At 48.2% G+C, this 57671-nt stretch carries 39 protein-coding genes; 25 read left to right on the top strand and 14 right to left on the bottom strand.

Annotated features, from left to right (window positions below):
* Positions 1–66 precede the first annotated feature (66 nt).
* Positions 67–1053 (bottom strand): glycosyltransferase family 2 protein, encoded by a 987-nt coding sequence (locus MAQ5080_RS01930; protein WP_067204768.1) that lies wholly within the window; start codon positions 1051–1053, stop codon positions 67–69.
* A 358-nt stretch (positions 1054–1411) separates the two neighbouring features.
* Between MAQ5080_RS01930 and MAQ5080_RS01925 the strand changes: the two genes are divergently transcribed.
* The 9 genes from MAQ5080_RS01925 to MAQ5080_RS01885 all read left to right on the top strand — a co-directional run bounded on the left by MAQ5080_RS01925 (position 1412) and on the right by MAQ5080_RS01885 (position 14049).
* On the top strand, positions 1412–1849 hold the full coding sequence (locus MAQ5080_RS01925; protein WP_067204765.1) for an REP-associated tyrosine transposase: 438 nt from the start codon (positions 1412–1414) through the stop codon (positions 1847–1849).
* Positions 1850–1980: 131 nt separating this feature from the next.
* A complete protein-coding gene (locus tag MAQ5080_RS01920) occupies positions 1981–2796 on the top strand; it encodes an ABC transporter permease (protein ID WP_067204762.1) in 816 nt (271 codons plus the stop codon).
* Positions 2786–5023: a GNAT family N-acetyltransferase gene (locus tag MAQ5080_RS01915; RefSeq protein WP_067204758.1), complete on the top strand. Its 2238-nt coding sequence runs from the start codon at positions 2786–2788 to the stop codon at positions 5021–5023. Before MAQ5080_RS01920 ends, MAQ5080_RS01915 begins: the two co-directional genes overlap by 11 nt.
* Before the next feature lie 180 nt (positions 5024–5203).
* The gene (locus MAQ5080_RS01910) at positions 5204–6079 is read left to right on the top strand and encodes a PIG-L deacetylase family protein (RefSeq protein ID WP_067204754.1); all 876 of its coding nucleotides are present in this window, start codon (positions 5204–5206) and stop codon (positions 6077–6079) included.
* 478 nt (positions 6080–6557) lie between these two features.
* Positions 6558–6965 carry a hypothetical protein gene (locus MAQ5080_RS01905; RefSeq protein ID WP_067204751.1) on the top strand — a complete coding sequence of 136 codons (408 nt, stop codon included), beginning with the start codon at positions 6558–6560 and terminating at the stop codon, positions 6963–6965.
* Positions 6923–8857: a beta strand repeat-containing protein gene (locus tag MAQ5080_RS01900; protein WP_156496500.1), complete on the top strand. Its 1935-nt coding sequence runs from the start codon at positions 6923–6925 to the stop codon at positions 8855–8857. The genes MAQ5080_RS01905 and MAQ5080_RS01900 overlap by 43 nt, the downstream gene beginning before the upstream one ends.
* Before the next feature lie 171 nt (positions 8858–9028).
* Positions 9029–11179 (top strand): O-linked N-acetylglucosamine transferase family protein, encoded by a 2151-nt coding sequence (locus MAQ5080_RS01895; protein ID WP_067204745.1) that lies wholly within the window; start codon positions 9029–9031, stop codon positions 11177–11179.
* Positions 11180–11283: 104 nt separating this feature from the next.
* Complete coding sequence (locus MAQ5080_RS01890) at positions 11284–12081, top strand: SapC family protein (protein WP_067204742.1); 798 nt, start codon at positions 11284–11286, stop codon at positions 12079–12081.
* A gap of 1008 nt (positions 12082–13089) precedes the next feature.
* A complete protein-coding gene (locus MAQ5080_RS01885; RefSeq protein ID WP_067204739.1) occupies positions 13090–14049 on the top strand; it encodes a transposase in 960 nt (319 codons plus the stop codon).
* 358 nt (positions 14050–14407) lie between these two features.
* Here MAQ5080_RS01885 and MAQ5080_RS01880 read toward each other — a convergent pair whose 3' ends face one another.
* The gene (locus tag MAQ5080_RS01880; protein WP_067204736.1) at positions 14408–15550 is read right to left on the bottom strand and encodes an acyltransferase family protein; all 1143 of its coding nucleotides are present in this window, start codon (positions 15548–15550) and stop codon (positions 14408–14410) included.
* Positions 15551–15851: 301 nt separating this feature from the next.
* Here MAQ5080_RS01880 and MAQ5080_RS01875 point away from each other — a divergent pair, with 301 nt between their 5' ends.
* The 3 genes from MAQ5080_RS01875 to MAQ5080_RS01865 all read left to right on the top strand — a co-directional run bounded on the left by MAQ5080_RS01875 (position 15852) and on the right by MAQ5080_RS01865 (position 21042).
* Complete coding sequence (locus tag MAQ5080_RS01875) at positions 15852–16880, top strand: phospholipase effector Tle1 domain-containing protein (RefSeq protein ID WP_067204732.1); 1029 nt, start codon at positions 15852–15854, stop codon at positions 16878–16880.
* Positions 16881–16930: 50 nt separating this feature from the next.
* A complete protein-coding gene (locus tag MAQ5080_RS01870) occupies positions 16931–18142 on the top strand; it encodes a Calx-beta domain-containing protein (protein ID WP_197464540.1) in 1212 nt (403 codons plus the stop codon).
* 170 nt (positions 18143–18312) lie between these two features.
* Positions 18313–21042 (top strand): hypothetical protein, encoded by a 2730-nt coding sequence (locus MAQ5080_RS01865; RefSeq protein ID WP_067204729.1) that lies wholly within the window; start codon positions 18313–18315, stop codon positions 21040–21042.
* Positions 21043–21333: 291 nt separating this feature from the next.
* On the opposite strand, the gene MAQ5080_RS01860 is transcribed toward MAQ5080_RS01865, so the two are convergent.
* Positions 21334–28059 carry a DUF4347 domain-containing protein gene (locus tag MAQ5080_RS01860; protein WP_067204726.1) on the bottom strand — a complete coding sequence of 2242 codons (6726 nt, stop codon included), beginning with the start codon at positions 28057–28059 and terminating at the stop codon, positions 21334–21336.
* 175 nt (positions 28060–28234) lie between these two features.
* Here MAQ5080_RS01860 and MAQ5080_RS01855 point away from each other — a divergent pair, with 175 nt between their 5' ends.
* A complete protein-coding gene (locus MAQ5080_RS01855; RefSeq protein WP_156496499.1) occupies positions 28235–29113 on the top strand; it encodes a hypothetical protein in 879 nt (292 codons plus the stop codon).
* On the opposite strand, the gene MAQ5080_RS01850 is transcribed toward MAQ5080_RS01855, so the two are convergent.
* The gene (locus MAQ5080_RS01850) at positions 29096–30199 is read right to left on the bottom strand and encodes an acyltransferase family protein (protein ID WP_067204718.1); all 1104 of its coding nucleotides are present in this window, start codon (positions 30197–30199) and stop codon (positions 29096–29098) included. The genes MAQ5080_RS01855 and MAQ5080_RS01850 overlap by 18 nt on opposite strands.
* Before the next feature lie 149 nt (positions 30200–30348).
* Between MAQ5080_RS01850 and MAQ5080_RS01845 the strand changes: the two genes are divergently transcribed.
* Entirely contained in the window at positions 30349–31152 is an 804-nt protein-coding gene (locus MAQ5080_RS01845) for a SapC family protein (RefSeq protein WP_067204713.1), read from the top strand.
* A gap of 58 nt (positions 31153–31210) precedes the next feature.
* Here MAQ5080_RS01845 and MAQ5080_RS01840 read toward each other — a convergent pair whose 3' ends face one another.
* From MAQ5080_RS01840 to MAQ5080_RS01820, 5 genes are all read right to left on the bottom strand, one after another.
* On the bottom strand, positions 31211–32140 hold the full coding sequence (locus MAQ5080_RS01840) for a hypothetical protein (protein ID WP_067204709.1): 930 nt from the start codon (positions 32138–32140) through the stop codon (positions 31211–31213).
* 175 nt (positions 32141–32315) lie between these two features.
* Positions 32316–33149, bottom strand: a complete 834-nt coding sequence (locus MAQ5080_RS01835) for a hypothetical protein (RefSeq protein ID WP_067204706.1) — start codon at positions 33147–33149, stop codon at positions 32316–32318.
* Between the two features lie 145 nt (positions 33150–33294).
* Positions 33295–34701: a TolC family protein gene (locus tag MAQ5080_RS01830; RefSeq protein ID WP_067204703.1), complete on the bottom strand. Its 1407-nt coding sequence runs from the start codon at positions 34699–34701 to the stop codon at positions 33295–33297.
* Positions 34702–36153 carry an HlyD family type I secretion periplasmic adaptor subunit gene (locus tag MAQ5080_RS01825; protein ID WP_082860969.1) on the bottom strand — a complete coding sequence of 484 codons (1452 nt, stop codon included), beginning with the start codon at positions 36151–36153 and terminating at the stop codon, positions 34702–34704.
* A 48-nt stretch (positions 36154–36201) separates the two neighbouring features.
* Positions 36202–37911 carry a type I secretion system permease/ATPase gene (locus tag MAQ5080_RS01820; protein WP_067204699.1) on the bottom strand — a complete coding sequence of 570 codons (1710 nt, stop codon included), beginning with the start codon at positions 37909–37911 and terminating at the stop codon, positions 36202–36204.
* A 298-nt stretch (positions 37912–38209) separates the two neighbouring features.
* Here MAQ5080_RS01820 and MAQ5080_RS17460 point away from each other — a divergent pair, with 298 nt between their 5' ends.
* The 8 genes from MAQ5080_RS17460 to MAQ5080_RS01780 all read left to right on the top strand — a co-directional run bounded on the left by MAQ5080_RS17460 (position 38210) and on the right by MAQ5080_RS01780 (position 45238).
* Positions 38210–38512: a DUF6447 family protein gene (locus tag MAQ5080_RS17460; protein WP_067204696.1), complete on the top strand. Its 303-nt coding sequence runs from the start codon at positions 38210–38212 to the stop codon at positions 38510–38512.
* A 38-nt stretch (positions 38513–38550) separates the two neighbouring features.
* On the top strand, positions 38551–39129 hold the full coding sequence (locus tag MAQ5080_RS01810) for a hypothetical protein (RefSeq protein WP_067204692.1): 579 nt from the start codon (positions 38551–38553) through the stop codon (positions 39127–39129).
* Positions 39130–39177: 48 nt separating this feature from the next.
* Positions 39178–40254, top strand: coding sequence for a dTDP-glucose 4,6-dehydratase (gene rfbB / locus MAQ5080_RS01805; protein WP_067204688.1), 1077 nt, complete (start codon positions 39178–39180; stop codon positions 40252–40254).
* A gap of 392 nt (positions 40255–40646) precedes the next feature.
* Complete coding sequence (rfbA, locus tag MAQ5080_RS01800) at positions 40647–41528, top strand: glucose-1-phosphate thymidylyltransferase RfbA (RefSeq protein ID WP_067204685.1); 882 nt, start codon at positions 40647–40649, stop codon at positions 41526–41528.
* Positions 41529–41549: 21 nt separating this feature from the next.
* A complete protein-coding gene (gene rfbC, locus MAQ5080_RS01795) occupies positions 41550–42095 on the top strand; it encodes a dTDP-4-dehydrorhamnose 3,5-epimerase (RefSeq protein ID WP_067204681.1) in 546 nt (181 codons plus the stop codon).
* Positions 42095–42982: a dTDP-4-dehydrorhamnose reductase gene (gene rfbD / locus MAQ5080_RS01790; RefSeq protein WP_067204677.1), complete on the top strand. Its 888-nt coding sequence runs from the start codon at positions 42095–42097 to the stop codon at positions 42980–42982. Before rfbC ends, rfbD begins: the two co-directional genes overlap by 1 nt.
* Positions 42972–43865 carry a glycosyltransferase gene (locus tag MAQ5080_RS01785; RefSeq protein ID WP_067204674.1) on the top strand — a complete coding sequence of 298 codons (894 nt, stop codon included), beginning with the start codon at positions 42972–42974 and terminating at the stop codon, positions 43863–43865. The genes rfbD and MAQ5080_RS01785 overlap by 11 nt, the downstream gene beginning before the upstream one ends.
* A gap of 86 nt (positions 43866–43951) precedes the next feature.
* Positions 43952–45238, top strand: a complete 1287-nt coding sequence (locus tag MAQ5080_RS01780; protein WP_231870750.1) for an exopolysaccharide biosynthesis polyprenyl glycosylphosphotransferase — start codon at positions 43952–43954, stop codon at positions 45236–45238.
* Positions 45239–45254: 16 nt separating this feature from the next.
* Here MAQ5080_RS01780 and MAQ5080_RS01775 read toward each other — a convergent pair whose 3' ends face one another.
* The 4 genes from MAQ5080_RS01775 to bamJ form a co-directional block, all read right to left on the bottom strand.
* Entirely contained in the window at positions 45255–46514 is a 1260-nt protein-coding gene (locus MAQ5080_RS01775) for an O-antigen ligase family protein (RefSeq protein ID WP_067204671.1), read from the bottom strand.
* Positions 46515–46881: 367 nt separating this feature from the next.
* Positions 46882–48312, bottom strand: coding sequence for a phosphomannomutase (locus tag MAQ5080_RS01770; protein WP_067204669.1), 1431 nt, complete (start codon positions 48310–48312; stop codon positions 46882–46884).
* Positions 48305–49243 carry a mannose-1-phosphate guanylyltransferase gene (locus tag MAQ5080_RS01765; protein ID WP_067204665.1) on the bottom strand — a complete coding sequence of 313 codons (939 nt, stop codon included), beginning with the start codon at positions 49241–49243 and terminating at the stop codon, positions 48305–48307. The genes MAQ5080_RS01770 and MAQ5080_RS01765 overlap by 8 nt, the downstream gene beginning before the upstream one ends.
* Before the next feature lie 97 nt (positions 49244–49340).
* Entirely contained in the window at positions 49341–50030 is a 690-nt protein-coding gene (bamJ, locus tag MAQ5080_RS01760; RefSeq protein WP_067204661.1) for a BamJ family beta-barrel-assembly machinery protein, read from the bottom strand.
* A gap of 532 nt (positions 50031–50562) precedes the next feature.
* On the opposite strand from bamJ, the gene MAQ5080_RS01755 reads away from it, so the two are divergent.
* Positions 50563–52572, top strand: a complete 2010-nt coding sequence (locus MAQ5080_RS01755) for a bifunctional diguanylate cyclase/phosphodiesterase (protein WP_067204658.1) — start codon at positions 50563–50565, stop codon at positions 52570–52572.
* A gap of 77 nt (positions 52573–52649) precedes the next feature.
* Here MAQ5080_RS01755 and hslO read toward each other — a convergent pair whose 3' ends face one another.
* The gene (gene hslO, locus MAQ5080_RS01750) at positions 52650–53519 is read right to left on the bottom strand and encodes an Hsp33 family molecular chaperone HslO (protein ID WP_067204655.1); all 870 of its coding nucleotides are present in this window, start codon (positions 53517–53519) and stop codon (positions 52650–52652) included.
* Positions 53520–54306: 787 nt separating this feature from the next.
* Between hslO and MAQ5080_RS01745 the strand changes: the two genes are divergently transcribed.
* Together MAQ5080_RS01745 and hemB are read left to right on the top strand one after the other, a co-directional pair.
* Positions 54307–56229, top strand: a complete 1923-nt coding sequence (locus MAQ5080_RS01745) for an ABC-F family ATP-binding cassette domain-containing protein (protein ID WP_067204652.1) — start codon at positions 54307–54309, stop codon at positions 56227–56229.
* A gap of 293 nt (positions 56230–56522) precedes the next feature.
* Positions 56523–57512: a porphobilinogen synthase gene (hemB, locus tag MAQ5080_RS01740; protein ID WP_067204650.1), complete on the top strand. Its 990-nt coding sequence runs from the start codon at positions 56523–56525 to the stop codon at positions 57510–57512.
* Positions 57513–57671 lie beyond the last annotated feature (159 nt).

Genomic DNA, 57671 nt, shown 5'->3' with positions numbered 1-57671 from the left:
GATTCCTCATTTTTTACGAGCAAATAATTTGCGACAAATATAGCCAATGCTGTGGCGGGTAAATGTTCAAGGCTTTGATCTCAATAGCTTATTAATCATAAAGATGAAAGCATTACGAATACGCTCTGCATATTTATAGCGACGTTGCAGGCTGCTAAGCAGTTGGCTTAAATGTTCAATATCTTTATCTTTGCTGGCGATGACCTGCAAAGCATAAGTATGCAGCGAACCGATGCGATCAAATTCAGCTTGATTCAATGCTTGTAACGAAGCGATAGCGGACTCACGCCATTGATGCGTATCAGCTAACAAAGAGAGCTGTTCGGAGTCTGAGAGCTTCGGTAGCCATTTCTCATAAACCTGCTGAAATGCCAAATGTTGGCGTGAGTTATCACGCACCCCAGAGCCAGCATCATGAATACGATAGGCACAGCTAGCTTTCTCAAGAAAGTGCAACTCACAATGTTCTGACACTTGCAGCCAAAAATCCCAGTCTTCAAACAAATCAAACTTGCTATCAAACGCCACCCCTAATTCTCGCACAGCGGTGGGTAATAAAACCGTCAGGATCGGCAAGCTATTTTGATAAAATAACTGGTTTTTTGCTAAGGCATGACCAGTAACAGACAGCAAATGCTCTTCACCATTTTTATCGATATGAACCGCTCTCGCTTGGCAATGCACCGCAACCAGTGCACCTTTAGCTGCGACATGATGATGAACCGCGACCAGTGACGAAATATGCTCTGGATCGAAATAATCATCATCATCTAGAAACACGCAAAATGGACTGTTAGCAGCGTTTAGCCCAACATTGGCTGCGTTAGTTCTACCGACGCTCTGCTCATGTTGAATTAGGTTTAGTGATATGTCCGCTGCATTGTAAAGCCAGTCTTGTAACTGGGGCGCAATGTCCGCACCGCCATCATTAACTACCACTAACTCAAGAGGACGATAAGACTGCGCGAGAACAGAAAGAACAGCCTGCTGTAACAGTTCAGGACGATTCTTGGTTCTAATCACCACACTCACAGCAGCGTTAACTTCACTCATATTTTTTGATCCTGCTAAACAGCATCCCATGCCTCGATAAATCCTAAAAATAAGCGCGAAATGGTAGCTTTTTCCAGCAAAACATACCAGACCAATAAACCATAAACAGAGTAGGGCTAAGATCTTTGTGGGAGCTCTGAAAGATTTTTGAGGGAGATCTTGTGGGAGGGCTGCGATCTTCTGTGGGAGGGCTGTCCCAGCCCGATGCGATCTTGAATCGGGGTAAGATACCCCTCCCACAAAAAACTCCCGCACTTGTAGAAGGGCTGCGATCTTCTGTGGAAGGGCTGTCCCAGCCCGATATAGGCAACTCCAGAAAATGTTCTAAACTAGAAACGACAAACAGCAAGGAGTGCGTATGTTAACCAAAGGAAAAGGATACTCAGCATTAAGGCGAGGGCGCAGCAGCAGTCCAGAGAGTGTTTACCACGTAGTCTTCAACACCCTAAACAGAGCCCAAATGCTACAAGACTTTCAAACCGCCCGCGCAGTGATCAAAGCCATGCAATTCTGTCAGCAGCAACAATACTGCCACACGGTCGCATTTTGCATCATGCCAGATCATGTTCACTGGCTGATACAGCCTTTAAATAAACAACTATCACAAGTGGTCCATAGTGTGAAACGCTACACCAGCAGTGAACAACTGAAATGGTCGGATGGCTTCTATGACTCAGCAGTAAGATCCGAGACAGAGTTGATAGACGTGGCGAGGTATATCATTGCAAACCCTAAAAGAGCAGGGCTAGTCTCAAGTGTAAAAGACTATCCTCATTGGGATACAGAATATTTATAGCAAAATTGCTCTTGTAGGAGGGCTGTCCCAGCCCGATGTGGTCTTGAATCGGGGTAAGATACCCCTCCTACAAAATAGCTGCTTATGCTATCTTACTCGCCGTTTTCAGAGCTTTAGGAACGAGCTTACCCATGCTACCAGTCAAGTGGTTTTGGCAGTACGCCTTGCCGATACAACATCTCAATCTCATCATTCAGCTAACCAAGCGCTCGATCCAGCAGCGTTTCAAGGGCTCCATCCTAGGTGTGGCGTGGGTCTTTATCACGCCGATTCTAATGCTGAGCGTCTACACCTTTGTCTTTAAGTCTGTGCTAAAAGCCAAGTGGCCAGGGAACGAAGACGCCAACAATATTGAATTTGCGCTACAGATTTTCTCTGGTTTGCTGATCTTTAACCTATTTGCCGAAGTGCTTAGCCGAGCGGCGAGTTTGATCACTGAACAGCCCAATATGGTGAAAAAGGTGATTTTCCCACTGCCGATCTTTGCGTGGGTCAATGTGCTGTCGGCCTTGTTCTTTGCCCTCGTTAGCCTTGCGGTATTAATAGTGGGCGCTTTCTTTATGCGCTCCGAGCTGACGGTGCATTTATTGGCGTTGCCCTTTCTGTTGGTGTTGGTCACACCACTGTTACTAGGCCTAAGCTGGGGACTGTCTGCACTGGGCGTCTACCTGCGTGATTTAACTCAAGTGGTGACGCTGGTGCTAACACCACTGATGTTTCTATCGCCGATCTTTTACCCAACCAGCGCGTTACCAGAGTTAATCCAGCAACTGATCGTAGTGAATCCTCTGGTACTGCCGATCGAACTATTACGTGATCTGGTGATGACAGGCCAGTGGCCAAATTGGCTGCCTTTATTAGCTTACTTTCTGGTGTCCAGCGTGGTGATGCTGGTGGGCGCTGCAGGTTTTCATAAATTGAAAAAGGGGTTTGCCGATGTCCTCTGAGTTGGCGTTACACATCGACCATGTGTCCAAAATCTATAATCTGTATGACTCACCCAAAGACCGCCTAAAGCAAATGCTGATGCGCGGTAAGCGTCAATACTTTCGCGAATATCAGGCCTTGCGCCAAGTGTCGTTTGAGCTGCCAAAGGGCGAAGTTCTAGGTGTCGTCGGGCGCAATGGCGCAGGCAAATCGACGCTGCTGCAACTGATCTGTGGCACGCTGACACCAAGCTCAGGCAATGTGCAGGTCAATGGTCGTATCGCTGCCTTATTAGAGTTGGGCGCAGGCTTTAACCCACAGTTTACTGGCCGCGAGAACATCTTCTTATCTGCTTCCATCATGGGCATTAGCAAACAAGAAGTCGAAGCCAAAATCGAAGACATCATCGATTTTGCTGGGGTGCGTAGCTTTATTGATCAACCGGTGTCGACCTACTCCAGCGGCATGTATGTGCGCTTAGCCTTCTCCGTGGCCACCAGTGTTGAGCCAGACATTTTGATTATCGACGAAGCGCTTTCTGTGGGTGACGGTGACTTTGCTCGCCGCTCCTTTGAACGCATTATGGCCATGAAAGAGCGCGGCGCGACCATCCTGTTTTGCTCCCACTCCCTGTATCAGATTGAAGTGCTCTGCTCCAAAGCCATCTGGTTGGAAAAAGGGCAACTGGTCAAAACCGGTGAACCAGGCAAAATCGTTTCGGAATACCAAGCGTTTTTGGATTACCTAAGCCAGCATCCTGAAGCTACCCCTGCGGATATGATGGCGCGTCAGAATAACACCGCACAGCAAGCAGCGTTACCAACCGGCGAATACGCTCGCATTCAACAGGTGAACGCCTCGACGGTGACAGAGAAAGGCGACCGTCTCACCCTTATCAGCGGTGAAACCGACTTAACCCTCGATATTCGCTTTGTCTCCACTTTAAAAGAGCAAACGCCACAGGTGGCCATTGCCATTCATAATGCCGCCGGTCAACTGATCAGCAGCTGTGCCGCTTGGACGGCGGGTGTCAAACCGACCGTGAACAGTGAAGGACAGGGGCAAATGACCTTGACCCTACCTAAGCTACCGCTATTAAAAGGCACTTATTATGTCGGTGTGCTCCTATTTGATGAGCGTGGCATCTTCCTCCATGACGAAGCCGACCCCGTGGTAACCCTCGATATTGAACAGCCCAACCAAGAGCGTGGCATTGTCTTGCTGCCACACACGTGGCAAGTCACTACCCAAGAACCACGCTTAAAAGCCGACGCCAGCGTTACTACTCGCCAGCCTAGCGATCGCTGGTTCGTTCGTGCTGCTGAGGACAAAGACCTAGAGCAAATCAAAGCCCTGTTCCAAGATGCCTTTGGCCAAACACTGCACGAAGACATCTGGCACTGGAAATATCGCTACGCCAAATCCCCTGGCTACGTGGTGTTTGAAGGGGACGACATGGTTGCCTTCTGTGGCGGTGCGCCGCGTAAAGGACTGGTGCAAGGCAACCCCACCACCTTCTGTCAGATCGGCGATGTCATGGTGGCTAGCAAACAACGTGGCATCCTTACCAAAACCGGGCCATTCTTCCGCTGCGTTTACCCCTTTATGGGCGAACAAATTGGCGAAGGCCGCGACGAAACCTTTGCCTTTGGTTTCCCCAATAAACGCCACCTGCGCGTTGGCGAGCGCCAAAAGCTCTACGCTTCCTTTGATAAAATTTTAGAAGCCACATGGCCTGCACAAGCCAATGCGCTTACCTTAACCCGTTGGCAGGGCGAACCAGAGCTAGGCGGTGCGATCGATCGCCTATGGGGCGACATGCAACCGCATTTAACCCAGCACTTGGTAGGCTTACATGATCAAGCGTGGTTACGTTTCCGCTACCTTGAAAAGCCCCATGACCACTACCAAATCTATCTGGTAGGGGAGAAGAGTCAGGCCCCTCTGGGCGTGATTGTGATCAAAGATCACCCAGAGAAAGACCATATCGAACTGCTCGACTTTATCGGCACCCCTGAACACAGCGAGCAATTGATCGCCGCCGCCCAGCAATGTGCCGCCAGCCTCGGTCGCCAACAGGTCTACGCATGGCTAACGCCCAATGTGTACAAATGGTTAGAGCAAACTGGTGGACACACCCAACTGACCGACATCGTCGTCCCTGGTAACGGACTCGATAATCCAGAACACACCGCCATCGCCATCGACAACTGGTGGCTACTCGGCGGCGACAGTGATTTTAGGTGATGCCAAAGCTCCTGTAGGAGCTCGGTTCCCGAGCGAAAAAATCCCGCGCAAGAGTAGAAAAGGGGTCAGATCCCTTATATGTAAAATCTCTTTGATAAATACCAAGATATCGGTGTAAAAGGGATCTGACCCCTTGGTAGAGGTAAGGGCTGTCTCAGCCCGATTAAAAAGGATCTAAATGTGTTTGAACAATTCTTTACCCCCTATAAAACTGCCTGCGCGGTAAAAGGCGAGCGCATCGCTATCCTTGCCCCGCACCCAGACGATGAGATCTTTGGCTGTGGCGGCAGTGCAATCAAATGGCAACAACAGGGGAAAAGCGTGCAAGCCTTTATCCTGACCTCTGGCGTCGTGGCAGGGGAGTTCAACGACCAAGCCAACCCCGAGCAGCTACGTTCCGATAAAGCCAAGCTGCGCGCCGACGAATCCATAGCCGCTGCCGCTCTACTTGGCCTGCCTGAGCCTATTTTTCTTAACCGCCAAGACGGGGCGTTACTAGCAGACACCGACATCGAAGCATTGCTCCTCCAGCAATTAGAAACCTGGCAACCGACCACGCTGGTGATCCCTTCCTGCTGGGAAATGCACCGTGATCATCGCGCCACGGCACAGTTAGGTTTAGCACTGGCACAAAAGCTGCCCACAGTCGAACAAGTGGCCATGTATGAAATCGGTGTGCCGTTATCGCCCAATGTGTTAGAGGACATCACTGCAGAGCAGCCGCGAAAATGGCAAGCCATGCAGTGCTTTCCGTCCCAGCTTGCGGTACAGCGCTACGCAGAGCATATTAATGGCCTTAATCAATACCGCACCTACACCTTGGGCCTAGCCATCACCCATGCCGAGGCCTTTTGTTGTATCGCAAAAGACGAACTGTCTACGTTTATCGAGCACTTCCAGCCTGATACAACCACCCAAGCCTTACTGCGCTCCGAGCAATCTCATCACCCAGATCAACAGCGCATCACCCAGTTGGAACAACAAATACAGCACCTAGAGAACAGTTTATCTTGGCGCATCACGCGTCCATTACGCTGGCTCCGAGCTCGCTTTTGACTATTTTATAAGCACGTAAACAGGGCTAATGCCTTGTTTCATCATAATAAAGGCCCAAATAGGTAAAAAAATATTGATCGCGATAAGGCTTTTATGACAACCTTTGCGACTGATTAGAATTGTTTGTTTTTGCAATGGGCTCTGTGTCCAACACAAGAGATTTGTAAAAACATAAGCCAGAGAAGTGAATAAAAGTTAAAACGTGTGATGCCCATCACATCCTTTTGACCCAAGCTCCCTTACTCTGCACCCTATGCTAAGTGATCTCAGATGCTCTAACGAAAAACATCTCAGTCACATAAGTGTCACAACCCTTCGGCATGATATCAGTGAACACACTGGCCGAGGTTCGGCACTAGCAACCGAAACTCGTGCATAAGCGCAAGTTAAGCTAATACTGATTCAGACAAGGTGACTTAGGATATACGTCACCGAATTTGAAGATTAGTAAATAACCTTTGATCAAGGAGTTTTTTAAATGGCTATTAGTCAACAACAACGTACAGAACTACTTACTCTTCTAGTAGGCATGTTCGACGCAGCACCAGGTTCTGACATTCTGGACGAACTAGCAAACGGCATCGATAACGGCAACACTATTGCTCAATACGCTGCTAACCTAGTTGAATCTTCTGAATTCACTGGCATCTACTCTCGCGCGCTAACTGCAGAAGAGTTCGCTTCTTCTTTCATCGCTAACCTACTAGGTGACACTGTTGACGCTGACACAACGGCTGAAGCAGAAGCATTTGTTGCTGGCCGTCTAAACGCTGGCGCTTCTCGCGACACAGTAATCATCGAAGCGCTAACTGCACTTTCTGCAGTATCTGAAGACGATGCAACTTGGGGCGCTGCTGTACTCAACTTAACAATAAAGTTGAAGTAGCTGAATACTTCGGTACTCAAGGTGAATTCACTGGTCTGACTCTTGCTCAAATGCAAGCGGCTCTTTCTGGTGTAACAAATGACGATGCAACTGTTACTGCTAAGAAAGCAGCGATCGATGCTGGTAACCTTGAAGGCGTTGGTTCAAACGGCCAATCTTTCACTCTAACTTTCGGTACTGATGTTCTTACTGGTACTACTGGTAGCGATACTTTCACTGCTGGTGTGGTAAACGACGGTGCGGGTACTCTTGTAAATAGTATGGAAGATGCAGATATCATCGATGGTGGTGAAGGCTCTGATACTTTGAACATTACTACTCTTGGCGGAACTATTCAGTCTTCAATCAGTAATGTTGAAGTGATTAATGTTCGTAACATTACTGCTGACTCGACTGTTGACTTTGCAGACGTGTCTGGTGCAGAACAAGTTTGGAACAGTGCTTCATCAGCTGGTCGTACTCTTACTTACACCAATGCTGACATCGATGCGACTTTTGGTGTAAAGAACACTTTGTCTGAAACGGATATCGATACGTTTGAAGACGTGACTGGCACTGCTGATGAGCTAAAACTTGCTCTATCTAGCGCTGGTAGCAGCACAACTGATGCAGTAGTTTCTTCTTCAACTGATAGCGGTGACATTGAAGCGATGAGCATTGCTCTGACAGGTGAGAACTTCGCTGATGTATCTGCATTTGATGCTATTGAGACTCTAACTATCACTGGTACAGGTTCTTTGGAAGCTGTAGTGGATGCAACGGCTCTTGAAACTCTAGCGGCTGGCTCTCTAACTTCAAACCTAGATGTTGACCTTTCTGCTGCGTCTGCTGCAGAGCTAAACGTTGCAACGGGTGCTGGCGATGACCGTGTTGTTCTTGATGGTGATCTATTCGTAGCTGGTCACGATGAAATCGTTGTAGATCTAGGTGCAGGTAGCAACACACTAGCCCTAACTAACATGGATACTCATACTGCAATCAATGGTTTGGTATTTGATGTAGCTGATTTTACTGGCGTAGAAGCTGTTGAATTGACTGACGCTATTGTTCTTGGTGGTGCTGCGACTCTTGACTTCGACGGTATTGAAGTATCAAGCCTAACAGTTGGTGGTGCGGTAACTGGTGCAGCTAATACTTTAACTGTAGATAACACTGCAACAACATTGGCTGTTGATGTTACTGCTGCTGTTGGTGGTGCAATGGATACAGTTACAATCGACTTCGCAACTGCAGCCGATTTGTCTATCGATGCTGGTGCAGATATCGAAGGCACAACTATTGACGGTGATGACCTAACATCTGTTGCAATTGATGTGACTGAAGACGGTGTTTCTGTGGGTGGTGCTGCTACAGTTGATATTCTAGGTCAAGATGATGCTGATGCGGATCTACTAACTTCTGTATCTTTGACTGATAGCTCAGATGCTGGTGATGCTGCATATGACGTTTCCCTAACTGATGCAGTTCTAGTTGACACTATCAGCTTCGCTGGTGGTGAAGCGACTGACTTCACTGTTGATGTTTCTGGTACTGCATTCGACGGCGCTGTAACGGTTAACATTGGTGACTTCGGTGTTGATGCTGAAGGTAACACGGCTGGTGGCTTGTCTTACACTTCTGATGACACTAACGGTGTACGTGAAACATTCGTATTCACTGGCACAAACATCGGTGATGTTACAATTGCAGCAAGTTCGTTCACAGCAGGTGTTGGCGCAACAGCTGACCGTCTAGATTTCAGCTCTTTCGCTGGCGTTACAGATCTAGATGACCTATCTATCGAATTGGTTGGTGGCAATACAGTAATCACTGCTGCTGATAGTCAGTTTGACGGTACAATCACAGTAACAGGCGTTGACCTAACTACTGATACACTAAACTTCATCGTGTAAGGCTTATCCTTTTTGGGATAAATTTGATGAGATTTAAAAAGGGGCTTTGATAGCCCCTTTTTTTTTAGGCAAAATCGTTATTATTAGTACGTAAAGAGCGCCAAAATTGAGTCGGCATGAACACTCTGAGTGTTTATTCATAGATAAAACGGGTTTTAAAGGTATTTGAGTATGAATCGTAGTCCAGATGAATTGAAAGATAGAGTTGTAAAAGCAGTTAATCAATTGCAGTCTGGAAAGCTCCGAGAATCAATTAGCGCTTTGAATGAGCTGATTGAACCGACTAAAGCATCACCTCTTGAAAAAACAGTATTAGGTAATCTCGCCTTCGGCCATTTTTGCTTGAGTAATCATTCCGAAGCACAGCAAATTGCTCATCGTGTTTTATCTATGGCGCCAAATGATGTTTACGTTAGGCTGGTGCTGATGGCTAGTTATGCGAATAGCCAGCAGCATGATAAGTCTTATGAAATCGCTTTATCACTAAAAGGGGAAGAGATTCCTCTAGCTTGGTTACAGAGTTTCTGTCAAGCGGTTCTTAAACAAGGGGACTACGCTAAGTTCGCTGAGCTTGGTGATATTTTTCAGAAGCTAGATACGATTAACCCTGAGGAGTTGCCTAATCATATTGGCATAAATGGTACACGAAACCGTGTATTTGGCGCTGAAAGCCTACAACGCTATCTGGCGCTACAGCAGAAATGGGGCGAATTTATGATGGCACAAGCTAAGGCTGAGCCGCTTAGCCATGAACTGCGTCAAAAGGCCTACGAGAACAGAAACAAAGACGGGCGTATACGTTTAGGTTTCTTTGGTCTATCTGATATTTTCGATACTCAAAAAGTATTAAAACCCATTTTGGAGCAGCTCGACCGTAGTGTATTTGATGTTCGTATGGCGTTTATAGAAAACGGCGCTGGTTTAAAAACCCATGACAGTTTCACCTCTATGTTTGAAGAGGTGACGGTAATTCCTCGAGGTACCAACCGCAGCGTTGCTGAAGAATTGCTGGCATTGAGTTGTGATATTCTGATCGACCTCAATGGCTTACAGCAACCTGCAACGCGTGTAGGTGCAATGGCTTGGCGTGTAGCACCTTTGCAATTAAGTTGGACTGGGCGCCCTATCACTTGTGGCTTGCCTGAGCTAGATTACACGATCGTTGATCAAGTATTGCAGGGGGATGGTGAAGGAACGTTAAATAACTGTTTGGCGATGCCCGAAGCTTTTGCTTGTTTTGGGGAAATGCCGGATTTCCCTATCACACAAGAGTTACCTTCCTCGCAAAAGGGGTTCATTACTTTCGGTGTCAATTCTGAACCAGCTAAGTATAACCCAGAAACAATTAAGCTATGGTCTGATGTGTTGCTAGCTTTACCTAACTCTAAATTGGTCTTCATTCGTCCTGAGTATCGTAGCCACTATTTACGCGAGAATATCTCTCGTGAGTTTGCTAATTACGGGATTGACTCAGAGCGCATCGATTATCGATATGCACCGAGTTCAAATCGTGAGCATATGTTGGAGTATAATGATATTGATGTGCTTCTAGATAGCTATCCTATGCCTGGTGGCATTGGCATGCTAGAAGTACTTTACATGGGGATTCCTGCCGTAACTTTAGAGGGCGGAGCAATACAGCTTAGAGTCGGAGCCAGCCATTTGCATGCTGCGGGTTTAGATGATTTGCGTACTGAATCAGCTGAGGAATATGTCAGTAAAGCGGTTGGAGTGGCCCAGGATGTTACTAGACGTCAAGAGCTGAGGCTGGCGCTTCGTAACAAGCTGAAGCAAACGGCATTTGTTGATATCAACCGCTTTGGAAAGGGCTTTGATCAGACGATGAAAGATCTGCTAAAGCACCCCAATTTAGCTAATCGCCTTCAGGGGGCTCATTTGGAATCAGTAGAAAATGCAACAATACCCAGTATGGACTCGGTTACAATTGACGGCAGCCATTATAAAGTTGCTACAATGAGCCATGAAGCTAAAGCTCAATTAGCGAGTATTGAGTCAACAGAAAAACATCTTGAGTCGCTTAAGGTAGAGCTAAAAATAACTCAAGCAGCTCGGAGTGCTTATTTGCAATCTTTAGTTACAAAACTGCCTGTTCCAATTCATTCAGATAAGGACAATGGAGTGGTAGCGATTGAAGGAAACAAATATTCAATAGAAGACTTCTCAGATGTTGCTAAGCAACAGTTGATAAATGTGCAAGCATGCGACACTGAAATACGTAATGTTAATACACGTATTGCGATTGCGAATACAGCTCGAGAAGTCTATAGCAATGCATTAAAGCTAGCCGTCAAAAGCAACTAGCAATCACTAAATATCGTTTTATGCCCAATGTGGTGAGTTTGAATAAATCGATTTTCAATCATAGCCGATAGCTTAGTTGTCGGCTTTCTCGCGAGATCTAATTTATGTCTAAATATACATTACTATCAAAAGAGGAGCATGCGCAGAAAAGCTGGAAGCGTGCGAGCAATTACTATCATGCCCAGAGCGAAGTGTTGGTTCAGTTACTGATCAAAGAGCTGCCTAAGGCGCAGCAAACTTTACCTATTGCTTTTGTAAAACAAAATAACAATATAGTACCTGCAGCAGTATTGGGTGTGGCGAACAAAAAAAACCTTTTCGTGGCCCCTAATAATGGCCGTTGGGTTGATTCTTATATCCCTGCCGTAATTAGAGCATACCCATTCAAGTTGGCGCATGCTGAAGGTAGGGGGGCTATGTTGGCTATTGATGGGGCCTCGGAACAAATTGTAGATGAAGGAGGCTCTTCTTTCTTTGATGAAAATGGTCTGCCAAGTAAAGATCTTGAACAGGTTATGAGCTTTCTTCAGTCAATTGAAGCAGGTAAAAAAGACACAGAGTTAGCCTGTGCTGAGCTTCAAAAGCATGGCTTATTGATGAAATGGGATATTCAGATTGAGCTAGATGATAATACGATGTCATTGAATGGCCTTTATCGTATTGATGAAGAAGCATTGAGTAAACTCTCCGCTGAGGCTTTACATAGCTTGCAGAAGTCAGGTGCACTGACTCTTATCTATTGTCATGTATTCTCAGTACAAAATGTTGCTAAGCTGAAAACTTTACTAAAATTGCATACACAAGCGGGCTTGAAACTCGAAGAAGCAGAAAAAGCATTGCAGAATGAAAAAGGCGAGTTGGATTTAGAGTTCTTAAACGGAAATGGAACGTTTAGCTTCTAGTATTAAATTGGATTGAGATATATGAATTCAGGCTAAACCATTTTAGACACCCACACTTATTTGATCCCCGTCATTCTTCTGCTGTTCAATATTTGATCAATCTATTTGGTGTTCTATATTGAAAGCTCAACTTCCAAGGAGGGAATGATGTGCCTAATCATAAAAAACAAAGGTAAAACCATCTTAGACACCCACACTTATTTGATCCCCGTCACTCTTCTTTTGTTCAATATTTGATCAATTTATTTGGTGTTCTATATTGAAAGCTCAACTTCCAAGGAGGGAATGATGTGCCTAATCATAAAAACCAAAGAAAATATCTTAGACACCCACCGTAACTTGACCCTCATTACTCTTTGGTTGTTCAAAATTTGATCAGTCTAAAACCATCTTAGACACCCACACTTATTTGATCCCCGTCACTCTTCTTTTGTTCAATATTTGATCAATTTATTTGGTGTTCTATATTGAAAGCTCAACTTCCAAGGAGGGAATGATGTGCCTAATCATAAAAAACCAAAAACGCGCTTCTTCACGTCAGAACCATTGTGCTAATCACCATCCATGCCGCTTTGTTAAACCAGCATCATCTTAGACACCCACACTTATTTGATCCCCGTCATTCTTCGTCTGTTCAATATTTGATCAATCTATTTGGTGTTCTATATTGAAAGCTCAACTTCCAAGGAGGGAATGATGTGCCTAACCATAAAAACCAAAAACGCGCTTCTTCACGTCGGAACCATTGTGGTTCTTGCAGTCCATGCCGCTTTGTTAAACGATGTCAGTTATCCCATAAGACTGGCAGAGTCCCTTGGCTTCGTTTAAGCAAATGGATGATCTTTCTCACCTCACTGCTGCTTCAATATGACCCTGAAATGACGGTGTCATTTTCGTTGTTATCTTAATCGGTACCGCATTAGCTTTAGCCTGCTGGGCGAGATTTACTCGGCAGGCCAGGCTGTTGTTGGTCATCAGGGTGCATTTTTAGTCAATGGAGGACGTTAAATGCCGAAACCGCGTAAACAACAAATTAGTCTGTCAGATACCCCGTATTACCATTGTGTGTCCCGTTGTGTACGTCGTGCATTTTTGTGTGGAGACGACAAGGTAACGGGAAAAAGCTACGAACATCGTCGATATTGGGTAGAAGAGTATTTAGTTTTCCTTACCCAAGTGTTTGCGGTTGAGCTGTGTGCCTATGCGGTGATGAGCAATCACACCCATGTGGTGTTGCATGTTAATGCCGAGAAAGCACAAAGTTGGAGTGATCGCGAGGTGATCGAGCGTTGGCATCAACTGCATAAAGGGACCATGGTCACGCAGCAGTTTATTAAACAGGGCTTTGTGGCCGAGTATCTGCAGCCTTTGCTGGATGCCACGGTTGCAGAGTACCGAGCTCGCTTACAGGATATCAGTTGGTTTATGCGGGAGCTGAACGAAAGTATTGCCCGCCGTGCTAATCGAGAGGATGGTTGTACAGGGCGTTTTTGGGAAGGGCGCTTTAAATCACAGGCTTTGTTAGATGAAGCGGCTTTGGCGGCTTGTATGGCCTATGTGGATTTAAATCCCGTGCGAGCAGGGATGGCAGAAACGCCAGAAGTATCGGATTACACCAGTATCAAACAGCGTGTAAAAGCGGCGAAAAATGGACAGCAGCCGAGCTATTTGATGCCTTTTGTCGGGAACCCTAAAGAGCATCAGCCAGAGGGGTTAACCTTTGCGCTGCAGGACTATTTGCAACTGGTTGATTTGACTGGCCGTGTGCTAAGGGCAGGCAAGCGTGGTGCGATCGATTTGAGCTGTTTGCCGGTGTTACAACGCTTAAATATTACCTCGGAATGTTGGTTAAAGATCGCCAACGAGTTTGAGCAGCATACGTATACTGCCGTCGCGACAGAGCAGGTGATGGCGGACTATTGTGCTAAGCATGCGCGTAGGAAATTAAAGGGGATTGTTGCAGCCTAGATATATCGGGCTAGGACAGCCCTACAGCATTGTAGGACCGCGCTGTGCGCGGGAGGTTTCGCTCGGGAACCGAGCTCCTACAGAGGCTGTCTTGTTATAAAAGTAGGAGGGGTATCTTACCCCGATCGGGATCGCATCATCGGGCTGGGACAGTCCTCCCACAAGAAAAGTTTCTCTTACAGAGGTAGTTTTTTGTAGGCGGGGTATCTTACCCCGATCAGGGATTTAATCGGGCTGAGACAGCCCTACAGCCCTACAGCACTGTAGGACCGCGCTGTGCGCGGGAACTTTTCGCTCGGGAACCGAGCTCCTACAGGGCTGCTTTTTGTAGGAGGGGTATCTTACCCCGATCAGGGATTTAATCGGGTTGGGACAGACCTCCCGCAGGAGCGATGTTGCGGCGTTTTTTAAGTAAGTTGGTGAGCTTTTTCTTTTGGCCTAGTATTGGGCTTTCCAGTAGGTGCCAAGAAATCACGGACAGTGCCAGTGTGATGACAGTCGCCCAGAGCACCATGCCAAAGAAGCCAATATCGGTCCAGTGGGACAGGCACTGTTGCACGGGGAAAGCATAGATATACATGCCGTAGGAGTAGTCGCCGAGCTTGTTAAAGGCGAGGATTTTTCCTTTGGGTAAGTAGGCGAGTACTAAGACCGTATAGACGATGGTAAAGGTGCCGTAGATTGGGTAAATACTGGTCGTGCGTAAGAATTCCACGCCAAGAATCAGTACCAGTGCCCAGCTAGCTTTTAGTGGAATGCTATCGCGATAAGCGTAAATCACACCGCCTATAAAAAAGGCGAGAAAGAATAGATTCTTAAATAGTTCGTGGCGTTCGCCGCTAACGCTGTAACCGTCCAGTAGCCAGTAGGCCCAGATCAAGATCGCCGCCAATAGCAATGGGCTAAGCCAGCGCATTTTTTCTTTAAAGAGACGAGTCAGTAACCAGGCGCTGTAAAAGAAAGCGATGGTGACCACGTACATGCGGGTTTCCAGTGGCAATGTCCACAGGGAGCCGTTGACCGCATTAGGATAAGGGTTATCAGAAAATACTCCAGGAAGGGTGTATTGGGTGCGGTTGGTTAGTAGGTTTACATTATTGAGATATGACCAAGTTTCCGGGTGGCTGAAATACTGTCCTAGACTCAGCTCGGTTGCCAGTGGACCAACAATAAAGGCAGTCAGTACTAACACGACCAATAACGCCGGTAAAAGTCTAAGGGCGCGGGCAATGATGTAGGAGTTTAAGCTGCTGCTGCGACACATGCTGCGATAGATTAAAAAGCCACTGATGGCAAAGAATACCATAACGCAGAACTCACCCATCGACACCCCCAAATAGTGGAGCAAGGGATCGCTTAGGGCATAGGTCTGCTCGGCCAGTGGCACGCTGTGGAATACGAGTACGCCCCAGGCGCAGAGCAAGCGAATAAGATTGAAATTATTGTTGGTGCTGTCCGTGAATTCACCAACATAACGCTGATGTAAGCGTTTCTCGGCCATTAAAAACTCCAGGGGAATCGGTTTATTAGGTTACTCAGTGCCTATTATCGGGCTGGGACAGCCCTCCTACAAGGGTTTTGTCGGATTGGGGGAGTTCCCAACAAAATACCGCCGTAGGACTGCGCTGCGCGCGGGAGGTTTTCGCTCGGGAACCGAGCTCCTACAAGGCAGTCCTTCCGGTAAACATTGTCCTAAGACAGTATTTGATTTTAAACCATGTAAAAAGTAAGGTTTTTATGGTTTTTTAATTCTCCTGAAGCAGTACTCTATTGGTAACAAGGATGTTACACAGGAGTAGGATATGACGATCTTATTTTTTCATTTCGATGGCACGACCAATGGACCGGAAGATGCCTACGCGCAAGCTGATCACGATGAAAGTATTTCCAATGTTTTAAAATCACACCTGTTAATGGGGGGCGGTTTGAACGTTTCCAGTGGCCGTTTAAGTGTGGACTCTGTTAATCGCTCTTTTTATTACTCAGGGATTGGGACCTATGGTAGCCCGTTGGAGCGTTGGTTAAATGCCTCTTTTGCATTTGAAAACGCGGATGTGGCGCAGATTTTGAGCCGCGCTTTGTTGGATTTTCAATGTCATTACCATTCAGCAGTGGAAAAGATTGTCTTGATTGGTTTTAGTCGTGGGGCAGCGTTGGCGAGGCGTTTTGCCGCGTTGATTAACCCTTTTTTACCTAAGCCCATGGTGATTGAGGCGGTGATGGATACGGTGGCGTCGATTGGCTTGCCCAATTTAGATCCTGCTCAGCGTCCGGCGAATGAGGTGGTGTTTGAGGAAGGTGGGCGTTTGCCAGAGTGTGTCGATTCGGCGTTGCATTTATTAGCCTTAGACGAGCAACGTTTGGCATTTCGCCCCACACTAATGAGTCACGATTCTCGTGTGGCGGAGGTCTGGTTACCCGGTGTGCACAGCGATGTGGGCGGCGGCTATCGCAAGGATAGTTTGGCCGATTTAAGCTTTTCGGTGATGTCTGGTTGGTTGCATAAAAAGCTCAATATGCACCGTGAATACCTTTATCACCGTGTGGATCAATTACCGCTGTTGAGCGGTGGGGTTGAGGACTATCGTCATTGGTCAAGGTTACTCGAGATGACGCCGTCCATCAGTGGTAGCATTCATTTTCAAAGCCGTCCAAGAAGTCTGTCAGAGGCCACTTTAGCGCCGCGCAAGTGTTATGTCTGGCGTGATAATGAGCCCTGTCGACAAAGTCCTCCGCTGTGGCATCGCAGCGTGTTTCAACGCATGTTGCATGATCCCGCCTATCGTCCTATGGCGGATATTCCGATTCCCCCGTTGGGTTGGGTGATGTAATGCGTTTGCTAGAAGAATGCCTTTGGATGTTTTAGGGGCTTTGCTAAGATATGGCCTCTCTTAAACAGGGTGGCCATATGATTACGACGTCTTACTATTCTTCCTCGCGCTACAGTACCTCTAACAACGGTTATGATGGGGTGGTGCGTATTGCTTCCAATGGTTCTGTGGGCACAGGCGCTTTGCTTTATGATGGGCGCGCGGTGCTGACTGCGGCACATTTGTTAGATGGCGTGTCGAGTGCCGAGGTGACTTTCCTGATTAATGGCGTCAAGACGCGCGTTTCAAGCAGTGATTATTTGCTTCATCCCAGTGCTGATACCACAGCCGCTAATAATGATCTGGCGATCCTATGGCTGGACTCGACACCGATTACCGCTGAGCGTTATCAAATTTATCGCGACAGTGATGAAATTGGGCAAACCTTTACCATGGCAGGCTTTGGTCAATATGGTGAGGGTGCTAGCGCGACCCGCTATAACGGCTCGGATTCTGTACGCTATAAAGCACAAAATACCTTTGATGTGACTGGCGATGAGTTTAAGCAAGGCTTGGGCAGTGAGATATCTTGGACGCCTGCCAGCGGTACCCAGCTATTAGCGGATTTTGATAATGGTTCTGCGGCCAACGATGCGTTTGGCATGCTGCTAGGCGTTAATGATCTTGGTCTTGGCGCAGACGAGGGCCTGATTGCACCAGGAGACAGCGGTGGCTCGGCGTTTATAGACGGCGTGATTGCTGGCGTTGCGAGCTATACCGCGTCTGTGTCGACTTGGTGGGCGGACACAGATATTGATGAAGTGACCAATAGTAGTTTTGGTGAGCTGGCTGCGTGGCAACGGGTAAGTCATTACCAGCGTTGGATTGATCAGAGTGTCCGGGAGCATTATGACTCTGCCCCAGAGTCACCGGCAGAGGTTCAGCTGGAAGTGGTAGAAGGCGACAGTGGTAGCAGCTATGCCTATTTTATGGTGTCTTTTAATGGTGATCGCGGTATGGCGGATGACATTATAAGTGTGGATTACCAAACTCGCGATGGCTCAGCCACCGCAGGGGAAGACTACCTCGCGCTGTCAGGCACCTTGAATATTTATGATGATGAGAGTTATGCCTTGATTGCTGTGGAAGTTTTAGGCGACCAGACGGTGGAAGATGATGAGGCCTTTTATTTGGACATCACCAATCCGTTGGGTGGCAGCTTCGGCGATGGTGTAGTCACGCTAACGGCGATGCGTACCATCTTGAATGATGATTTAATTTAGTAAACTTAATGCAGCTGTTTAGACATTGGTCTAAGTCTCTGGACAGTCTAGTTCATTTATAGTGTGATCCCTCCCTAGGATTTTTATGCATGTTCACGGATGAATAGCGCACTTTACTGAAGTCGTATTGCGATTCTCCGTGGACAATTATTTTTCACAGGGAGTTCAATATGATTACTCAAGAACAACGTGATGAGTTGTTAACACTTATCGTTGGTACCTTTGGTGCCGCACCTACCGCAGAAATTATGCAGCAACTTGAAGAAGGAATCGATCAAGGTGCTACGCTAGAGCAATACTCTGAGTCCTTTCTTAACTCACAAGAGTTTGCCGACCTTTATGAATCTCCTGAAGCGTTTGCCCGTCAGCTGTTAGGCGACTCCATTTCGGAAGACGCTTTAGAAGAAGCCAGCAGCTTTTTGATGAATTCCATTACCAATGGCGTCAATGTAGGCGACTTATTGCTAACGTCCATTAATGCGATCAAAAATGTGCCAGAAGATGACCCTGTTTGGTCTGGCGCCAGCAAACAATTAACCAACAAAAAAGCCGTCGCGGAAATCTTTATTGAGCGTACCGCGACGACGTCTGACTCTGATGACAACCAAAACGAAGGCGAATCAGGGGAAGGTGAGGAAGCGACAGCGGTCATGGACTTTGCCGCGATGCGCTCGGTACTGCGCTCAGTAACCAACGATGACAGCACTGTAGCAGTGGTCCGCGAGGTAATTAACTCAGGTAGCCAGCGCTTGTTTAACCCAGAAGTTGAAGTGATGGAGATTGTCGAAGAGCTTGGTCTTGAAGTACCTGGCCTTCCTGAGGTTGAAGTGCCGGTTGAGGTTCCAGGCCTTCCTGAGGTTGAAGTGCCGGTTGAGGTTACGCCATCGAGACCGTCCACTCCAAGTGGTGAATCTAGTGAGACCAGTATTCACGATTTGATTGCCGACTACGCCGAGTTTTCGGGCAGCCGTGCTGGGGAGATTATGGATGCCGCGGCCGCTGCAGATTTACAGAATGCTCTAGATGGTGAAGATACACTGGATCCTGACACTCAGACAGAAGCCTATGATGCGGCCGTGGCTGCTTACAGTTTTGATGAGTTTGATGAGGAAATCGAGTTAGCAGAAGCGGTTGAAGCCGCGTACCCCTCAGCGCTAAGCATGTTAAGCTTTGATCAAGCAGCAACCGTTACGAGTTACAGCATGGACAGCTCATCATTAGTAATACTAGATGGCTATGCAGAAGACACTGTTTTGACCGATGAGGCGGTAGCGGGCTTATCTACTGCGGTAGACACTTACCTAGCTGCTGCAACGACGAAATATTCAATGGATGGCGAGTTAGTGCTGGATGCCGAGGGTAATCTGAGCGATAACTTTGCTGCCGTTTACTCCGCAGAAGGTGTGTTGAGCTTAGCGGGTGAAGAAGCGGATTTGATCGGCTACATTCGCACAGAGATTAGCTTTGCCGATGGTGAACGTTACCCGCAAACCGATTACAGCTATGTTAGCTATTGGGAAGGCCAATCAGATAGCGATATTACTCAGGTAGAAGATGGTCAACAGCCTAGTCCAATGGGAGAGGAATACCCTGTAGATATTTCTGCTCCTGATCGTATTGCCTTTACCCTTTCCGAAGACTTAAATGGTGTTCTCTCGATTGGCGGTGTTGAGTTTGATGTGGTCGATGGCCTGATTCCAAATCTATCAGATGATAGCTTTACATATGATATTACCGGTGTGGAGGAGCTTTCTAACCCATTTGGCGGCCATAACTTTACTATCAATGGCAACATCAATGTTGAAGACAATAGCGCTACGCCTGTTGACCTTTCTGAGCTGGCGGTGTCTTTTACCCCTGCTTTAGTGGCGGGTAATGTGCTGCTGACCGAGGATTTGCTATCGGCCTCCGATATGGAAGCGCTGCTAGCCCAATCTGAGTCTGACTTATCTGATGATATTACGCTAAATGGCACCGACCTAGCGCTTGTAAAAGAGCTTGTGGAAGCGGTTTCGTCGATGGCAGATGATGATACAGTTGTTGGCTTTATGACGGTCGAGTACGTAAATGAGCGATTGGATTATATTGAGGAACTGGACGATCAAACCAGTGCTTTAGATTATTTAATCCAAAGTCTAGCGATTGGCTCTTACGATGATTCATTAGATACGTCGGTGACCGATATTCTGGACTTGATTGTGGCGCGACAAACACTCAAGGAAGCGGTTGAACTGGATTTAAATAACTACAGTAATACGCTTGAGTCGGAAGTAGACCTTGTTGCTCAGCAAATTATTGAAGAGCGCGATGAGTTGACGACCACTGTGTCCTCTTATGAGGATAATCAGGAACATATTGATCAATTTATTGCATGGAGTGATGAGTTCTACAACGCAACTGCCGAGTTGAAAGAGAGCTACAAGGATGTGATCTATCTCAATGTTGATATAGACGCTGACTTAGAGGCAAATGATGAACTTGCTTATAACGGTCCAGCTGACCTACTGGTATACAGTCCAGATCAAGCCTCTTCTGTGATCAATAACTTTGCTATGGAAGATGATCTGTACCTAGGTACTGATACTGTTTTCCATGTTGTAACCGCTGAAAGTATCGCAGCAGATGAGTCCTTTGAAGCACCGACGGGTGAGGTGTCATCGACAGAGCTTGTGCTTACATGGATTCAACACAGTGCTGAAAGCTTTAGTAGCTCACAAGTGGATGCTTTTGCCTTTAGTGATGGTGGTGATGGCTATATTTGGGTGGAGCAAGCTGCTGACTCAGTCTCAAGTGCGGTTACGGCCGATGCATTTAATCAGATTACCCTCACCGGTGTTGAGGCTGACTCAATGACCATGACGGATGGCTTTATTTCTCTAGGGGCCTTACCAGTTCTTTAATAGAGCAAAACCTGTGATGGTAGGACCGCGGTCCCAGCGGGAACAGGCTGTGGGAATGCGATGGCCTTTCCTGCGCAAAGCGCAGTCCTACAAGGTGTGTAGGACCGCGGTCCCCGCGGGAGCAGGCTGTGGGAATGCGATGGCCTTTCCTGCGCGAAGCGCAGTCCTACAAGTGATGTAGGACCGCGGTCCCCGCGGGAACAGCCTGTGGGGATGCGATAGCCTTTCCTGCGCGAAGCGCAGTCCTACAGGTGATGTAGGACCGCGGTCCCCGCGGGAATCACCATAGACTTACCCAATCAATTCATTGATGCCTACAATCTGCCCACCAAACTGCACAAATTCGATGTCCACTAGGGTATCCACTTCTGTATAAGCGCCTTGCTGGTAGGTCAGGGTAATACTGCCATCGTCTAGCTGGGCAATCGCATATTCAGCATACAAGTGTTGTTGCACTGCAGTATCCGTACCTTCGCCACCATCGAGCAAGTCATTACCATGGCCACCAATCAAGGTGTCATCGCCAGCGCCACCGTATAGGTAGTCATTGCCGATCTCAGTGGATAGTCCCGTTTCCCCCAATGTATCCGTTAGAGCTAATTGTAGTAAGCCTTGCTCATCAGCCAGCTTAGCTTTAGCTTGCTGGGACTGGGCAAGGTTTAGGAATAATTCCCCTAGAGACTGGCCATTAGTAAGGTTTGTGAGCACCTCAGAGATGGCGGCATCCGTGACATCGTTCGTGAGCCAGAAGCTACTCAATAGCGTAGAAACCTGCTGCTCTGCTGATAGTGAACTAAAGACTGTGTCTTGCTGAGCCACCCAAGCTTGCGCCGTGATATTCGCTAATTCGGCAACGCTAAAGCTTGAACCAGCAAGACCGGTTAAGTCGCTCGCACTGCTTAGTTCACCGAAGATACTTTGATAACTGCTGGCAATCATTTGTAGGCGATCGGCATCCATCGCTAGGAAAGCGTATTCAGCGGTGGCTTGCAGCATCAAGCCAGCATTCATTACCACGGCAATGTTGTCCTCGCTTAAATCCATCCCTAGGGCTTTACCGTCGAGAATCATCGACGCTTGGCTGTACCAATCGCCGCTGAAAGTAAGCGGTTGAACCTCGTCACCCCAGGTATCGCTAGCGGTAAAGCTCGTTACTATTTCACCTGCACTGTTTAGCGAGAAGGCGAGTGCGCCTTGAGTCGTCTGGCCGCCTTGTAGCACATCGTTACCCGTGCCGCCGTAAAGCGTATCATGGCCGGTACCACCAAAGACGATGTCATCGCCACTGTCGCCATACAATAGGTCATCGCCACCTTCAGAGCCGATGGTGTCGTTGCCGCCACCGCCATGCAGCTCATCGTCGTCTGCGCCTAATTTTATAAAGTGGCTTTGACTATCGCCACTTACATAGTTATCACCGGCGCCCCCGGTTACGGTTGCGCTGCCGATAACCGAAGCGAATTCGATATTATCCAGCTGCAAGCGAGTACCGGTCACCGTTCTAAGATCAATAACAAAGGCTTCGGTATTGCTTGCGTTAGATGAGCCTGTAATAACGATAGGAGCGTTGCTCACAGTGCTCGGATTAGTCACTTTAATAGAGTTCACAAACACAGTGTTAGTGGTTGGGACCGTGCTGAAAAAAGCTGTGCCTAAGCTCTGCGCCAATTGCGAGTCTTCTGAATCACCGCCGACATCTTGAAGCAAGCCGTTTAAATTGGAAGCTTGGTTTTGTGAGCTGGCGGTGTTGCTGGAGAGCACTTGTACGCCGGAGCCAGTGGGTAGGCTGAGTGTTGTGACGACATTAGCAGGGTTGCCTGGTTCAAACTGGAACGGTAGATCGGCATTGACCGAAGTGCTGTCGGTATCCTGACGGTCTGGCGTGACGGGAGCCACTGTCACCACCTCTACTGTATTACCTTGGCTATTACGCTGAGTTTGAGTACTGACTGTTGTACCATCCACCACGGAGGTTTGTGTTGGTGTGGATGACGACGGACGGCTGCCGACATTTATGGTAATGGTATTGGCGCTAACAGAGTCGGTGGTGTTGTCGTTTACGGTGAAGGTAAAGCTGGCATAATCATTACCTGTGCCACCGCTTTCTGGGGTAAAGGTCAGATTGCCGATATTGGCCGCTGAAATTACTTGGTTTGCCGTAACATCAACATCGTTTAGTTGGAAACTACCGACGGTTGGTAGCGTGGCGATCTCAATACTGTCTAACGTATCGCCGGTATCCACATCGCTAAAGCCAAAGTCAGACTCTTGGAAGGTGTAAGTACCGTTATAAGACACTGACTTAGTGGCGTCGGCAGCGGTTGGGGCGTCGTTGACGGCATTCACCGTGATGGCGGCTGTATCGGTTACCGCAGACAGACTGCTGGTGCTTCCATTCGTTGAGGCATCCAAGGTTGAGCCAGCGGTTTCTGTGCTGGTTTTGTCCCAAGCGCGGAACGTAATGTTGACGCTACCGTTGTAATTGGCATCTGGTACAAAGCGTACCTTGTTGGCACTGTCGAGCAGCATAGCCTGGGTTGAGATATCAACCGCTTGGCCAGTGGTAGCAGAGAAGTCATTCCAGTTGGTACCACCATCTGTACTGTATTGCCATATACCATTGGTGTTGTCCACATTGGTGACAGCAATGGCTTCCACCGCACCACCGTCGGCATCAGTAATCGAGTTATCGACCACCAAATCTGCAACCGTTGTACCTGTGTTGCTAGCATTGGCCACATCTTCATCAATCGCTGTAAGGGTAGGGCTTTGTGTGTTGTCTAATACAGGCGCATCGTTAAGTGCCGAGATAGTTACGGTCGTTTGGTTAGTGCCTGAGCTATTGCTAGTGCCGTCGTTGAATGTCCAATCTAAAGTCACAGACGCTGCCGGTGCTTCAGAGCTATTGGAATAGGTGATGCTTTGTAGCGCTTGGTCAACTAAGGCTGACGTTGCCGAGCTGTTAAAGCTTAACGTCAAAGTCCCAGCAGAATTAGCGGTAACGGTACCGATATCCGTTGAGCTAATGGTTAAGGTACCACTTTCGGTTAAGGTACCACCGTTTAGACCAAAGACATCGTTGGCGTCAGCACCGCCATTACGAGCAATGGTTAGCGAAGCGCCGTCATAGTTACCGGCATTGGTATTGAGGGCATCTAGCTCGGTATCGGCAATGGTGACATTGCTGTCGATCACCACCGCAGAGCCATTTTCAGTGAAAGTTGGTGCACCATCTAATCCAGTAAAGACTGGTACTTCATTGGCGGCTCCCAGTGTAATTAAGGTATCACTGCCTGAATCCGCCACACTGTCAAAGTCTAAAGTGCTGCTTAGGTCACTGCCAAGATTAATGCTGATTTCGGGGCTTGCAAAGGTCGTAGCATCTGTATCAATTTCAAGATTGTTGCCATTAAAGCGAACATTCGAGGTGGTTAGCCCCGTAATCCCTGTTAGACGGATTTGATCCCCAACAGACAGATCGGTAATGGAATCACCGTTTAAATCAGAGCTTGATCCCTGGAAGACATCGTTGTCATCTCCACCCGTTAAGCTATCTGTGCCAGCGCCCCCTTTAATAGTATCGGCACCCGCCCCGCCAGAAATCGTATCATCACCCGCTGAACCGTTTAGGGTTTGTGCACCTGAAGAGGCAGTAATGATAAAACCATCTGTGCCAGTATCGCTTGCGGTTAATGTTTTACCATCAGCCACAGCAGCGGTTAACGTAATCGTCTCGGCACCACCACTTGCGGTTTGAATAACCTCAATAGCTCCTAAATTAGTGCCTGTGAGTGTGCCAGTACCGGTCAGAACAATCGTTTCTGTGCCGGAAGCCGTAATCGTTCCAGTAAAACCATTTAGTTGTGCCGTGGTCATGGTGACCGTCGCACCCGAAGCGATGGTTAAGTTTTGGAAATTACTCACCGTTGCGGCGGAAATGTCAGCACCATTACTAAGCATTAAGGTGTTATTCGTGCCCGTGCCACCGTTCAGTGTTCCCGTTAATGTCTGGGTGCCAGCATCTACAGTGTCATCACCGGCACTGCCCGTGACGGATTGATCGTTATTTAATGTTAGTGTTGCCGCGGCGCCAAGTACGTAACTTTCAATATTCGTGTGAGCAGTGACCGTAGCATCGCCATCCATTGACGCTAAAGTGATGGTCTCTGAACCACCTGCTGTAATGGTGCTGAAGGCTTCAAATTGTGCTTCGGTCATGGTGACCGATGCGTTGCCTGCCAACGTAAGCGATTCGAAGCCTGAGACGATAGCACCGGAGATATTTGATCCAGTGGTTAACTGCAGCACATCGGTGCCGTCTCCAACATTAATAGTGCCCGTTAAGGTGGCCCCCTGAGCGGTTACGGTATCATTACCAGTGCTACCGGTAATATTCTGCGCACCACCTGCTACTGTGACCGCGTTGGCAACCCCTAGGACATAGGTTTCTATATTCGTATTGGTTTGGAAGCCATTCGTTGCGGCAGTAATCGTGATTTGTTCAGTACCCGAGCCGTTGATGCTGGTGAATGCATCATGCTGTGCTTCGGTCATGCTCACAGAAGCACCTGATGTTAATGTCAGCGTTTCAATACCAGAAACCGTGGCACCTGCAAGGCTAGCGCCATCGGATAGGGTTAGCTCATCGGTTCCCGAGCCAGCGCTGAGGTTGCCTGTTAGCGTTCTCGCACCACCATCTATGGTATCGTTGCCAGTACTGCCGGTGATGTTCTGGCCATCCGCACCGAGGGTAAAACTGTTGGCCGCACCTAAGACATAGGTTTCGACATTGGCATGGCCGGTTAGCCCATCGGTGGCACTGCTGATGGTGATTTGCTCTGTGCCAGCGGCATTGATCGTAGCAAAAGTGTCATGTTGAGCCTCAGTCATGGTTACAGAAGCGCCTGAGGCCAGCGTTAGTGTTTCAATATTGGAAACCGTGGCGCTAGAAAGGTTTGCTCCATTTGATAATGACAGTTCATCGTCCCCACCTTGCCCATCTAGAGTCCCCGAGAGTGTTAAGGCACCGCCGTCAATGGTGTCATTACCACTACTGCCGGTAATATTTTGGCTGCCAGTGCCAAGAGTAAAGCTGTTTGCGCTACTTAACACATAGGTTTCAATATCGGCATCACCCGTCAGACCATCTGTCGTGTTCGTAATGGTAATCTGATTGGTACCTGTGCCATTGATGGTAGTAAAGGCATCGTGTTGGGCTTCGGTCATGGTGGCATTAACGCCACTGTCTAGTGATAAGGTCTCAAAGCCTGTAGCGCTTGTAGCTTGGGATAAATCTACCCCAGTTGCGGTAATGGATAAGATATCTGTGCCGGCTCCACCCTCGATAGTCGAGCCCACTTCATGGCCTGCTGTGCCAATGGTTAAAGTTTCATCACCGGCACCGAAGGTAATACCAGGTGTTAAATTAGTACCATCGGTGGTGTTGAACGCTGCGGCGGTACTGGCTGCTGCTGTCACATCGGTGACACTAACCGTTGTTTGGTTAGTTCCAGAGCTGTTATCGGTACCATCATTAAACACCCAATCTAGCGTGACACTGGCGTTGGGCTGGTTTGAACTGTTTGAATAAGTAATCCCCTGAAGTACAGAATCAACTAATGTACTGGTGGCTGTAGTACCTGAAGAAGTAAAGCTGATCGTCAATGTACCACTAGACTGGCTAAACGTCGCAAAGGTTTGCCCACCAGACTGCAGGTTAGAGCCACTCAGAGAAACACTACCACTAGAAAAACCAAACACATCATTGGGGCTGGCACCACCATTACGGGAAATGGTTAGCGTGGCACCAGAGTAATCACCATTAGCGCCATTTAAAGCATCCAGCTCGGTATCGCTAATCGTAGCATTGTCATCAATGACCACTGCGGAGCCTGCTTCGGTGAAAGTAGCGCTACCATCTAGGCTTGCAAACGCTGGAGCGTTATTGGAAATCACTGCCGGCGCAACGGTAATGGAGGCAATTGCAAACTCTTGAAAATCAGGATCATCAGTAGTGTAATCAACAACGATTTTACGCACTGCTCCCCAAGCAGCATCATTGCTCCAGTCCCCAGAACCCATGGTATAAGTAACAAAGGAGCTTGCATCGCTGGCAGCCCAGTTTAGTGACGTAGATACAATTTCTGTTCCCGAGCTGTTAAAGCCTCGAATGGTAAAAGTATCTCCATTGCTGTCTGCGCGCGAAGCCACTCTAAACGCTTCAAAGCTAAAATCACTGTCACCAGTAACTTGGAAGCCGTTACTGTCATTATTAAAATCAGGGCCGCTTTGTGTTGTTGGAGCGACAACTTGCCCCCCTAAACCAATAAGTTGAAGGTTGGTAAATTGGTTTGAACCTTCACTGCCATCACCATAGTCGAGAGTTAGAGTTAGGCTTGGGACGTCAGTAATGCCATCGCTTCCATCCACCCAATCATCTTTTTTGGCATTATTGGTGTAGTAGCTAAATTCGATAGTGGTGGATAAATGGCCCGTGTAGGAAGTTTGAGCTTGATCAGAGATACATAACGTTGCTTCGATGGTTCCAACTTGTATCCCCAAGTCCCAACTATGTACATTATTTCTATTACCAACGAAATCTTCAGATGCGGCAATATCAGCGCCTGATAATTGGCTAAGCTTATTAATAAAGTTTAGACCTGCTTGGTTGGCTGCTACTTCACAGCCGTACAGTAGAATATCGCCATTTTCAGATAGAGCACTGCCGATGGACTGCAACGCTGCTTGGTATTGATCAATAGTGTCGTTATTTAAAGAGGTGTTACCTAGATAAACAGTGCCCTCTGCACCGTGGGAGATAATGTGTAACGCATCAATGTCTGAGCGGCCATCCAAGTACTCTGCCATCTGTAACACACCGTCTTCTTCCGAACGGATAAAGACAACCTTAGCACCTTCAGGCAAACCACCCAGTAGCGTGCCTGAGTCTGGAACGGATTGATCAATAAAAACGATTTCATTGCGGATGTCGGAGGATGTCTTAGTTGGTATGCTCATATGGTTTTCTCAGATATAACGTACAGGCAAGGAGTGATTAGAATAACTTGCTATATATTTGCAAAGTTGTATTACTAACACACCTTGGGGTTCTATGTGAATAGCCAGCCCAAAAGGCTAACACTTCATTACACTGAGCGAGAAACGCGACAGTTTTTACATTACATGTATGAATATGATAACTGCTAACTTGTTACCCAATGAGCCCAAAATCACTAACCTTGATCTGCAAGCGTATTTAACTCATTTACATCTTCAACCTATTGCTCAAGATCTAGAGCGACTGTTTTTGATACTACGCAGCCGACTAGATACTCCTCTAGCGCAAAAGCAACCCAGCAAGTTAGGCAAGCCCTATCCACTGGGGCAGTGCTTGGAAATTTCTCAGGCATTTGCTGAAAAGTTAGCGGCGGTTAACGTGGCTGATTTGAAAGAACCTGCCATGCAAAACGCTTTTCTGGCGCTACAAAAGTTTACAAAATCGGGCGGTGAGCTGCGTCAAGTGTGGGGCGACCTGCGCGGGGATTACTTTCAAAATGCGTTTATCTTGGGAGTTTGGTATGTGGATGTGGCCAACGATACGGTGAATCCTAATAAGCCGTCTGTTGAGATTTTGCCGTTTGCCGAGTCGGGGTTAAGGCCGATTCAAAATTTTGCCCACTTTGCGGTGATTGCGAAGCGCTACTGGAAAGCAGTGTGTTTACCGAATCTGATCTATCCAGAGCTGGCGCCTTTTTTCCCTTTGATAGTGCTGCAGCCCAATGCCGCGCCTCAGCTCCATGGCATGTTTGATTATATGATTGCCTTAACCATGGGCAGTGAGTTTCGCATGAGCGAAGAAGCGCTTAAGGCATTGCCCTTTCCGGAGCATCTGTATGCGGCGATGGCTGCCCAGAAAGGAATGGATCTTGGAACCGCACGCGAGCAATCGTTGGCGGCTTGTAGCCAAGCCAGAGCGCTTGGGCATCATCTATCAGAAGATGCCCGCCATCGTGCTATTCAAAACGCCTTGCAGGTGAATCACTCCCTTAAGGCCTTAACCGTTCGTTTTTAAGACCAGCCTTCTTTTGCTTTTGAGTTTGAGCGCTGGGGCTTCAATCAAGTGCCAAGAGAGCATGGCGAGCGGCAGGGTCAGTACGCTGGACCAGAACACCATGCCGATAAAATCAACGCCCACCCAATAGGCGAGGCTTTGCTGAACGGGAAAGGCGTAGATATACAAGCCATAGGAGTAATCACCGAGGCGATTATAGTGTCGAATCTTACCCGCTGGGCGATAGGCCAAGACTAAGGTTGAGTAGGCAATGGTGAAGGGCACATAGACAGCTGCGATGACACTGTCTTTTAACCAAGGGGTGGCGCTCAGTAACAGCAGCATCAGTAACCAGGATAATTGAATCTTAGCGCGATAGTTGTATAAGTTCGCCCCGATAAAAAAGGTGCTGATAAACAGCAGAATATCGAACCGAAGCTGTTGCTGCTTACTTAAGAAATGCGCCCCGATTACACAGATAGCAACACTCACAACGATTAAGGTCGCGATACCTAATATGGGCTTTGCCTTAGGTGCAATGCGCAGTGTCTGCTTTTTAAGAAGCCAAAACCCCACAGTCATCACATACATCCAGGTTTCAAATGGCAGAGTCCAAATAGAGCCATTGACCGAGTTTGGAAATGGATTGGAGGCAAATACATCGGCTAAAGGAAATTGTGTGCTGACATCCAGAAGGTTAAGGTTCAATAAGTAGCGCCATGTGCTGGCGTGTGCAAAGTACTCACTCAAAGGCAGTTGAGTGGCCAGTGGCCCCAAAATAAACACAGTGAGTGCTAATACCACTAGCAAAGCTGGCAGCAGTCGCAGCGCTCGAGCCTTGCTGTAAGACATCAGGCTACTGCTGCGAAGTAGACTGCGCTGGATTAAAAAGCCACTGATGGCAAAAAATACCATCACACATAAGGTGCCTAACGAGATGCCAAACAATGCTTGCGCGGGGTCGATAATAGGCATGCTAGAGCCTGACAGCACGTAACTGTGCGCCACTAATACGCCCCATGCGCACAAGATGCGAATCAGATGAAAGTTGTTATCGCTGCTTTCGGCGGCGATGGCTAGCGGGTGTGCGTGGTTGCGGGTGGTCAAGCGGCAGTCCTTATATTGTTCGGCTTTTGTATAGCATATCAAAAAAGCGTGTCATAGCTGTTTAAGCATTTGCCTAGGGTGTTTGTCGTGTCATTCGTATCACGGCATAATAGCTGCCAAATATTGATTAGGATGAAGGAGTTTGCGTAATGCCAAACTGGCAAGCACTAAGCAAAGAGAAACATGCAAAGGCTGGTTGGGTCTCTCCAACGGGCTACCCCCAAGCCAAAACCGATGCCATAGCGCCTTTGTTGGTGGCTGAGCTAAGTCATGCCTTGGCCTACTACCCAATCGTTCTGGCACCCGTCGAGAACGGTGGCTTTCGTTTAAACGTCCTATTGTCTCTTGAAAGCGGTTCAAACCTGTTTGTCAATTATCAGGACAAGTGGATGGTGCCTTATGTGCCGGCGGTTTACCGAAGCTACCCGTTTAACATGATGCTAAGTGAAGAAGGCAAACATGTTCTAGCGGTGGATGTGGAGTCAGCTTTCTTTCATGAGCAAGCGGAAAGCAGTGATCAAGCGGTGCTGGATGATGAGGGTCAACCGGGTGAGTCATTAAAACCGATGATTGGTTTTATGCAGCAGCGTTTGCTGCAACAGCAGCAAACCGATGCACTGGTGCTGCAACTTGTTGAGAAGGGTCTGGTAGAAGAGTGGCCGATTCAGCTAAAAGTCGGTCCTGCAGAAGAAGACGTTCGTAAGCTGGGTGGTTTATTTAGAATTAACGAACGCAAGCTGCAAGAGTTGCCTGAGTCAGACATCAGTGCACTGGCGAAATCAGGTGCGTTATCGATTGCCTATGCACAGCTATTCTCACAAGCTCGTTTAAAAGAGATGCAAGCGCGCTTTATTCAGTTTAAGCAGCAAACACAAACGGCTGCTCCAGTGGAACAAGTGGATCTAGACAAGCTATTTGATGGCGAATCCGATAGCGATGTGTTTTCTTTCTAGCCCGTTCTTGGGACTGAATGCCGGAGCGGACACTGTCCCACTCCGGCATTCAAACAGACTAGATCAAGTCCATGGGTAAGTCTTCTACAACACCTGTCGGTGCGACAGGTGCTGCGTTATATACCGAGCTCCAATCCATATTACTGTAGCGCGCCGCGATGGCATCAAGATCAATCCCCGCCACAATATTATCGATATAGTCGTCAAAATTGACGCTATTGAAAAACTCAATATAGCCGTTTATGTCAAATTCACCATTACCGATAGAAGCCAAGTAATCAGTGATCGATGCTGGGAAACTTGAGCCGCTGTCTAGGCTGATACCATAGCTTGCGAGAAGATCAGCGTAGGCTGATAGGTCGAGATCATTAACGCTGGATTCAGTCTCGCTACCTAAGTAGCTGTCAGTGTCGTCCCAAGTCCAATCCGAACGACTAAAAGTGCTATCAAATTCCGCCCCAGTAATGGTTTCATACCAGTCTTTGAAGTCCGTTAGCCAGCTGCCATCTTGGGCATATTGGTTAGCTAGGTCTTGTAGACTAGACGCCCACGCGCTCCAATCAAACGTTGCTAGTATGTCCGTCAGTTGATCGCCCCAAACAGACCAGTCGAAGTTATTCAACGTATTCTGGTAATCGGTAATCAGCTGCCCCCAATCTCCTGTTGCAAGAGCGTTCGATTCTAGATCAAGGATGCCTTCAAGGCTTAAATCAAAGCTGTCAGCAGATGGGGTAGTCGGCTCTTCGTTGTTACTACTGAGCACAGGAGCTTCTGAGCTGGTATCCAAACCAAAGCTGTTAAAGAAGCTTCTAACTTCGCCAGCATTGATAGCAGGGTCATCTAGGATCTCTGCTAGCATGTCAAAGCCAATAGCGTTTTGCGCAGCGATGTTATAAATCACCTCAGGCGTGCTGACGTTATTTAAGATAAATGTACGCGCTTCGTCTAGGCTAACGCCTAATTGATTTAATAATTCTTCCGTTGTCATTTGCGGTATTCCCTAAAGCTCTAATAGTGAGAAGCTTACAAGTTCCCTTGCTTTGCTCACCGGATAATTTAGTGTTTTTTGTCGGATAAAAAAAGAGTCCTGTATTGATTTGATACAGGACTCTTTTTACAGATCAGTTAAAGTGCCTAGAGAGTAACGTGCTTGATATATTGCTTTAAGCTATCTCGACGATTACTTCAGCAGATACCCCCACAGGCTCAATGGGCATACTGCTGGAACCTGTGGTGTCAAAGCCTAAACTGGCGAATAGGTCGGCATAAAGGCTAAGGTCAATATTATTCAATTGACTCACAATCAGCTGGATATCGTTAGCGGTTAAACCAAACATGGCTAAGGTATCGGCATAAACAGACCAATCGATGCTGCTAAAATCAAAGTTAGCCACCACGTCTTGCCAGTAAACATCTAGATCGTCTAAATAATCGTCGACATCGTCCCAAACCCACAGCGATCGATCGAAGGTCGCATCGAAATCGCTACCAGCGACTGCTTCGTACCAGTCTTCAAAGCCTGCTAGCCAGCTGCTGTCATTGGCCAAGGTGTTGGCGATTTCTTGAAGATTTTGTGCCCAAGCCTCCCAATCAAAGGTTTGCAACATGAGAGTGAGTTCTTCACCGAAAGTGCCCCAGTCAAAGTTTTCAATGCTGGATTGGTATTCGGTGAGAATCTGGTCCCAATTGTCGGTTCCAAAAGCGTTAGGGTCGAGCACCAGGATGCTGTCGAGATTGACTGGAATATCGTCCTGCGATGAGTCTTCTAGGGTGGGAACATCTAGGCTGGTATCAAAGCCTTGAACAGAAAAGAAAGATTTTACGGCGTCGCCATCAATGCTGTCGTCGCCGTAAATGTCGGCCAGCATGGCAAAGGTAATATTATACTGAGCGGCAATGTTATATATGGTTTCTGGTGTGCCTATGTTATCGATCAGAAACTGTCTGGCTTCGGCCAAGCTAATACCATACTGTTGCAGTAATTCTTGAGCGGTCATTTCTATCTCCATGCCTAAGGCGGTTGTGGTCATACTTTAGGAAGTATAGTTGCTTGCATGGAATTTGAACGCTATCAATTTAGGGAATAAAAAAAGCCAATCTAGATCGTCTAGATTGGCTTTGAGAGAGTGGCTAAACGCCGCTTTAGAGCGTTTTCGCGGTAAACAGCTGATCAAAGCGATCTAATGTTTCGTCGTTTAATCGGCCCGTTTCAAGTAGCAGATTCAGATCGGCTAACAGATAGTCAGTTAATGTTTTAGCAAACTCTAAGCGTACATCATATAGGTCAGTACGTGCTTCCAGCACATCGACTTGACTACCAAGACTCAAGTCAGCTTGGCGCTCAGCGGCTTCCAAGTAGGCTTGGCTGGATTTGCGTGACTCTTCAATGGCTTGTAGACGCTCATGGAAAGAGTTCAGTTGCGAGTACGCCAGTTTTACGGCTTGTTGTTTGTCCGACAAGATTTTCTCATAGCGTACCTGTGCAGCATTGTAACTCGCTTCTGCTTGACGCGATTGTGCGGAGGTTTTGCCCCCCGAGTAAATCGGGACTTCAAGATTAATAGCAGCGATATAACGTGAGCTTTCCACGTATGGATCGTCAGAGTTACGGTCTAAGTACGTTAGTTGGAAGTTTAAGGTGGGCAAGTGCTGAGACGTACTGGCTTCAGCTTCCAGTTCCTTCGCGCGAACATTGGACATTTCCGCCAACACTTGGGCGTTATCAGCCACTTGCTGTAGCCAATCTTCTCGTTCACCTGTCAGTAAATTAGGCAGCACTCGATGGCTGTTTTGCACCCAGTTTGCAGGCAGTTCAATGGCTTCACCAGTAATGTTCTCTAGGGCCGTTTGCGCGTCGTCTAATTGGCTTTGCGCTTGCAGTAAATCACTCTTGGCCACATCTCGGCTAGAGCGTGCGCGCAGTACGTTAAGACGACCACCTACTCCCAATTCATTCATGCGCGTAGACTGGTCAACCTTAAGTTGCAGTGACTCAAGCTTTTCTTGGGTAATGTAAACGCGCTGAGCGGCTTGCAGGGCCTTTAAGTAAGCTTCACTCACACGGTAGATCAGCTCTTGCTCGGCACGGGTATAAGTAAAGCCAGATTGACGTACCGCTTCCTTGGAGCTGCTGTAGGCTTTCCAAGCGCCCACATTAATTAAGCTTTGTTGCACATTCAGTTGGAAAGAGTAGTCGTCTTGAGTCTGCTCAGAGCGTTCTACTAGGTCTGGACGCGCTGCGCGCTCCGCATCGCTTAAAGGGTTACTTGTATAATAGTCATCAATATCAGAGTAACGATAAGTCGAGGTTAGACTGACATTGGGCAGCAAGTTAGCTCGACTAATATCATCGGTTTCTTGTTCTGCTTTAAACGTATGATAAGCATACTTGAGCTCAGGATCATGTTGCTTGGCGAGTGTTAACGCACCACTGAATCCTTGAGCTTTGCCATCTACTTGCGCTGTTTCCACTACCTCAGCCATCGAGGCTGAGGCAAGGCTAGATCCGATCATTAGTGCTAGTAGCTGAGGGGTAAAAGGAACTCGCATCTATTTCTCCGTTAGACTGCGTGCAAAGCTATCCGTAAGCGGCTTCATTAGGTAGCTAAATAGGGTACGTTCGCCACGACGAATCATGACTTCTGCTGGCATGCCTGGAATCAGCATCATGTCATCCGCCATATCAGCGCGACCTTGGTCGGTGATTTTCAGGCGAGCTAGGTAATAAGGAGGTTGATTTTCCTGCTCTGGTTGTAAGCGGTCAGCAGAAACGTTCACCACTTCCCCCTGAATGACTTTCGTCGTACGAGAGTTAAAGGCTGAGAAGCGAATATCGGCATACTGACCAATATGCACATCATTGATGTCGTTGGTCATTACACGGCTTTCGATCACAAAGCTGTCCTCTACCGGTACTAAGTCCATTAGCGGTCGGCCGGCATTGGCGACACTGCCGATGGTATGGACCTTCATATCGACGATGGTGCCGTCTTCAGGTGCGCGTACAATAGAGCGCTCAACACGATCTTGCGCTACCTGATATTTTTCTTGAATATCGTAGTAGTTAGCTTGCGTTTGTTTTAGACGATCACCCACATCTTTTAGGAAGTCTTGCTTGCGTGTCGCAATCTGAAATTCCGTTTCAGTGTTTTGGATCTTCAAGCGCGCCATGTCCGACTTCAGTTTATTGATCTCATTTTGTGTTGAGATAATTGAACGATTCAACTCGCGGGCACGGTTGTTGTCCCCTAGGCCTTCGTTGTAAAGGGTGGTGTAGGCTTGCTCTTCTTCTTTTAGCAACTCAAGTTGTTGTCCTAGGCCAGAAATCTGCGCTTCGATACCTTTGATTTGCTCATCGGTTTGTTCAAGACGTGTTTCCAGAGAGTCTGCTTCCTGTTGGTAGGCTGAAATACGCGCATTGAGCAAGTTACGTTGCTGTGTCAGAGTGTCCGCGACTTCTTGGTCTTGATTAGCTGCTTGCAACAAGGCATCCGAGAAGGTCAGTTCATCGGTCAGGTTTTGCTCTGCATTCAAGCGCTCAAGCTCCGCTTTCGCGATCTGTAAACGCTTATAGCTGTTTTCCAATTGCGCTTGGAATTGGGCGTTCTCAAGTTGAATTAACGGATCGCCTGCTTTGACGTGATCGCCATTGCGTACGAAGATCTTGTCGACAATACCGCCTTCATAGTGCTGAATGCTTTTACGGTAGCTGTCCACCACCACTTCACCTTGAGCAATCAAAGCACTGTTTAGTGGCGCCGTGGTTGCCCATACAGTAAAGGTACCTAGCGTTAGCAATAGGAACCATAAGCCAAACTTAATGTAGCGACGATCATTGGCATCGACTTCCACATCGTCGGTCACTGGCTGGCTAGGCTCTTCTCGGCTCGGCTTTTCTCGCTTCACTTCTGAAGCGGGCTTTTTCACGGTGTCAATTTTGGCAAGCACTTGTCCAGACTGGCTGGTGCTTTGCTCACTGTCTTTATCTGTCTGCTTAGTCATAATCTTTTCTCAAAATCAGTGCGTCATGTTCGAAAATACAAGTGATGGTTAGGCTCTAAGAGCGGTTTGCTCTTGTGCCTTTTGTTGCATCAGCTTTTGCATCACTTCTTCTTTCGGGCCGAACATTTGCATTTGACCTTCTTTAAGAACCATCAGTTTGTCTATGCTCTTAAGAATTGAAGTACGGTGACTGATCACAAATGTTGTCACGCTTTCTTGCTTCAAAATTTGCATGGTCTCGCCTAGGGCTTTTTCACCTTGCTCATCCAAGTTCGAGTTAGGCTCATCCAGTACTACGACCTTAGGTTCACCATAAAGTGCGCGAGCAAGACCAATACGTTGGCGCTGACCACCGGAAAGGGCGCCAGAATCTACACCGATGCGAGTGTCGTAGGCATCTGGTAGCTGCAGGATCATTTCGTGTACACCGGCTTTTTTAGCGGCGGTAACCACTTTGTCTGCGTCCAAATTAGCAAAGCGGGCGATATTTTCGCTCACGGTACCCTCAAACAACTCAATGTCCTGTGGTAGGTAGCCAATATAAGGGCCGATTTCATCACGGTTGTAGTGCTGCACTTCGGCGCCATCAATACGTAGCGTACCGTTCATCGTTGGCCAAATGCCTAGGATGGCTTTCGCCAAAGTCGACTTACCCGCAGCACTCGGACCAATAATGCCGACCAAGTCGCCAGGTGCCACATTGAAGTTCACTCCCTTCAACGTTGGTGTGCGGCTATTTGGTGGGCCCACGAATAGGTTAACTGCAGTCAGCTGACCTTCAGGGTTTGGCAGACTCATATTGCGGTCTTCTTGAGGGAAGGCGTTTAACAGCTCTTGTAGACGCGTGCGTGCTGTACGCGCGTTGTTAAAGCCAGACCAGCTGTTGATCAATAGATCTAGTGGTGCCAAAGCGCGGCCCATCAAAATGGAGCCTGCGATCATCATGCCTGGTGACATTTCATTTAGGACCACGTAGTAAGCACCCAGACCTAGAATCGCGGACTGGAAAATCATACGCAGTACTTTTGATAAGTTGGCAAACACACCGGCTTTATCACTGGCTTCGGTCTGCTTATGAAGAAATGCTTTATGCTGTTTGCTCCAGCGCCCCATGATGCCTGGCAGCATGCCCATGGCATGAAGGACTTCTGAGTTACGCAAGTTGCTCGAAGCAAGGTTCTGCGCTTTCATGTTTTCGCCATTGGCTTCCGTCAGCGCTTTTTTTGTGAGCTTTTCATTCAAGATCGCAATACCAAAAAGAATGGCACCAGCACCCAGTGCAAACCAACCAAATGCTGGGTGGAACAGGAACAAAATACCGATGTAGATCGGGAACCAAGGGGCATCAAAGAAGGCAAACAAACCATTGCCGGTTAAGAATTGGCGAATGCTGGTTAGGTCATTTAGCGGCTGTGCGGTACGACGGTTTGGCAATTTTACGCCAGCATCGAACATGGCACCATAGACACGGTGGCTTAGGAATTGGTCGATTTGGTTGGATACACGTACCAAGATGCGTGATCGAACCCATTCCAAAACCCCGAGTACGCCGAATAGGAACACCATAATTAAGGTTAAAAACAGTAGGGTCTCTAGGCTGCGCGAGGTGACAACTCGATCATAAACCTGAAGCATGTAGAAGGGCGCTGTCAGCATCAAGATGTTGATGAATAAGCTAAAGAAGCCCGCCGCCATAAAGCCGCGTTTACTGGCCTTAAGTGCGCTTCCTAGATCATCTACGGCGTTTGAGTTCTTCATAAAATTTCGATCTTCTATGCGGTAATGGATTAAAATGGCAAACAAACAATGTTGCTGGAAAGGGTTAATGAGATCAATTGTTCATTTTACAACCCTTTGTTGAGGATAAGACTAACAAAGTTGATTCGAGGGTGTGTGACTGTACTCACTTTGCATGACAATAAAGTTAGCTATTCTCGCAGTTTGTGATTTTGCTCCTTAGTTACGTATCTTAACAATTGAGCACTTTCTGTAATGTGCATAGATTTGTGTTAAATTAGCGCGAATTTGTATGGTTGAATTTTGAATAGAGGTTTTTATGGCAACGTTAACCGTTGAAGGCAAACAGTACGATGTTGAGACACTGTCCGATGAAGCAAAGGCTTTAACGAACTCTGTTACCTTTACCGATAATAAAATTGCTCAGTTAGAGTCGGAACTGGCGATGGCTCGAACGGCTCGCAATTCCTATGTTCAGCAACTGGTTGCGGCATTGCCAAAGGAAGATCAGCCCGCTAAGAAAACTACTACTCGTAAACGCGCTGCGAGCACCAAAGCCGCTCCGAAAAAAGCTGCCGCACCTCGTACGCGAAAAAAAGCAGCGGAGTCTTCAGACGCGTAAGACATTTGAACACGGATCAAATCAGGTACTAAATCATTATGATTGAGCACGTTGTTCAAACCATTTCCTTGAATTACTCAGTGGTTGAAGATCGTTTGGAGCTGCGCTGTAAATCGGGCCTACCGTCCTATCAGCTATGGTTAACTCAGAGAATGTGGCTGCAATTAACCCCAGCAATTATCAAATGGCTGGTGGATTCGGGAGTGGGTGCACCACATACGAAGGGGTTTATTAAAGATTCCTTTGCCGAGAATAAGTCAGACCCTGTCGAGTTGCCCACAACTGTTGACGCAGGTAAACCAGCTACTGAGCACACTACGAACGAGTCTTCCGCTAGCGATGACTTAAGCTCAGAGATTACGACTAAATGGATTCCTGAGCCGTGGTTATGCACGACGGCGAATTTACAGATGGCGTCTCAATCTATTCGAATACAGTTTGTGGCGGATTGCAGCCAGCATGTGTTTATCTTTAGCATGTCTGCGCTCGAGGCTTGCCATTTCCTTATTGCCCAGAAAAACGCACTAAAAAAATCAGGGTGGTCTTTTGCCTGGCCGGCTTGGTTGTTGGGAAGTGAAGAGCAGGAGCAAGAGTCCATTGAGACATCTTTGCATTAAGTACACTCGTGCATTGGGTTTTAGGTCATACAGTAGGTTGAGCAGTATATGAAATTATTAATTACAGGTGGCGCAGGCTTCATTGGAAGTGCAGTGGTGCGTCATGTTTTAGCGAATACGCACCATGAAGTGGTTAACCTAGACAAGCTGACCTACGCAGGTAATCTAGAGTCGATTCCAGAAGCGTTAACACAATCACGCTATGTCTTTGAGCAGGTGGATATTTGTGATGCTGCAGAATTAAAGCGTGTGTTTGCCGAGCACCAGCCAGACGCTGTGATGCATTTGGCGGCAGAAAGTCACGTGGACCGTTCTATCGATGGTCCGGGCGATTTTATTCAAACCAATATTGTGGGAACTTATACCCTGCTGGAAGCGGCGCGCGGTTATTGGTCACAGCTGACGGATGAGAAAAAAGAGGCGTTTCGCTTTCACCATATTTCAACCGATGAAGTCTATGGTGATTTACCTCACCCTGATGAGGTAGACGGTGAACTGCCTATGTTTACCGAAATCACTTCTTATGCGCCGAGCTCGCCTTATTCGGCCAGTAAAGCCAGTTCAGACCATCTGGTGCGTGCATGGCGCCGTACTTATGGCTTCCCGACGATTGTTACCAATTGCTCCAATAACTATGGTCCTTACCACTTCCCTGAGAAGCTGATTCCGCACATGATTTTGAATGCCTTAGCGGGCAAAGCTCTGCCTGTGTATGGCGACGGCTCACAGATCCGTGATTGGCTGTATGTAGAAGATCACGCGCGCGCCTTGGTCAAAGTGGTTATCGAAGGTGTGGTCGGAGAGACCTATAACATCGGTGGCCATAATGAGAAGCGTAATATCGAAGTGGTGCATACTCTGTGTGACCTTCTAGAAGAGTTGGTGCCGAGCAAGCCGGAAGGCGTCGCGGCATATCGTGATTTGATTACCTATGTCAAAGACCGCCCAGGTCATGATGTGCGTTACGCCATCGATGCCAGCAAAATTGCCGATGAGCTCGGTTGGACGCCAGAGGAAACCTTCACTTCAGGCATGCGTAAAACCGTTGAGTGGTATCTAGCCAATGAGGCATGGTGGCAGCGAGTTTTAAGTGGCGATTATAAGCTAGACCGCATTGGCGCGTAGGACCTCGCTGTGTGGGGAAAGCGAGATTGCTTCCCCGAGCGGAGTCGGGTCGTACGAGCGGGTTGTACCCCGCGATTGAAAGGCTGCTTCCCCGGACGAAGCCGGGTCGTACGAGCGATTGAAAGGCTGCTTCCCCGGACGAAGCCGGGTCGTACGAGCGGTTGAAAGGCTGCTTCCCCGGGCGGAGCCGGGTCGTACGAGCAGTTGAAAGGCTGCTTCCCCGAACGGAGTCGGCTCGTACGAGCAGTTGAAAGGCTGCTTCTCCGAATGGAGCCGGGTCGTACGAGCGGGTTGTACCCCGCGATTGAAAGCCTGCTTCCCCGAACGGAGTTGGGTCGTACAAAGAAGCATCGAGATTCACAACCAGATTGATTTTAATAGAGTAGAATTCAGTGAAAAAACGTAAAGGGATTATCTTAGCGGGTGGCAGTGGCACACGTTTGCACCCATTAACCTTAGGGTGCTCCAAGCAACTGATGCCGGTTTATGATAAACCGATGATCTACTACCCATTGTCCGTCTTAATGTTGGCCGGCATACGTGACATCTTGATCATAACCACGCCAGAGGACCAAGCCAGCTTTCAAAAACTGCTCGGCGATGGCAGCTATTTCGGTGTGTCACTAAGCTACGCGATTCAGCCTTCTCCTGATGGCTTGGCGCAAGCCTTTATCATTGGCGAAGATTTTATCGGTAATGACAATGTGGCATTGGTGTTGGGGGATAATATTTTCTTCGGGCAGCACTTTTCTGATGAGTTAAAAAAGGCCGCCGCACAGGAATCGGGCGCTACGGTGTTTGGCTATCATGTTAATGACCCTGAACGTTTCGGGGTGGTGGAGTTCGATACGGAGGGACGTGTACTGAGTATCGAAGAAAAACCTGAAAAGCCACGCTCAAATTACGCCGTCACCGGTTTGTATTTTTACGATAATGATGTGGTGCATATTGCCAAGCAGATTCAGCCCTCTGAGCGGAGAGAATTAGAGATCACGGATGTTAATCGTGCCTACTTAGAGCGTGGTGACTTGCATACCTCATTGCTTGGACGTGGCTTCGCTTGGTTAGACACGGGGACCCATGATTCGCTGCTTGAGGCTGGCCAATTTGTGCAAACGGTAGAGCACCGTCAGGGTTTGAAGATCGCTTGTCTAGAAGAGATCGCTTATCGTCAAAGCTGGATCAGCAGAGAGCATCTGATCGAAGCGGGTAGCCTACTCAAGAAAACCGGCTACGGTCAGTATCTATTAAAAGTGGCAGACGGTTACCAATAGACATCATAGGGTCAGATTTTCATGAATGTTATTAAAACGAATATTGCGGATGTGGTGATCATTGAGCCGAAAGTGTTTGGTGATGAGCGTGGCTTTTTCCTAGAAACCTTCCAAGCGGAGCGCTACCAAGAACTGGCTGGGATTGATTTACCCTTCGTGCAGGATAATCACTCCCGCTCCGGCAAAGGCGTGTTGCGTGGTCTGCATTTTCAGAAATCCAAGCCGCAGGGCAAATTAGTACGCGTGGTACGTGGTGAAGTATTTGATGTGGCCGTGGATATTCGCAAAGACTCACCAACCTATGGCCAATGGGCGGGAGTGTTACTGAGCGAAGACAATAAGCGCCAATTCTGGGTGCCACCCGGTTTGGCTCATGGTTTTGTAGTGTTATCCGACGTTGCTGACTTTGAATATAAGTGTACCGACTACTACGACCCAACGGATGAAGGTTGCTTGATTTGGAACGATCCCTCGGTTGCGATTGAGTGGCCTGAAGGCATTGAGCCAAAGCTCTCGGAAAAAGATAAGCTTGGTTTAACCCTCGCTGAGCTCGAGGCTGGCCTGTAATGCGCATTTTGTTAACGGGTAAGAATGGTCAATTAGGTCGCTGCTTTCAGGATGCTGTGGCGGGTTCCAAACATGAACTGTTTGCTTTTGATTCTACTGAGCTAAATATCGCTTCTGCGCAGCAGGTAACTGCTATCTTCGCAGAGGTAAAGCCAGATATCGTAGTCAATGCGGCTGCTTATACTGCGGTAGATAAAGCAGAGACAGAGAGTGAAATGGCCCATGCGGTGAATGAAGCAGGGGTGAAACATTTAGCTCAAGCGGCTGAGTCGCTGGGTATTCCTGTGATTCATGTTTCCACCGATTACGTGTTTGATGGTTTGGCTGTTGAGCCTTATAAGCCGAGTGACCAAACGGCTCCGCAAGGTGTCTATGGCGCCTCAAAACTGGCCGGTGAGCAGGCCTTAGCTCAAGTGGCGACGCGTTACCTTGTGCTGCGCACCGCATGGGTGTTCAGCGAGTATGGGAATAACTTTGTTAAAACCATGCTACGCCTCGCCACTGAACGTAATGCTTTAAGTGTGGTGGCCGATCAATATGGTTGTCCAACCTATGCTGGTGATCTTGCCAAGGCGATTTTGGCGCTGTGTGATCAATACGAGCAAACGGGCGAGCTGGCTTGGGGCGTTCACCATTATTGTGGCGACCTGCCTACCAGCTGGCATGGCTTTGCGCGCACTATTTTTGCCAAAGGCCTAAAGCACGGCGCCATTGATAAGATCCCACAATTGACGGCTATTAGCACTGATCAATACCCAACACCGGCAAAGCGCCCAGAGTATTCGGTTTTAAATACAGACACCTTAGCGGAACTAGGTGTGCAAGCATCGAATTGGCTGATGGCTTTGGATCGCGTGATGAACAAGTTGCAGGGTAATGCGAAATAAACCCCGTATAGCGGTGCTTCTGGCCGCTTATCAAGGTAGGCAATGGATCGAGACGCAAGTTGACAGCATCTTGAAGCAACAGGGTGTAAGCGTAGAGCTGTTTATCAGTGTTGATGCTTGTGCTCCAAATGTCATGGAAGATGGGACTTTGGCATGGAGCCAAGCATTGGCAGAACAGCATGAGCAGGTGACCTTGTTACCCTATGGCCAACGCTTTGGCGGGGCCGGGGCGAACTTCTTCCATCTTATCAAAGAGGTGGACCTTGAAAGTTTTGATGCCATGGCGTTTGCCGATCAAGATGATGTCTGGCTGCCTGAAAAGTTAGCCCGCGCATGGCAAATCATTGGTCATCATCAATACCAAGTGTATTCCTCTAATGTGCTGGCGTTTTGGCCGGATGGCCGTGAGCAACTGATTAAGAAATCCTACCCGCAAAAACAGTTGGACCATTTTTTTGAAGCGGCGGGACCGGGTTGCACCTATGTGTTCGCACGTAAAGCGGCCTTGTCACTGCAGCAGTGTGTGCGACAAGCCGAGGAACAGCTATCCAGGGTGGCCTTGCATGATTGGTTTGCCTACGCCTACTGTCGCGAGCAAGGCTTTGCTTGGTTTATTGATGAGCAAGCGTGGATGCGCTACCGCCAACATGCGAACAATCAAGTAGGCGTAAATACTGGTTGGCGAGCTTATCTCAAGCGTATCAGGCAAGTGGCGAACAAAAGCTATCGTCAACAGGTGCTAGCGATCGCTGAATTAGTGAACCCCAGTTTAGCAAGCTCCCTGAATCGCTTCGCCTTTCGGCTGTCGCATATTTTACAATTGCGCAGGCGGCCGAGGGATCGCTTGGCATTGCTAGTCATGTTTATTTTGTGTATCTATTAGTGTTGGAATGACGGTTTAAAATGTTGATCTGGGTATTTGGTTAGTTGATGAAAAAGAGTCATGTTAAGCGGTATCAAGATCGTAGAGTGCCTTTTACGTACGCTTTGGTGGATTTGTGCACACCTGCCATTCTGCTATTGCTCTCTTTCGGTTTGTTCAGCCAGGGGGCATGGAGCCACGAATATAATTGGATGATGCTGTTAAGTGGCGTGTTTTACGCCACTTGCATTGGTGTGCAAGGTGGCTATAGCCGCTACAACAATCGCTCCTTTTCGGACCGCTTGGCGATCACCTTTAAAACTTGGTTTTTCAACGTTTTCTTCCTATTAGTACTGCTGTTTATCTACTTATCTGAGTTAGATTTCGACCGGATTGTTACGGCTATCTGGGTTGTGTTTACGCCTTTCTTTATCATGGCGATAAAGTTAGCGATTCAGCATTATTCGCGGCGTTATGCGCAAACCAAGATTCAAGTGGCGGTACTTGGCCGGCATTATGAGTTTAATGAGTTTGAGTACGCCATGCTGGAGCAGCAGGGCGTCGAACTGACGTATTTTAGTCTGAAGGATCAAGGTGATATTGAGACCAATATCATGAAGGTCTCACCGGATTATCTATTGCTGAATCTTGAAGCGCCAGCGACCAATCAACTGATCAAAGAGCTGACGCATCTGGACCTAAAAGGGGTGCGTCTGATCGTCTTACACCGTTTTATGGAGACGTTTCTGCGTAAATGTTACATCCCCTACGATGGCGAAGATTTAAGTTATCTAGAAAAAGTGCGCCCTTATACGCTGAGAAACTTTATTCTAAAACGTGCCATTGATTGGTTAGCCATTATAGGTATTGGGGTGCTGTGCTCGCCTTTAATGCTGTATGCCGTTTTGAAAATAAAGCTGCAGTCACCAGGCAGTACCTTGTTTACACAGAGTCGAGTAGGGCTAGGTGGGAAAAACTTTACTGCTATCAAATTTCGCAGCATGCATGAAAACGCACACTTTAACCCTTATACCCAAAAAGAAGACCCTCGCATCTTTCCCTTCGGCCATGTGATGCGTAAGTTCCGTATTGATGAGTTGCCACAGCTGTGGAATGTATTGCGCAAAGATATGCACCTTGTCGGGCCGCGCACAGAATGGGACATCTTGGTTGAGAATTATGAAAAAGAGATCCCTTATTATCATGAGCGCCATCTAGTGCGCCCAGGGATTTCGGGCTGGGCACAAGTGTGCTACCCCTATGGTGCGAACCTTGAAGATGCCCGTCAAAAGTTGATGTACGATTTATATTACATCAAGCATTGGAGCATTTGGTTAGAGATGGAAACGCTGTTGCGCACCGTTGTGGTTGTGCTGGGTCGCAAGGGCTTATAGCCCTTGCTTGCGTTGATCAGGCGTTATCTGGTTCGCTGGCTTCCGCCCAGCGTACCGCAGCCCAGAAGAACAGAGTAAAAAAGATAAACACCATGACGCCAATGTTGTGGCTAAACATAGACTGGGTCAGCGCAAAATCCATATAGCTCATCGGTACCAGCGCACCGGCCAAAGCATAGGCTTTAATTCTCCAGTTGTGGCGATGTTTACGTAGTTTGCCAATAAAGAGCTTAAGCGGGATCAGGTACAGCGCCAGCAGGAATACCACACCGACTAGCCCCTTCAGCGCCAAGGTATTAAAAAACTCATTATGTAAGTGATCAAATCGAGTTGCAGCCTCACTCATTAAGCCTTGTTCTGCGAGCTCAGCTTTGAGGGGCTGACTGCCGTATTGGCCCACGCCCATGATGGGGGCTTCTGAGAACAAATAGATAGCGCCTTTCCACATTTCAATTCTTAAGCCAACAGACGTATTGGTTTCACCTAATAGGTAGAGTTGAATATCCTCAACCGCTTTAGTAAAGCGTGCTTGCATGCCTGTTTGTGGGATGGCAATGACGGAGAGCGCGCCGATCAATAGCACCAGAATCGTGGCCGCGAGCTGTTTCTTGCCAATCAAATCTTTTGCCTGCAGCAGTATAAATAGTCCAATCAGCGGTACGGCAATCCAACCACCGCGTGAGCCAGATAAGATAGAGCCGAGTACGCCGGCCATGACGCCAAGAATGGCCAAGGCCAGCATCAGTCTCTGCTTGTTTTGATAAAAGTAGCAGCAGGCCGCGCTATTGATTAAGCCAAGTAACATACTGGTGTCGCCAAACATAATGGCATTGGTAAACACTTGAGCTCTAGGAAAGTCTAAAACAAGTACTTCGTAAGCTGCTAATACGGCCGCAGCGATGGCGCCAATAATGGTGCCGAAAAAGAGCAGCGGTGCATTGGGCATTTTGCATTTGAGTAGCAGTACCAGCACCGGAAGAGCCAATAGAAACCTTGAGGGGCGATCAAGTTCTCTTGTGTGCCAGCCGTCTAAATAGACAAATATCACGCTGCTTATGGCATACGCGGCAAAGACACCGATCAGGATGAAATCTTGTTTGTTCAGTTTGAGCGTATGGTTACGCAATACAAGCGCAAAAACAGCCGCTAACAGAAACAGACACAGAGTAGGATAGGAAATGCCTCTTGGTACGGACAGGGTTAATGCAAAGGTGGCAGCGGCTAATAACCAGACTAAGTAAGCGACATAGCGATAGAGAGAGGTGGTGGTGTTCAAGGTTCTACCCTAGCAAAAGATTTGCGCATTAGGGTAAACCAGCCGCTAACAGTGTGCCAGAGGTGTCTCTCAAGATTAGCTTAGGTCGTGCCTAAATAAGCACTTTTCCGCTGCATCCTTGCAGCTCGTATCATCCTGAAGAAAGATAGGGCTCCCGTCCTGGGAGCATCAGTCATCCATGACTGCCTATCTTTTAAGGAGGGACAAAAGGCAGTGTTTCTTCCTGAAACCATCATCGTCCATAATGATCTGCCATGTGCCAGGCAGGGCTCCCATCCTAGGAGCTAACGTTGTCCATCACGTCCTGCCTTAAAATCACTCTATCTTTAGTGATTTGAAAAATCATTAGTAGCCATTCAATTAACTGTCATACGTCAAAAAATAAGGATGAAATGTGTATTTCGGTGTTTGAACAGACCTGATTTGCACGCTGAATAGTATTTGATTCGCTGTAAATGCGCAGTTCATTGGCATTTCCTGACGCTCTTAGATGCAATATGTCACCGTTTGTAAGGGTCGCTCGCACACCATCGAGGGTATTTATTGTGGCGATCTGAAGGGCGTGACAGGGCTGAATTGCTGCGAGTAGTGCTGGCCAAGCATCAGGAGCAACAAGATTTTCCAACAGTTGGCGGCATATCTCTTGATCCACATTTTGGATGCGGCTACTGGCACTGTAGCGCTTAGGGAGTATGTTGCTCAGAGAACTTAAGGGCTGGTTGGCTAACGTCGATAAGACACAGAGAATCGGTAATAACGCATCGCGTGTTGGCAGGGATGTGAGGCGATGGTGATTCCTGCCAAGTAAGACGCCACCGTTCGCTTCAAAGCCTAAGCTGTTGTCTTGCTCGGTGGCCTGCTGCATGGCCTCGATGACATAAGGTGAGCCAATTTTCGTTCTGACAACTTTGGCTGCTGGGATGAAGTGCTCAAGGCCACTATTACTATTAATGGGGGTGGCAATATGAGTTGCCTGCAGAGCGTGGCAGGTGAGCATCCCCACTTGATCTCCGCGCAGCCATTGTCCTGCCTCATCTGCGATCAATGGTCGGTCGCCATCGCCATCTGTGGTCACGATGGCATCCAAGCGATATTGCTGAGTCCATTGCTGCGCTAGGGCTTGCTCGGTGTCACCGACCGCTTCCGTATCGAGGGCAACAAAGTGGTCGCTTCGCCCTAACTCGATCACTTCTGCGCCAAAATGCCTAAGCACTTCGGTCAGGAGGTCTCGAGTGACACTGCTATGTTGGTAAACGCCTATGCGTTTATTACCTAAGTTAAGCGTAGGGAAAGCATCGTAATAGCGCTGTTGATAATGCTGGCTAGCGCGTTCTGCGCAATCTTGTGAGCCGCCTCTTAACCTCTTGTTTGCACAGCTGTCTAGTCGGCTCGTTAATATGGCTTGTTCATCGGCTTTGCTAATCTCCCCGGTCGGCAAATAAAACTTCATGCCATTGCGATCAAACGGGATATGGCTGCCGGTGATCATAATGGCAGGCAAGCCTTGCTGCATGGCGTAAAGCGCTAACGCTGGGGTAGGCAGGGGACCGCAATCGAGCACATTAACGCCCATTTCTTGTGCCTGTTCACTCACCCATTTGGCGAGCTGTGGGCTGCTGGGGCGTAGATCGACACCAAGACAGACACTGTCAGCACGGCATAGAGTGCTCAGAAAGGCCTGCGTGAACCCTTGGCAGAGGCTTTTGCTGAGCTCTGCGACAGGACCTCGGACCCCACTGGTGCCGAATTTTACGTCTTTGTTGGCACACAGTGCTAACGGCGTTTTGGCATCAGACATCGGCTATCCAGGTGTTATCTTTCATTAACTGAAGGCCCGATGCCGTTGGCATTAAGGCTAATGCTAACGCTAAATGGTGCGCAATGCCTTGCTCGTCTTTTGGCCACAAGCGGTATAAAGCAGGCCATGTGCCCAAGTCGCTCCATTCGCTGGCATACTCACATAAGGCCAGTTTGGCGCTGTGCTCCATAATCGCATAATCAATGGAGATGGCTGGCGCCTCAGCAAATGACGGTGACAATAAGTGAGTGCGTTCGGATAGTTGGACACTCTGCGTCACAGCATCGTGGCAAGACGCTAGTATCTTGGGAGCGAAATGTTCGATTTCAGCTAGCAGTATTTTTCTCGGTAAAACAAAGAAGCCGCTGTTCCAAAGATAGTTGCCACGGGCTAGGTAGTTCATGGCAGTGTGTTGATCTGGCTTTTCATGAAAGGCGTGTATCTGTGCATCCTGGCCCACTTCAATATAGCCATAACCTGTTTCTGGGTAGGTCGGACGGATGCCAAATAACACGAGCTGGTCGTTCATCGCAGCGTCATGTGCGGCGACGACCCGTTGACAGAAGTAGGAGGGATCGGCGATGTAATGATCGGCGGCCAACACTAACAGGGGGCTGTCGTCTGGATAAATGTGCTGGGCAAATAAGGCGGCACAGGTCATCGCGGGGGCGGTATTGCGGCCACAGGGTTCCAGCAGAATGTGGGCTGTCATGGACAGTTTGTGCAACGCTTGTTGAACAAACGCCAAGTGCTCTTTGGCCACGACAACAATGGGGCGTTTATCTGAGGTTTGTTGTGCTCGCAGAAGCGTTAATTCAAACAGCGTATAACCGCAATCGAGCAGATCGATAAAGGGTTTAGGGTGCTTCGTTGTAGAGATGGGCGCAAGGCGTGTGCCCGAGCCGCCAGCGAGTATGACTGGTATGAACATAGCGAGGTTGTTCTAGAAAAACGGCGATTGTAGCACAAACAAAAACGCCCTCGTTAAGAGGGCGTTTTTAGGGTTTCACTGACCGAGCCTTGTACGCTTATTGCGCGGCTTCGATGTCCAGCAGTTCCACTTTAAACTCTAGTGCAGAGTGAGGTGGAATTGGGCCTGTGCCGCCTGGGCCGTATGCTAGTTCTGCAGGAATATAGAACTCGTAAGTTGAGCCAACTGGCATCAGTTGTACGCCTTCAGTCCAGCCTGGAATAACTTGGTTAAGTGGGAAAGAAATCGGCTCACCGCGCTCATAAGAGCTATCAAATACGGTACCGTCTACCAGTTTACCTTCGTAGTTCACTTTCACTGTGTCTTCTGCCGCAGGCATTTTGCCATCACCCTTTTCGATGACCTTGTACATTAGGCCAGAGTCGGTTGTCATGACGCCATCTTGCTCGGCTTTTTCATCTAGCCATGCCTGAGAGCTGGCTTTAGCGGCTTCGGCCATTTCGGCTTGCTCACGTTGCGCTTTTTCCATTTGCTCTTGTTGGAAAGCTTGCATGGTGGCTTGGACATCTTCCATAGACATCTGTGGTTCTTGGCCACTGAAAGAATCTTCGAAGCCTGCTTTGAACGCTTCTAAATCCATGCCGGCAAAATCATTGGCCATACGACCACCGAACATAGTGCCGATTGAGTATCCAAGTTTCTGTTCTTTGCTTTCAAGCTCTACGTCTGCAGCGTATGCGACTGAAACTGAAGAGGCAATCAATGCTGCGACTAATGTTTTTTTCATGAGAAAACGTTCCGTTAGTTGTGGTTCCAATTATAACTTTGGTTGGGGTGCGACACGAGAATTTCAAGCAGCTACGTGGACTTTGTCATAGGAAGAGAAACACGCCCTGTGCCTCGCAAATCGATCCGGTGTACTGTTCTACCATAAGAAGGCGTTGCAACGCCAACCTAGGTTATTACAGTGACCAAAGTGACCCCTTCACCTGCACACTTTGTTGATTACAGAAAGGATCTGCCAAGCACAAGGCGCCTAGGCAATGTAGGTCGTGCCAAATGGCGCGACAAGTGATTTTACGTAGGCCTGACAAATTTTATGCATTCGTGGTGAGGGTGAACAGGTATTCAAAAGCGGATAAGTCAATAATAAATGGCTTTTCAAAACGTTACAAAGCAAGTAAAAAATATGAATCTGGGTCAATAATAGGTGCTATTTGTCGGATTAGGTTAAGTGTGGTGGGTTGTTAACGGATACTATCTTGATTAAATAGGGCTTGTTGGGTATTAAAAAGCACATGCAGAGACACGGACAATCTTTGACTTCATCAGGTTATCGCAAGCTTTTTATCAGTATTGGTGTGCTCAGCGCGTTGGTTTTCCTTTGGGCGCGAACGCCGCTCAACCATTATCAAGTGGATTTGCTTGAGTTAGATGGTTTGCAATTTGTACCGTTTGACGGAACAGAGCTGCTTCCTGCTGGAGAGCAAGGCAGTGTGCACTCTCATTGTTCTTGGGATGGCAGCGCGACGCCTTACCTGTGCGGCGTACGTGTGGTGCTGCCAAGAACCGAAGAGGGGTTACCTTTTTCTTTTCAACAAGTCGACCAAGTGCACATCGAAGCCTATGTGCAATCCACTGCGGCCGAATACAGCGGTCGTCTTGAATTAAACATCACCAGCTTTTTAAACCCGCACTTTGACGGGGTTCCTAGCCATCAAGATACCAAGTTCCACTCAGTGCGCCTGCGCAATGGTGAGTTCGATATCCCGCTCAATCGTTTTGATGTCGCCAGTTGGTGGCAAGATCAGTACGGCATTAGTTTTGAAAGCGCTGACAAAGATTTTCGTCATGTCTATTCGCTCGATTTAGTGGTCAATGACACCCCGCTACGCCACCCAGGGCAATACGATTTGACCTTGTCGGCATTAAAAGTTGACGGTTTTTTGGTGGATATACAGCAGCTGAACAATTGGTTGTTGACCTTCTGGTTAATGGTCGGGGTAGGGAGCTTGTTAAGTTTTTCCTGGCGCGGTCATGGGACCTTGCAGCGTATGCGTCAAGCGGCTCTTTTTGACGGTATGACTGGGCTGCTCAATGAGCAAGGACTGCGTGATCATATGCAGGGCTTGGCGCCAGAGGCTGGCGGGGCCTTGTACGTTTTTCGCTTGGACAACGCAGCCATATTGGAAAAACATTTTGGCGAAAACGTATTTGGGCAATTATTGGTGAAGACCAAACAGCGTTTACTCTCTGTTTTTCAATCCCAGTCGATCACCTTAGCGCGTATCAGCGATGCGGAGTTTGCCATGTATTGTCCAGTGGGCAAGCTGGCGCGAGAGCAATTGCTGGAGCGTATTTTTAACGAAGGTGTTGAAATGGTTGGTGTGGGGCATCTAAAACTCGATGTCAGTGCTAGCTATGTGGTCGACAATGCTATGCCGAAGCATTTTGATGAGGTATTGGAAAAATGTCGCTTTGTTCTCGACCAGCCACATGATGCGAAAACCTTCGCCCGAGCGTATTTATCCAGCTACGATCAGCCGTTGCGTCAAAAGGCGTCGGTTGAAGATGCGCTGCGCCGAGCGCTTGCTGACGATGCGTTTTATCTGGTGTTTATGCCACTTTATGATGCGCGCCGTAATCGTGTGGTGGGGGCCGAGGCGTTACTACGATCTAGCTCCGAAGTACTGAGCCGATTGTCTCCTGAGGTCTATATTCCGGTGGCTGAGAAAGCCAATTTGATCCAAGAAATCGATATGATGGTGCTGAAAAAAGCGTTGGCCGCGTTGAAGCAAATCTCGGTGCCAGACGATTTTGTTTTGTCGATCAACATCTCGGCGCAGGAACTATTGGACAGCGATTTTGCCCAGCGTATTGCCGCCAGTTTGCAGGTTGCTGGTGTATCCGCCACCAGTATTTGTCTTGAGGTGACGGAAACCTACTTTGTGCATATGGATCAAGCCAAGGTCGAAGTACTTGAGCAATTACGTGCCATGGGCTGTTTAGTGTCATTAGATGACTTTGGCACGGGCTATACGTCCTTTGCGCATTTACAGCGTTTGTCAGTGGATGAGATTAAAATTGACCGCAGCTTCGTCAATCGTCTCGACGACCCGAAAGCAAGAGTGGTGGTGGAGTCCATGGTGCATATCGCCCAAGCCCTACAATACAAACTGGTGGCTGAAGGCGTCGAAACACTGGAGCAAATAGAGTACTTAAGAACCTTGGGCTGCAATTACTTCCAAGGCTATCTGATCTCGAAACCCACCACATTAGAAGAAGCCGTGGCGTCGACTTTGCCTGAGTCGGACTGTCTGTATTTGTAAGACACTGCTTGCCGTCAGGGAAACTAAATCTAAAAGGGGCGACCATGGTCGCCCCTTTTAGATTGATCAAGCCGAGGTTAGTGGGTGTGGGCTTGGTCGCCTAGTTCGCTGTCTAAATCTTCTTTGAAGAATTCATACTGCTCGGCGCAGAATTGGCACTCGGCTTTGATGCTACCTTGCTCGCTGATAATTTCGCGAATTTCTTCCGCACTCATCGTTACAATCGCATCATAGAAGCGTTGACGATTACAGGAACAGCCAAATTGCATGCCTTTGGCATCGTATAAACGTAGCTCTTCTTCATGGTAAAGACGGTGCAGTAGCTCAGCCGTGTCTAGCTCAAGCAGCTCTTCATCTTTTACCGTAGACGCTAGGTGTACAAAACGATCCCATGCATCTTCGTCACCTTCTTTGGCTTGCTCCGCAGGCAGGCGTTGTAAGAATAAGCCTGCTGCTTGTGCGCCATTTGCTGCGAGCCAAACACGGCTCGGTAGCTGTTCAGATTGGAAGAAGTATTGTTCTAGGCACGCTGCTAGGGTGTCACCAGCGATTTCAACAATGCCTTGGTAACGGTTACCGTTACGCGGTGCAATGGTGATCACTAGGTAGCCGCCGGCCAGTAGCTCTTTTAGAGACACGACTTCTGGGAAGGCTTGCTCTTCATCCCATTGGGCAATGGCACGTAGGTTTTGGCGCTCATCACATTCTGCCATCAGAGTCTTCAGTGGGCCTTCGCCTTTGCACTGCAGAGATAACACGCCATCAATCTTGACGATGTCACGCAGTAGTGCGATGGCCGCGACAAATTCGCCGAGTAACGACTCAAGCGCTTTTGGGTAATGCTTACGGGCAATGATGTTTTGATAAGCATCGGTCAGTAACACGCGCTCGCCTCGAACATTGGTGTTATCAAAGGAGAAGCGTTGGATTTCATTGATGTTGTTCACAAGAATCACCGTTAAATTAAGTATGCGCTTATTTTAAAACTAGAGCGTCTTTTTTGCATCTAGCTTTTATTATAAGAGCTGCTTCAGGTGACGATTTGACCTTTCTTTCCCCGAACTGAGCTGAGTCGTACGAGCGGGTTGTACCCCGCGATTGAAAGCCTGCTTTCCCGAACGGAGTCGGGCCGTACGAGCGGGTTATATCCCGCGATTGAAAGCCTGCTTTCCCGAACAGAGTTGGGTCGTACGAGCGGGTTGTACCCCGCGATTGAAAGCCTGCTTTCCCGAACGGAGTCGGGTCGTACGAGCGGGTTGTACCCCGAGATTCAAGCCCGCTTTCCCGAACGGAGTCGGGTCGTATGAGCTGTCTCCTGACAGCGATTATAGGTGTGTATCTCTGATAGAATCGGGTCGTACGAGCGGGTTGTACTCCGCGATTGAAAACCAGCATCCCTAGACGGAGCAGGGTCGTACGAGCAGGTTGTATGCCGCGATTGAAAGCCTGCTTTCCCGAACGGAGTTGGGTCGTACGAGGGGGTTGTCCCCCGAGATTGATGGCCTGCATCCCCGGACGGAGCCGGGTCGTACAAGGGCACAAAGGGGCTTCCCCGGACGGAGCCGGGTCGTACGAGCGGGTTGTACCCCGCGATTCAAGTCAGCATCCCCGGACGGAGCCGGGTCGTACGGGAGAATTATGCTAAGGATGAAGCGCTGCTCTGTTAGCTGCCTGCAATATCCTCTAAAATGCGCCTTTCGCACAATCTATTCCCATTCAGTCAGAGATGTTTCCATGATCCAGTTTTCCGATGTCAGTTTGCAGCGTGGTACGCAGTTTTTACTTGAACAGGCCGATATGACCATTTTTGAAGGTCAGAAAGTCGGTTTGATCGGTGCCAACGGCGCTGGAAAATCGTCTTTGTTTGCGCTGGTGCGCGGGCAATTGTACGCCGATACTGGTGAGGTGATTTTACCGGGCCAACGCCGTATTTCGTTTATGGCGCAGGAAGTGGAAGATGTGGATCGCACGGCGTTGGAATACTGTCTCGATGGTGATGATCGCTTACGCATGATCGAAGCCAAGATTGCAGAGGCGCAAGCAAGCGGCGACGATCATGGTCATGCCCACTGGTTAAGTGAATATGAAAATGCCCATGGCTATACCGCACAAGCTCGAGGTGAAACCTTACTCCAAGGTCTGGGCTTTAAAATGGCCGATATGCAAAAGAAGGTGGCGGATTTCTCTGGTGGTTGGCGTATTCGTTTGAACCTTGCCCGTGCCTTGATGTGCCCATCGGACATTCTGTTGCTGGACGAGCCGACCAACCACTTGGATTTGGACGCGGTGATGTGGTTAGAGAACTGGTTGCGCAATTACCCTGGCACCTTGCTGTTGATTTCCCACGACCGTGACTTCTTGGATGGTATTTGTAGCCATATTGTTCACTTGTATCAGAAGCAACTGAACCTTTATAAGGGTAATTACAGTGACTACGAACGTCAGCGTGCTGAGCATCTAGCACAGCAGCAATCTATGTTTGAACAGCAACAACGTAAACGTGCCCATCTGCAAGAATACGTGGACCGTTTCCGCTACAAAGCCACCAAAGCGAAACAAGCGCAAAGCCGCTTAAAAATGCTGGAAAAAATGGAGCAGATTGGTCCTGCGCACATTGATTCACAGTTTGAGTTTTCCATTCCTGTTGCAGAGAAGACGTCAGCGCAATTGGTAAGCTTGATTCAAGCGGACTTGGGCTATGTATTAGAAGACGGCTCCCATAAGGTGCAGCTGCCACAGTCTAATTTCTCCATTCGTGATGGTCAGCGCATTGGCTTACTAGGCCCTAACGGGGCCGGTAAGTCGACTTTGATAAAGTCCTTGGTGCAAGAGCTGGATTTATTGGCTGGCGAGCGCGTCTATGGCGAAAACACCAAGATTGGTTACTTCTCTCAGCATCAGTTAAGTGCACTGGACCTAGAGGCCTCACCCGTACTGCATATTCAGCGTATTACACCCACCGCATTGGAAGCGGATGTGCGCAAATATCTGGGGGGCTTTGGCTTTATCGGCGATGATGCTCTACGTGCGGTAAAAGGCTTCTCTGGTGGTGAAAAAGCCCGTTTGGCGTTGTCTTTGATTGCTTGGCGTAAGCCAAACCTATTGGTGCTCGACGAGCCAACCAACCATTTGGACATTGAAATGCGTCAGGCCCTTACAGAAGCCTTGCAAGAGTTTGATGGCGCTATCCTAGTGGTGTCCCACGATCGTCACTTATTGAACAGTACGGTGGATGAATTCTTCTTGGTAGCGGATCACAAGATCGAAGCCTTTGATGGGGATTTGCATGCTTACCATCAGTGGCTACAGGCACGACAACAGCAGGCCAACCAAGCTGAGCGTGCCACGGCTAATGAAGCCAAAGTGGAAAAAGTCGACCGTAAAGAAGAGCGCCGTAAAGCCGCTGAGTTACGTGAAAAGCTACGTCCACTGCGTAAAGCCATTGAGAAGCATGAGAAAACCATGCAAACCGCGCAAGCTCACCTAGAAACCATTGGTGAGGCCATGTCGGATAACAGTCTTTATGAGGTGGCTAACAAGGATAAGCTACAAGCCTTACTTAGCGATGAAGCGAAATGGAAAAAGACCTTAGAAGAAGCGGAAGAGGCTTGGTTTGAAGCACAGGATGAGCTGGAGCAAGCCGAGGCCGCTCTTTAAAAGCAAAATGTAGGACCGTGGTCCCCCGCGGGAACTGTGTATGGGAATGCGAGAGTGTTCCCTCGCACAGCGAGGTCCTAAAAGTTAATTTCTCTCACCAAATACTTTTCTATAAATTTCCTGAATGACATCAAGGTATCCCTAGAACTTTTGCTCTAGAATATTGAACACTGTAAACAAGTGAAAGTTATTACTAACGTGCTTGCCCTTGTTTAATGAGGCAATTTGGCTTTCTGTAACCTAATTGTCACAATTTATTTATAGTTTACGACCCGTAAAGTAAGGAGTTGGTCATGACCTTCCCGTTTGTTCGTATGCGCCGTATGCGCAAAGATGATTTTTCTCGCCGCTTGATGCGTGAACATCGCTTAAGTACTGACGATCTAATTTACCCAATGTTTGTGATTGAAGGTCAGAACACTCGTGAAGCGGTGCCTTCCATGCCGGGCGTTGAGCGAGTCACCATTGATGTGCTGCTCAAAGAAGCGGCGGAATTGGTGGAACTGGGGATCCCAATGGTGGCGCTGTTCCCTGTGGTGGGGGACGACAAAAAATCCTTGCAAGCGGAAGAAGCTTACAATCCAGATGGCTTAGCGCAGCGTGCGATTCGGGCATTGCGTCAGCACTTTCCTGAGCTGGGCGTGATGACCGATGTGGCGTTGGACCCGTTCACGACTCACGGTCAAGACGGCATCATTGATGAGGACGGTTACGTACTCAACGACATTACCACTGAAGTGCTGGTGAAGCAGGCGCTGTCGCATGCACAAGCAGGGGCTCAGGTGATTGCACCCTCGGATATGATGGACGGCCGTATTGGCGCGATCCGCGAGATGCTGGAGCTGGAAGGCTTTATTAACACTCGCATCATGGCTTACTCAGCCAAGTATGCCTCAGCCTATTACGGTCCTTTCCGTGATGCCGTGGGCTCGGCTGGCAATCTAGGCAAGGGCAATAAATTTACCTATCAAATGGACCCTGCCAATACCGATGAAGCGATTCGAGAAGTGCTGCTTGATATTGAAGAGGGCGCTGACATGGTGATGGTGAAGCCTGGTATGCCTTATTTGGATGTGGTGCGTCGTGTTAAATCTGAGCTTGGCGTACCGACTTACGCTTACCAAGTGAGTGGTGAATATGCCATGCAAATGGCGGCGTTCCAAAACGGTTGGCTGGATAAAAATCAAGTGATGCTGGAATCGCTGTTGGCCTTTAAACGTGCTGGCGCAGACGGCATTTTGACTTACTTTGCGAAAGACGCAGCTCGCCTCTTAAAAGGCTAGTATCTGAGTGAATTAGCACGACTTGTAGCCACCGTGTGTGGGCTGGAAAGATTTCAAATAACAAGTCGTGACCTTAGAATTGCGTTGGTGTAATTTTTAAAAGTTGCTCTATTCTAAAAGATAAGAATAGAGCAACATGGAACATAATGATGGCACGCT

It is taken from the genome of Marinomonas aquimarina (assembly GCF_900089755.1).
Classification (GTDB): Bacteria; Pseudomonadota; Gammaproteobacteria; order Pseudomonadales; family Marinomonadaceae; genus Marinomonas; species Marinomonas aquimarina.
Note: the sequence above shows the minus strand (reverse complement) of the source record. Positions and strands in the feature narration are given on the sequence as shown.

Coding starts and splice junctions, on each gene's coding strand:
- MAQ5080_RS01785 (WP_067204674.1), top strand. CDS start 42,972: ATGCGAAATAAACCCCGTATAGCGGTGCTTCTGGCCGCTTATCAAGGT.
- MAQ5080_RS01895 (WP_067204745.1), top strand. CDS start 9,029: ATGAATCGTAGTCCAGATGAATTGAAAGATAGAGTTGTAAAAGCAGTT.
- MAQ5080_RS01915 (WP_067204758.1), top strand. CDS start 2,786: ATGTCCTCTGAGTTGGCGTTACACATCGACCATGTGTCCAAAATCTAT.
- MAQ5080_RS01840 (WP_067204709.1), bottom strand. CDS start 32,140: ATGACAACGGAAGAATTATTAAATCAATTAGGCGTTAGCCTAGACGAA.
- rfbB (WP_067204688.1), top strand. CDS start 39,178: ATGAAATTATTAATTACAGGTGGCGCAGGCTTCATTGGAAGTGCAGTG.
- MAQ5080_RS01765 (WP_067204665.1), bottom strand. CDS start 49,243: ATGTTCATACCAGTCATACTCGCTGGCGGCTCGGGCACACGCCTTGCG.
- MAQ5080_RS01875 (WP_067204732.1), top strand. CDS start 15,852: ATGACGATCTTATTTTTTCATTTCGATGGCACGACCAATGGACCGGAA.
- MAQ5080_RS01845 (WP_067204713.1), top strand. CDS start 30,349: ATGCCAAACTGGCAAGCACTAAGCAAAGAGAAACATGCAAAGGCTGGT.
- MAQ5080_RS01905 (WP_067204751.1), top strand. CDS start 6,558: ATGGCTATTAGTCAACAACAACGTACAGAACTACTTACTCTTCTAGTA.
- MAQ5080_RS17460 (WP_067204696.1), top strand. CDS start 38,210: ATGGCAACGTTAACCGTTGAAGGCAAACAGTACGATGTTGAGACACTG.
- MAQ5080_RS01835 (WP_067204706.1), bottom strand. CDS start 33,149: ATGACCGCTCAAGAATTACTGCAACAGTATGGTATTAGCTTGGCCGAA.
- hemB (WP_067204650.1), top strand. CDS start 56,523: ATGACCTTCCCGTTTGTTCGTATGCGCCGTATGCGCAAAGATGATTTT.
- MAQ5080_RS01830 (WP_067204703.1), bottom strand. CDS start 34,701: ATGCGAGTTCCTTTTACCCCTCAGCTACTAGCACTAATGATCGGATCT.
- rfbC (WP_067204681.1), top strand. CDS start 41,550: ATGAATGTTATTAAAACGAATATTGCGGATGTGGTGATCATTGAGCCG.
- MAQ5080_RS01810 (WP_067204692.1), top strand. CDS start 38,551: ATGATTGAGCACGTTGTTCAAACCATTTCCTTGAATTACTCAGTGGTT.
- MAQ5080_RS01880 (WP_067204736.1), bottom strand. CDS start 15,550: ATGGCCGAGAAACGCTTACATCAGCGTTATGTTGGTGAATTCACGGAC.
- MAQ5080_RS01855 (WP_156496499.1), top strand. CDS start 28,235: ATGATAACTGCTAACTTGTTACCCAATGAGCCCAAAATCACTAACCTT.
- MAQ5080_RS01825 (WP_082860969.1), bottom strand. CDS start 36,153: ATGACTAAGCAGACAGATAAAGACAGTGAGCAAAGCACCAGCCAGTCT.
- bamJ (WP_067204661.1), bottom strand. CDS start 50,030: ATGAAAAAAACATTAGTCGCAGCATTGATTGCCTCTTCAGTTTCAGTC.
- MAQ5080_RS01885 (WP_067204739.1), top strand. CDS start 13,090: ATGCCGAAACCGCGTAAACAACAAATTAGTCTGTCAGATACCCCGTAT.
- rfbD (WP_067204677.1), top strand. CDS start 42,095: ATGCGCATTTTGTTAACGGGTAAGAATGGTCAATTAGGTCGCTGCTTT.
- MAQ5080_RS01870 (WP_197464540.1), top strand. CDS start 16,931: ATGGCCTCTCTTAAACAGGGTGGCCATATGATTACGACGTCTTACTAT.
- MAQ5080_RS01920 (WP_067204762.1), top strand. CDS start 1,981: ATGCTACCAGTCAAGTGGTTTTGGCAGTACGCCTTGCCGATACAACAT.
- MAQ5080_RS01865 (WP_067204729.1), top strand. CDS start 18,313: ATGATTACTCAAGAACAACGTGATGAGTTGTTAACACTTATCGTTGGT.
- MAQ5080_RS01745 (WP_067204652.1), top strand. CDS start 54,307: ATGATCCAGTTTTCCGATGTCAGTTTGCAGCGTGGTACGCAGTTTTTA.
- MAQ5080_RS01890 (WP_067204742.1), top strand. CDS start 11,284: ATGTCTAAATATACATTACTATCAAAAGAGGAGCATGCGCAGAAAAGC.
- MAQ5080_RS01925 (WP_067204765.1), top strand. CDS start 1,412: ATGTTAACCAAAGGAAAAGGATACTCAGCATTAAGGCGAGGGCGCAGC.
- MAQ5080_RS01820 (WP_067204699.1), bottom strand. CDS start 37,911: ATGAAGAACTCAAACGCCGTAGATGATCTAGGAAGCGCACTTAAGGCC.
- MAQ5080_RS01770 (WP_067204669.1), bottom strand. CDS start 48,312: ATGTCTGATGCCAAAACGCCGTTAGCACTGTGTGCCAACAAAGACGTA.
- MAQ5080_RS01860 (WP_067204726.1), bottom strand. CDS start 28,059: ATGAGCATACCAACTAAGACATCCTCCGACATCCGCAATGAAATCGTT.
- MAQ5080_RS01930 (WP_067204768.1), bottom strand. CDS start 1,053: ATGAGTGAAGTTAACGCTGCTGTGAGTGTGGTGATTAGAACCAAGAAT.